At 65.3% G+C, this 57,671-nt stretch carries 46 protein-coding genes (1 of these 46 running past the window's edge); 16 read left to right on the forward strand and 30 right to left on the reverse strand.

Going from position 1 to position 57,671, the window contains the following annotated elements:
- From QMZ05_RS06030 to QMZ05_RS06070, 9 genes are all read right to left on the reverse strand, one after another.
- The coding region (locus tag QMZ05_RS06030; RefSeq protein WP_353699954.1) for an ISAs1 family transposase at window positions 1-362 on the reverse strand (362 nt) is incomplete at its 3' end.
- A gap of 226 nt (window positions 363-588) precedes the next feature.
- Window positions 589-1,257 carry an amino acid ABC transporter permease gene (locus QMZ05_RS06035; protein ID WP_353699955.1) on the reverse strand — a complete coding sequence of 223 codons (669 nt, stop codon included), beginning with the start codon at window positions 1,255-1,257 and terminating at the stop codon, window positions 589-591.
- A gap of 73 nt (window positions 1,258-1,330) precedes the next feature.
- Window positions 1,331-2,590: an FAD-binding oxidoreductase gene (locus tag QMZ05_RS06040; RefSeq protein WP_353699956.1), complete on the reverse strand. Its 1,260-nt coding sequence runs from the start codon at window positions 2,588-2,590 to the stop codon at window positions 1,331-1,333.
- Between the two features lie 4 nt (window positions 2,591-2,594).
- On the reverse strand, window positions 2,595-3,353 hold the full coding sequence (locus QMZ05_RS06045) for an SDR family oxidoreductase (protein WP_353699957.1): 759 nt from the start codon (window positions 3,351-3,353) through the stop codon (window positions 2,595-2,597).
- 174 nt (window positions 3,354-3,527) lie between these two features.
- Window positions 3,528-4,610: a zinc-binding dehydrogenase gene (locus QMZ05_RS06050; RefSeq protein ID WP_353699958.1), complete on the reverse strand. Its 1,083-nt coding sequence runs from the start codon at window positions 4,608-4,610 to the stop codon at window positions 3,528-3,530.
- Window positions 4,611-4,722: 112 nt separating this feature from the next.
- Window positions 4,723-9,210, reverse strand: coding sequence for an autotransporter domain-containing protein (locus QMZ05_RS06055; RefSeq protein ID WP_353699959.1), 4,488 nt, complete (start codon window positions 9,208-9,210; stop codon window positions 4,723-4,725).
- Window positions 9,211-9,373: 163 nt separating this feature from the next.
- A complete protein-coding gene (locus QMZ05_RS06060) occupies window positions 9,374-10,327 on the reverse strand; it encodes a DMT family transporter (protein WP_353699960.1) in 954 nt (317 codons plus the stop codon).
- Window positions 10,328-10,605: 278 nt separating this feature from the next.
- Window positions 10,606-11,445, reverse strand: coding sequence for an aldo/keto reductase (locus QMZ05_RS06065; protein ID WP_353699961.1), 840 nt, complete (start codon window positions 11,443-11,445; stop codon window positions 10,606-10,608).
- Window positions 11,446-11,713: 268 nt separating this feature from the next.
- The gene (locus QMZ05_RS06070; RefSeq protein WP_353699962.1) at window positions 11,714-13,195 is read right to left on the reverse strand and encodes an aldehyde dehydrogenase family protein; all 1,482 of its coding nucleotides are present in this window, start codon (window positions 13,193-13,195) and stop codon (window positions 11,714-11,716) included.
- Window positions 13,196-13,312: 117 nt separating this feature from the next.
- Here QMZ05_RS06070 and QMZ05_RS06075 point away from each other — a divergent pair, with 117 nt between their 5' ends.
- Together QMZ05_RS06075 and QMZ05_RS06080 are read left to right on the forward strand one after the other, a co-directional pair.
- Window positions 13,313-14,398 (forward strand): substrate-binding domain-containing protein, encoded by a 1,086-nt coding sequence (locus QMZ05_RS06075; protein WP_353699963.1) that lies wholly within the window; start codon window positions 13,313-13,315, stop codon window positions 14,396-14,398.
- Between the two features lie 96 nt (window positions 14,399-14,494).
- Entirely contained in the window at window positions 14,495-15,232 is a 738-nt protein-coding gene (locus QMZ05_RS06080; RefSeq protein ID WP_353699964.1) for a glutamine amidotransferase, read from the forward strand.
- 3 nt (window positions 15,233-15,235) lie between these two features.
- Here the strand turns inward: QMZ05_RS06080 and QMZ05_RS06085 are convergent, their stop codons facing one another.
- The 6 genes from QMZ05_RS06085 to QMZ05_RS06110 all read right to left on the reverse strand — a co-directional run bounded on the left by QMZ05_RS06085 (window position 15,236) and on the right by QMZ05_RS06110 (window position 21,133).
- On the reverse strand, window positions 15,236-16,135 hold the full coding sequence (locus tag QMZ05_RS06085) for an SMP-30/gluconolactonase/LRE family protein (protein WP_353699965.1): 900 nt from the start codon (window positions 16,133-16,135) through the stop codon (window positions 15,236-15,238).
- 126 nt (window positions 16,136-16,261) lie between these two features.
- Window positions 16,262-16,675, reverse strand: coding sequence for a globin family protein (locus QMZ05_RS06090; protein WP_353699966.1), 414 nt, complete (start codon window positions 16,673-16,675; stop codon window positions 16,262-16,264).
- A 115-nt stretch (window positions 16,676-16,790) separates the two neighbouring features.
- Window positions 16,791-17,585 carry an ABC transporter ATP-binding protein gene (locus tag QMZ05_RS06095; protein WP_353699967.1) on the reverse strand — a complete coding sequence of 265 codons (795 nt, stop codon included), beginning with the start codon at window positions 17,583-17,585 and terminating at the stop codon, window positions 16,791-16,793.
- A 10-nt stretch (window positions 17,586-17,595) separates the two neighbouring features.
- Complete coding sequence (ntrB, locus tag QMZ05_RS06100) at window positions 17,596-18,498, reverse strand: nitrate ABC transporter permease (RefSeq protein ID WP_353699968.1); 903 nt, start codon at window positions 18,496-18,498, stop codon at window positions 17,596-17,598.
- A gap of 60 nt (window positions 18,499-18,558) precedes the next feature.
- Window positions 18,559-19,875, reverse strand: coding sequence for a CmpA/NrtA family ABC transporter substrate-binding protein (locus QMZ05_RS06105; protein ID WP_353699969.1), 1,317 nt, complete (start codon window positions 19,873-19,875; stop codon window positions 18,559-18,561).
- Between the two features lie 343 nt (window positions 19,876-20,218).
- Window positions 20,219-21,133 carry an intradiol ring-cleavage dioxygenase gene (locus QMZ05_RS06110; protein ID WP_353699970.1) on the reverse strand — a complete coding sequence of 305 codons (915 nt, stop codon included), beginning with the start codon at window positions 21,131-21,133 and terminating at the stop codon, window positions 20,219-20,221.
- A 146-nt stretch (window positions 21,134-21,279) separates the two neighbouring features.
- On the opposite strand from QMZ05_RS06110, the gene QMZ05_RS06115 reads away from it, so the two are divergent.
- The 3 genes from QMZ05_RS06115 (at window position 21,280) to QMZ05_RS06125 (ending at window position 25,598) form a co-directional block, all read left to right on the forward strand.
- Complete coding sequence (locus QMZ05_RS06115) at window positions 21,280-22,554, forward strand: serine hydrolase domain-containing protein (protein ID WP_353699971.1); 1,275 nt, start codon at window positions 21,280-21,282, stop codon at window positions 22,552-22,554.
- A 123-nt stretch (window positions 22,555-22,677) separates the two neighbouring features.
- Window positions 22,678-24,189 (forward strand): sensor histidine kinase, encoded by a 1,512-nt coding sequence (locus QMZ05_RS06120; protein ID WP_353699972.1) that lies wholly within the window; start codon window positions 22,678-22,680, stop codon window positions 24,187-24,189.
- Window positions 24,190-24,278: 89 nt separating this feature from the next.
- On the forward strand, window positions 24,279-25,598 hold the full coding sequence (locus QMZ05_RS06125; protein ID WP_353699973.1) for a dicarboxylate/amino acid:cation symporter: 1,320 nt from the start codon (window positions 24,279-24,281) through the stop codon (window positions 25,596-25,598).
- A gap of 51 nt (window positions 25,599-25,649) precedes the next feature.
- Here the strand turns inward: QMZ05_RS06125 and QMZ05_RS06130 are convergent, their stop codons facing one another.
- Window positions 25,650-25,961: a hypothetical protein gene (locus tag QMZ05_RS06130; RefSeq protein ID WP_353699974.1), complete on the reverse strand. Its 312-nt coding sequence runs from the start codon at window positions 25,959-25,961 to the stop codon at window positions 25,650-25,652.
- Window positions 25,962-26,530: 569 nt separating this feature from the next.
- On the opposite strand from QMZ05_RS06130, the gene QMZ05_RS06135 reads away from it, so the two are divergent.
- The 3 genes from QMZ05_RS06135 (at window position 26,531) to QMZ05_RS06145 (ending at window position 29,246) form a co-directional block, all read left to right on the forward strand.
- A complete protein-coding gene (locus QMZ05_RS06135; RefSeq protein WP_353699975.1) occupies window positions 26,531-26,926 on the forward strand; it encodes a helix-turn-helix transcriptional regulator in 396 nt (131 codons plus the stop codon).
- Between the two features lie 429 nt (window positions 26,927-27,355).
- A complete protein-coding gene (locus QMZ05_RS06140) occupies window positions 27,356-28,687 on the forward strand; it encodes a L,D-transpeptidase family protein (RefSeq protein ID WP_353699976.1) in 1,332 nt (443 codons plus the stop codon).
- A 235-nt stretch (window positions 28,688-28,922) separates the two neighbouring features.
- The gene (locus tag QMZ05_RS06145) at window positions 28,923-29,246 is read left to right on the forward strand and encodes a hypothetical protein (protein WP_353699977.1); all 324 of its coding nucleotides are present in this window, start codon (window positions 28,923-28,925) and stop codon (window positions 29,244-29,246) included.
- Window positions 29,247-29,299: 53 nt separating this feature from the next.
- Here QMZ05_RS06145 and QMZ05_RS06150 read toward each other — a convergent pair whose 3' ends face one another.
- Complete coding sequence (locus QMZ05_RS06150; protein WP_353699978.1) at window positions 29,300-31,066, reverse strand: carbamoyltransferase C-terminal domain-containing protein; 1,767 nt, start codon at window positions 31,064-31,066, stop codon at window positions 29,300-29,302.
- Between the two features lie 255 nt (window positions 31,067-31,321).
- Between QMZ05_RS06150 and QMZ05_RS06155 the strand changes: the two genes are divergently transcribed.
- The 4 genes from QMZ05_RS06155 (at window position 31,322) to QMZ05_RS06170 (ending at window position 35,613) form a co-directional block, all read left to right on the forward strand.
- Complete coding sequence (locus tag QMZ05_RS06155) at window positions 31,322-32,392, forward strand: LLM class flavin-dependent oxidoreductase (protein WP_353699979.1); 1,071 nt, start codon at window positions 31,322-31,324, stop codon at window positions 32,390-32,392.
- Window positions 32,393-32,402: 10 nt separating this feature from the next.
- A complete protein-coding gene (locus tag QMZ05_RS06160; RefSeq protein ID WP_353699980.1) occupies window positions 32,403-34,010 on the forward strand; it encodes an amino acid adenylation domain-containing protein in 1,608 nt (535 codons plus the stop codon).
- On the forward strand, window positions 34,007-34,288 hold the full coding sequence (locus QMZ05_RS06165) for an acyl carrier protein (protein WP_353699981.1): 282 nt from the start codon (window positions 34,007-34,009) through the stop codon (window positions 34,286-34,288). The genes QMZ05_RS06160 and QMZ05_RS06165 overlap by 4 nt, the downstream gene beginning before the upstream one ends.
- A gap of 77 nt (window positions 34,289-34,365) precedes the next feature.
- Window positions 34,366-35,613, forward strand: a complete 1,248-nt coding sequence (locus QMZ05_RS06170) for a hypothetical protein (protein ID WP_353699982.1) — start codon at window positions 34,366-34,368, stop codon at window positions 35,611-35,613.
- A 73-nt stretch (window positions 35,614-35,686) separates the two neighbouring features.
- Here QMZ05_RS06170 and QMZ05_RS06175 read toward each other — a convergent pair whose 3' ends face one another.
- From QMZ05_RS06175 to QMZ05_RS06210, 8 genes are all read right to left on the reverse strand, one after another.
- Window positions 35,687-36,769 carry an isocitrate/isopropylmalate dehydrogenase family protein gene (locus QMZ05_RS06175; protein WP_353699983.1) on the reverse strand — a complete coding sequence of 361 codons (1,083 nt, stop codon included), beginning with the start codon at window positions 36,767-36,769 and terminating at the stop codon, window positions 35,687-35,689.
- Window positions 36,770-36,877: 108 nt separating this feature from the next.
- A complete protein-coding gene (locus QMZ05_RS06180) occupies window positions 36,878-37,948 on the reverse strand; it encodes an alcohol dehydrogenase (protein ID WP_353699984.1) in 1,071 nt (356 codons plus the stop codon).
- 126 nt (window positions 37,949-38,074) lie between these two features.
- Window positions 38,075-39,043, reverse strand: coding sequence for an oligopeptide/dipeptide ABC transporter ATP-binding protein (locus QMZ05_RS06185; RefSeq protein ID WP_353699985.1), 969 nt, complete (start codon window positions 39,041-39,043; stop codon window positions 38,075-38,077).
- Window positions 39,040-40,026, reverse strand: a complete 987-nt coding sequence (locus tag QMZ05_RS06190) for an ABC transporter ATP-binding protein (RefSeq protein ID WP_353699986.1) — start codon at window positions 40,024-40,026, stop codon at window positions 39,040-39,042. The genes QMZ05_RS06185 and QMZ05_RS06190 overlap by 4 nt, the downstream gene beginning before the upstream one ends.
- On the reverse strand, window positions 40,023-40,892 hold the full coding sequence (locus QMZ05_RS06195; RefSeq protein WP_353699987.1) for an ABC transporter permease: 870 nt from the start codon (window positions 40,890-40,892) through the stop codon (window positions 40,023-40,025). Before QMZ05_RS06195 ends, QMZ05_RS06190 begins: the two co-directional genes overlap by 4 nt.
- On the reverse strand, window positions 40,879-41,829 hold the full coding sequence (locus QMZ05_RS06200; RefSeq protein WP_050629654.1) for an ABC transporter permease: 951 nt from the start codon (window positions 41,827-41,829) through the stop codon (window positions 40,879-40,881). Before QMZ05_RS06200 ends, QMZ05_RS06195 begins: the two co-directional genes overlap by 14 nt.
- 6 nt (window positions 41,830-41,835) lie before the next feature.
- Window positions 41,836-43,377: an ABC transporter substrate-binding protein gene (locus QMZ05_RS06205; RefSeq protein WP_353699988.1), complete on the reverse strand. Its 1,542-nt coding sequence runs from the start codon at window positions 43,375-43,377 to the stop codon at window positions 41,836-41,838.
- A 236-nt stretch (window positions 43,378-43,613) separates the two neighbouring features.
- Window positions 43,614-44,789, reverse strand: a complete 1,176-nt coding sequence (locus QMZ05_RS06210) for a CoA transferase (protein ID WP_353699989.1) — start codon at window positions 44,787-44,789, stop codon at window positions 43,614-43,616.
- Between the two features lie 206 nt (window positions 44,790-44,995).
- Between QMZ05_RS06210 and glgA the strand changes: the two genes are divergently transcribed.
- Window positions 44,996-46,423, forward strand: a complete 1,428-nt coding sequence (gene glgA / locus QMZ05_RS06215) for a glycogen synthase GlgA (RefSeq protein ID WP_353699990.1) — start codon at window positions 44,996-44,998, stop codon at window positions 46,421-46,423.
- A gap of 181 nt (window positions 46,424-46,604) precedes the next feature.
- Complete coding sequence (locus tag QMZ05_RS06220; protein WP_353699991.1) at window positions 46,605-47,663, forward strand: class I SAM-dependent methyltransferase; 1,059 nt, start codon at window positions 46,605-46,607, stop codon at window positions 47,661-47,663.
- A 58-nt stretch (window positions 47,664-47,721) separates the two neighbouring features.
- Here QMZ05_RS06220 and QMZ05_RS06225 read toward each other — a convergent pair whose 3' ends face one another.
- The 5 genes from QMZ05_RS06225 to QMZ05_RS06245 all read right to left on the reverse strand — a co-directional run bounded on the left by QMZ05_RS06225 (window position 47,722) and on the right by QMZ05_RS06245 (window position 55,537).
- Entirely contained in the window at window positions 47,722-49,344 is a 1,623-nt protein-coding gene (locus QMZ05_RS06225; RefSeq protein WP_353699992.1) for a L,D-transpeptidase, read from the reverse strand.
- Window positions 49,345-49,507: 163 nt separating this feature from the next.
- Window positions 49,508-50,740 (reverse strand): MFS transporter, encoded by a 1,233-nt coding sequence (locus QMZ05_RS06230; RefSeq protein ID WP_353699993.1) that lies wholly within the window; start codon window positions 50,738-50,740, stop codon window positions 49,508-49,510.
- A 95-nt stretch (window positions 50,741-50,835) separates the two neighbouring features.
- Entirely contained in the window at window positions 50,836-51,390 is a 555-nt protein-coding gene (locus QMZ05_RS06235; protein ID WP_353699994.1) for a PRC-barrel domain-containing protein, read from the reverse strand.
- Between the two features lie 90 nt (window positions 51,391-51,480).
- Complete coding sequence (locus tag QMZ05_RS06240) at window positions 51,481-53,682, reverse strand: amylo-alpha-1,6-glucosidase (RefSeq protein WP_353699995.1); 2,202 nt, start codon at window positions 53,680-53,682, stop codon at window positions 51,481-51,483.
- A gap of 91 nt (window positions 53,683-53,773) precedes the next feature.
- The gene (locus QMZ05_RS06245) at window positions 53,774-55,537 is read right to left on the reverse strand and encodes an ABC transporter ATP-binding protein (RefSeq protein ID WP_353699996.1); all 1,764 of its coding nucleotides are present in this window, start codon (window positions 55,535-55,537) and stop codon (window positions 53,774-53,776) included.
- Between the two features lie 314 nt (window positions 55,538-55,851).
- On the opposite strand from QMZ05_RS06245, the gene QMZ05_RS06250 reads away from it, so the two are divergent.
- Together QMZ05_RS06250 and QMZ05_RS06255 are read left to right on the forward strand one after the other, a co-directional pair.
- Window positions 55,852-56,919, forward strand: coding sequence for a glycosyltransferase family 4 protein (locus QMZ05_RS06250; RefSeq protein WP_050423402.1), 1,068 nt, complete (start codon window positions 55,852-55,854; stop codon window positions 56,917-56,919).
- 302 nt (window positions 56,920-57,221) lie between these two features.
- Window positions 57,222-57,671 carry the 5' end (the start) of an ABC transporter substrate-binding protein gene (locus tag QMZ05_RS06255; RefSeq protein ID WP_353699997.1) on the forward strand. The gene runs 804 nt beyond the window's last position, so the window shows 450 of its 1,254 coding nt (coding positions 1-450); it begins with the start codon at window positions 57,222-57,224; the stop codon falls past the right edge of the window.

Genomic DNA, 57,671 nt, shown 5'->3' on the forward strand with positions numbered 1-57,671 from the left:
CCGCGGTCATAGCCGCGTCGCAACGCTTTGCCATCGAGCGCAATCACCCCACGCGGCCGCTTGATCTTGGCGCCTTGTGCAAACGCCTTCATAAACTGCCGAAACGCCGTCTCGAACGCCTTCGGATCGAGCATCCGGAACACCCGACTGAACGTGTCGTGGCTCGGCAGGCCGTTCTTGAGCACCAGCACATCCTGCCAGAGATAGGCCTTCATCCGGGCAAACAGCGCCATGTCGGTGCAACTCGTCGCCCCGCACAGCGTCGCCATCAGCGCGATGAACAATATCTCTGTCAGATCATGCAGTGCGTTGTCGGCTCGCGGGTCTGGCAACTCCGAAAAGCACTCTGCAAATCGCTGCATCGGTCGCTCCCTCCGGATCAGGAGCCACCTTCAGAATCCCTTTCTGTCGATTTGGCAACTACTTGCCGAAGCCAACATGCGATTCCCCTGCCTCCGGGAGAGGTCGGCGCGAAGCGCCGGGTGAGGGTCTCAGGTCCCACGAGAGAGCGTTACCCCTCACCCGGATCGCATTCCGCTTCGCTGCATGCGATCCGCGCCTCTCCCACAGGGGGAGAGGTAAGAAAGATCACACCTTGTCGTAGGTCAGCCCGCGCTCGAGCCGCCTGGCCACCAGCGTCGACGGGAACAGGATGGCAAAATAGATCAGCGCCACGATGGTGTAGACCTCGAGCGGCCGATAGGTGTCGGCGTTGATCAGTGTCGCGTTGTAGACGAGGTCGGGCACCGCGATGATCGAGACCAGCGAGGTGTTCTTCAACTGCGTCACCGACTGGTTGACATAGGGCGCCATCATCGGCTTCAGCGCCTGCGGCAGGATCACGAGCCGCATCAGGCGCCAGCCGCGGAAGCCGAGCGCCTTTGCGGCGTCCCACTGCCCGACCGGCACACTTTCGATGCTGCCACGCACGATCTCGGCATAGAACGCGCCGCCATAGAGCGACAGCACGCTGACGGCTGCGACATGCGCAGGAATGTTGACACCGATCACCACCGGAAAGGCGTAGTAGAACCAGATGATCTGCACCAAGAGCGGCGTGCAGCGGAAGGTTTCGATATAGGCGATCAGGAGCCAGTCGATCACCGGAATGCGCCGCAGCCGCAGCATGCCGACGATCAGGCCGATCAGCGTGCCCAGGATGATGGTGCCGACCGTATAGGCGATGGTCCAGCCGAGCCCGAGCCAGAACAGGTGGCTGTACTTGGCGAGGATCCCGAAATCCCAGACGTAGTTCATCCTGCCCCTCGATTGCCGCGCGTTCCCCTCCGCGTGGCTTGCGGCCCCAGCATCGCAGGCGGCTTCGCGCGAGTCACGCGATATACCGGCCCGGTGAAAATGCCGTCACGTCGAACGGCGGCGCGTCGCCCGCGATCATTGCCGCGACCGCGGCGCCGGTTCCGGGGCCGGTGGTGAAGCCGATATGCTGGTTGCCGAAAGCGAGCCAGAGCCCGCGATGCCGCGGCGCCGCGCCGATCATCGGCAGGCTGTCGGGCAGCGTCGGCCGCGCGCCGCGCCAGCGCTCGCCGACCGCATCGCCGAATTCGACCACGCTGCGCGCCATCGGCACGACAGATTCGAGCTGCGCATAGTTCGACGGGGCGTCGCGCGCGGTGAGCTCGACGCCGCTGGTGACGCGAATGCCCTGCTCCATCGGCGTCATCAGGAAGCTGCCCTCCGCATCATGGATCGGCCGCAGCAATTTGCGTGCCGGGTTCGGCACGAAATGCTGGTGATAGCCGCGCTCGAATGCCAGCGGCACCCGATAGCCGAGCGGCCGCAGCAGCTCGGCCGACCAGGGGCCGAGCGCGACCACGACATGGCGCGCGACGATCTCGCCGTCGGCAAGCTGCACGCGCCAGCCGTCGCCAACCGGTTCGATCCGCCGAATTTCAGATCGCCTGACTGTGCCGTCGCTGTTGGCGAGCAACTGCGCATAGGCCTTGACCACCGCGCCGGGTGAATCGACCGATGCCGTCTGGGTGTGCAGCAGGCCGACACTATAGGCAGGGATGATGTTGGGCTCGAGCGCCGAGATTGCCTGGCGATCGAGCACCTCGCTCTGGATGCCGAACTCGGCAAGCGCGGCCTGCTCGGCCTTGACGGCCGCGAGCCCGTCGCCGCGCCAGGCCTTCAGCCAGCCGGTCTCGCGGATGCGATGGCCGGCGCCGGCCTGCACGATCCAGTCGCGATGCAGCGTCAGCGACGTCCCGATCAGGCCGTGCAGCGCGGCGGCGCGCGGCTTGGTCTGCGACGGTGTTGCGGCAGCAAGGAAGCGGATCACCCAGCCGGCATTGCCGAGCATCCAGGGAAGATTCCAGCGCAGCGCCGGATGCTTGTTGGTGAGATATTTCGGCAGGTTCTTCAGCAGAGCCGGCGTGTTGAGCGGCAGGATCGAGCCGGACGAGATGATGCCGGCATTGCCGTAGGAGGTCTCGCTGCCGGGCTCGCGGCGGTCGACGATGACGACCGAGAGCCCGCGCCGCCGTGCGGCAAGGCCCGCCGAGACGCCGACCATGCCCGCGCCGAGCACGACGACATCGACCTGCTGTGCTGGCGTGTCCTCGCTCATGCCGTCACATCAAGGTCAGGCCGCCATCGACCGGCAGCGTCGCGCCGGTGATGTGGCCCGCGTCCGGCGACAGCAGGAACGTAACGACGGCCGCGACCTCGTCGGGCTCGGCCAGCCGCTGCATCGGATTGGCTTTCGCCACCCGCTCCCAGGTCGCGGTATCCAGCGCGCCGAACAGGCCGGGATCCTTGCGGGTGTAGCCGGGCATCACGGCATTGGAGGTGGCACCTGATGCAGCGAGTTCGATCGCGAGCGACTTCACCAGCACTTCGAGTGCGGCCTTCGCGGCGGCCGATCCCGGATAGGTCGCACCCGGCACGAAGCGATGCGGCCCGAAACTGGAGACTGCGACGACGCGGCCTTGCGCGTTGCGCGTGAGGTCGGCCAGCGCGGCCGCCGCGATTTCATGGAATGCCGCCGCCATCACGGCAAAGGCGCGCTCCAGCGCCGCGCGCGGCAGGCTGGCGAATTCGCGGCGGTCGGCAAAGCCCGCGGCGTGCACGATGCTGTCGATCGGCCCGAACGCGGCGCGCGCGGCCTCAACCAGTGCCGTGCCGGCGCCGGCCGCGGCGAGATCGCCGGTCGAGACCGCAACCTTCGCGCCCTTGCCGCGACATTCCTCCGCGACCGCATTCAGCCGCGCGAGCCCGGCGGCATCAGTGCCCTGGCCATGCAGCATCAGGGATTGATCGGGGCCGGCGAGCCGGCGCGCGACCGCGGCGCCGATGCCGGAGCCGCCTCCCGTGATGATTGAAACGCGCATGAGGTGGGTGCTTTCAGAGGACAGCGAACTATAGGTTCGGTGCCGCGAAATGCAAATTTGCGCGCACCAAGCGCCGATCCGTAGGGTAGGTTAGCCGGAGGCGTAACCCACCGACTTCGCGCCACGGAGAAGATGGTGGGTTACGCTTCGCTAACCCACCCTACAAGATCGAACTCAGCGCCACGGCTCGACCAGGATCTTGGTGTGCGCCTCGGGATTGGCGAGATCGGCAAACGCCTGCGCGACGCCGTCGATGCCGACACGGCCGGTGACCAGCGAGGCAGCATCGACCTGGCCTTCCGCGATCAGGCGCAGCGAATAGGCGAACTCCTCCGGCGTGTAGCCGAGCACGTACTGGACGTTGAGCTCCTTGATGATGCCGAGCATCGGCTCGGACTTGTCGGTCTCCATGCAGACGCCGACCACGACGACACGGGCGCTGCGCGGCGCGCCCTCGAACACCTGCTGCAGCACGCCGGGCACGCCGACGCATTCGAAGATCAGCGCGGGCTTCAGCGGCGGCAACAGCGCCTGCATCGGCGGCCGCGCCGCCTTCTCCGCCTCGGACATCTGGGCGTGCTCGGCCCAGCTCGCATAGGGCTGCGTCTTCGCGGGATCAACCACGACATCGGCGCCCATCTTCTCGGCAAGCAGCCGCCGCGCCGGCGAGTAATCGGCGGCGACGATCGGGCCGAGTCCCTTGATCTTGAGCGCCGCAATCACCGCAAGCCCTACCGGCCCGCAGCCGATCACCAGCGGCACCTCGCCGCCTTTGATGTTGGCCATCGCCACAGCATGCACACCGACCGCAAGCGGCTCGGTGAGCGCGGCATGCTCGGCGGAAAGGCCGTTCGGCACTTCGAGCAGCAGCGGCTCGCTGAGCAGCATCTGCTCGGCATAGGCGCCGAGATAATCGTTGGAATAGCCGATGCCCTTCGGGCCCTCCGGCGTCAGCAGCGCCGGCAGCGAGCACACACGCGTGCCGGGCTTCAGCTTGCGCGTGGTGTTCGGGCCGTAGTCGAGGACCTCGCAGCAGAACTCGTGGCCGAACACGACGTCGCGCGATAGATCCATCGGCGTGCGGCCGGGCAGGAACTTGCTCAGCTCGACCATGCGGTGGGCGTGCTTGCGCGCGTGCAGATCGGAACCGCAGATGCCGCAGGCGAGCGACTTGACCAACACCTGGCCGGCGCCAGGCTTCGGTTCCGGCATCTGGTCGACGACGATCTCGCCGTTTCTGAAGATCGCTGCGCGCATGTTCCCTCCCGCGTGGGTTTTGCCCCACTCATTTTGACGCGTATTTCGCCCCACGAAATTGCGGATCAAATCCGCGACAGGCTTTCGCCGCAGGAGGCTATAGCACGGAGGATCACCACGTATAGCGCATAACGCCCTTGCCGGCGTAGGACTGCGTCACGCCGGAGAATTCGCCCTCGAAGGTCGCGGCCGCCGACCAGCCGTTCCGCCACTTCATCTCGAGCGAGGCCGTGGTCAGCGCGGAGTCGCTGGCCTGCGCCGCGCCGTTGACCACGAAGGCCGCGCCGGGCAATGCCTGGAACACAGCACCAACATTGCGGTTCGGGTTGAAGTCATGTGCCCAGGCGACGCGGCCACGCAGCGTCAGGATGCCGCCATCGACCGCGAACGACTTGTCGGTGCGCAGACCGAGCTCGCTCCTGGCGTCGGTGACGCTCTTCGCCGCATAATTCAACGCGAAGGCGCCGCCGCCGGAGACCACGCTTTCGGCATAGGCCGGCAGCTCGAAGCTGGTGAACTGCGCGGCAGCGTAAGGCGTCAGCCCGATCCACGGCGTGGCGTTGCGATAGCCGCCCTCGAGCCGGCCCGACCACGCATTGGCGTTGAAGTTGGCGCGCAGATGATCGGCGCCCGCGGCGGTGACGATGCGGTCGGTGGTGATGTCCTGCCAGCCATAGGCGAGCGCTGCGCTCAAATACGCCGCGCCGACGCTGTGGCGCACGAAGGCGCCGGCCTGGAACAGGTCCGAGCGGCCCCAGCCCAGACCGTTGGTGCTGAAGCTGGTGCCGCCGCCGGCCAGCGCAACGCCGGCAATTGTGTTCGGTGAGAAACGGTAATCGGCGCCGACCGCCGTGCCATAGACGCTGCTGCTGCTGTTGTTCGAGCCGAGCGCCGCATTGCCGCCGGTGGTCTGCGAGCCGCCGTAGCCTGCCGTCCAGATGCTCCAGCGCTGCGTGAAGTCGAGCTGCTGCGGCGGCGCCTTGGTGTAGATCGCAGCGAGCGCGTCGCGCGGCTCGGACTTGCGCGCCGCATAGGCGAGCGAGGCGCTCTCCTCGGCAAACGGCACAGCGCCGACGCCGCCACTGACACCGCCATCGCGCCCTGCGACGAACGGATCGGTCAAAAGCCCGATGAACTGGTTCATCGCGCTGAACGTCGCCTGCTGCGATCCGGTCGCGCCCTCACCTGAGACTTGCGTCAGGCCGTTCGGCGAGAGGTCCGCGAAGGCCACGTTGATGCCGCCATTGGCATTGAAGAAGTTCTGCAGCGTGGTGGCGACAATGTTCTGGTTGACGTTCAGCTTCGACGCTGCGCCGTAATTGAGCACGAAATTGAGATAGGCATTGTTCGCGTCATAGCCGAGCGTCGCAACCAGGCCGGACGGCAGTCCGGTTGAATCGAGGCCGGCGAACGTTCCACTGCGGCCGCCGGCCGCCGACAGGATGGTGTATTGCTTCGCGACCGTGCGGCCGGCGGCGATGCTGGCGCCGACCGATCCGGCAAGCGTCGCGATACCGGTCACCTTGGTTGATGTCGACACCGTCGAACTGAGCCCGACGAGGTACAGCGCGCCGGACTGCAAGGCGAGATTGCCGGCCACGGTCAGGGACGCGCCCGGTGTTCCATTGCCCGGCAGCAGGATGCCGCCGCTTGCAATCGTCGTATTACCGACGGTGCCGCTGCCGGAGAGCGCACCGCCCGAATTCACCGTCACCGCGCTCGACGACGCGATCGAGCCGTCGACTTGCAGGACGCCGCCGTTGACGACGGTGGTACCGGTATAGGTGTTGACGCCCGACAGGGTCAGCGTGCCGCTGCCGGTCTTTTCCAGATTGCCGGGCCCAGCCGGGCCGCAGCCGCAGGGATCGACATCGGCGATCACACCGCTGACGACAGTCGAGAGGTTGTTGCCGCCCACCGTGAGCGCATTTCCGCCGCCGATATAATAGGTGCCCGAACCCGCGATCGAGCCTGCGGTGATGCGGCCGTCGCCGTTCGGCCCAAGGCTGCCGCCGAAATCCACGAAGCCGGTGCCGTTGGTGATGAACTGCGCGGCGCCGCCGGTCGAATTGCCTGCGAATTTGACGTTGGCACCGCTCTCGGTGGTGATCGTGGCGTTGCCGGCCGTTGCGTAGGCGTCAAACATCAGCGCGCCACCGGAGCGGTTGATGATCGTGGCGTTGCCCGCGGTCGGAGCTTCCGTCAAGCTGAAGCCCGACGTGCCAAAATAGGTAAGCCCGCTATTGTCGATAGTCGCGTTCGCCGCGGTGCTGTTCTGGAAGAAAGCGATATAGCCGGTCGCGGTCGTGGTGATCGTCGCCGACCCGGCCGACGAGAATTCGAAAAACTGTGTCGAGCCGCCATTGTTGCCATTGGTGATGGTGGCCTGACCCGCATTGGTGTGGCCCAGGAACACGACGCCGCCGCCATCATGGTTGTCGAACACGGCCTTGCCGGCCGTGCTGGTGTCCGAGCCACCGGGAGGACCAAGCGCGTCGCCGAACACCACGGTGCCGCCGTTGGTGTTGGTGAAGGTGGCATTGCCGGCAGAACTGGTGTCGCGGAAGATCGTCAGGGCACCGTTGCTATTGCTCACGGTCGCGTTGCCCGCGGTGCTGCTGTCGCGAAACTGCGTGATACCGGAATTCAGGTTGTCGATGATCGCCGTCGACGCCGTCGTGGAATTGCGGAACGTCGTAGTGGCAACGCCGCTGAGGCCGTCGTTGACGATTTTGGTGATGCCCGCCGTGTTGGCATTGACGATGTCGAACCTGCCCTCGACATTGACCTGGCCGACGATCGAGGCGGTGTGGGTGGCGTCGCCGAGTTGCAGCGTGGCGCAATTGCAGATCGTGGTGCCGCCGGCATAGGTGTTGGTGCCTGTCAGCACCACGCGGCCGTTCAGCGCTGTCAATCCGCCCGGGCCTGCGATGTTACCCGAATAGGTAAATGTGTATCCGTTGGCATCGATGGTACCGCCGGTGGCATTGATCTGTGCGTTGTTCGCGACCGTGTAGTTGCCGCCGGCCTGCAGCGTCCCGCCATCGAAGGTGAGCAGGCCAGTGCCGATCGCCGACGAAACGATCGCGCCCGGCGTACCCACCGTGTTGACGCCGACCTGCAGCACGCTGCTGCCGCCGGCAGCGCCACAGGCGGTGCCGCAGATCGTGGTGCCGCCGGTGTATGTATTGGCGCCGGACAGCACCAGCGTGCCGCCCCCGTCGAGCACGATATCGCCGGCACCGCTGATCGGCCCCGACATCGTGTTGGTGGTGCCGGCCGCGACGGTGATGACGGGATCGCTGTTGATGACGATGGTGTTGGCGATGTTGAAGCCGTTGCCGTCCAGCACCAGCTTGGTGAGCCCGGCAAGCGTCTCGCCCATCGTCAGCTTGCCGCTGCCAAGCGCATTGCTGTTGCGGAGGACGAGTGTCGATCCGTCGCTCACCGAGGTGCCGCCGGTGTAGGAGCTGGCGCCGGTGATGATGAGCGAGCGCCCGCCGTCCAGCTTGACCGCAACTGAGGCATCGGTGGCGCCGCCCGTGAGGCCGGTGATACTGGAAATGGTTACATTACCCGAAGCGCCGGCCGCGCTGGTTTGCAGGAATGTCAGGCTGGCGCCGACGCCATTGGCAATGCCGAGATTGCCGCTCAATGTTCCGCCGCTTGACGTCAGCGTATTTGCACCGCCCGTGAAGCCGATCGCATAGCCCTGCGCGCCCGGACCGCCACCACCGGTAATCGTTCCGCTGTTGATGACGGCGAGGCCAGCGCCGACGATGCCGGTGCCGCCGGTGCCTGCCGCTCCCGGCCGTCCCGTTGTGCCGCCGTAAGCAGGATTGCCTTGATTCGAGTAGATGTCGGACACCTGTGCACCGCCGCCGCCGCCGGCGCCACCGGAGATCGAGCCGGAATTCCTGATCGTTGCGCCCGACACCGTGACGGCGATGCCGGTGCCGCCGTCACCGCCGCTGCCGCCGACATCGCCGGCACCGCCCGCGCCGCCATTGCCACCCGTGATGCTGCCGCTGTTCGAATGAGTCCCGGCGCCGGTGATGACGACCGCGGCGCCACCCGCGCCACCACCGCCGCCACCGCCAACGACTTGATTTGAAGGCATGGTGTTGACACCACCGTCGCCGCCCTTGCCGCCGTTACCGCCCGACTGGACTCCGGTATTGTTCAACGTCGCAGCTGTCGTTCCGCTCAGACCGCCGCCGCCGCCACCGCCGCCGCTGGCCGTATCCGAGTTGGCCGTTCCCGCGGTGCCATCCAGCCCGGCCGCACCGCCAGCGCCGCCTCTCCTGAAATTTCCGTCGGGACCGCCGGCGCCTCCGGCGGCGCCCGCAGCGCCGCCGCCACCGCCGCCACCGGTGCATACGCACGACCGATTCGGAGTGCCGCCGGCGCCGCCGACCCCGCCATTGACGCCCGGAACGCCGCCGGCGCCGCCATATTGTCCCGTCGACTGATAATCACCCTCGCCGCCCACGCCGCCGTTCTGCGCGAGGGCCGGCCCGGCGAGCAGACCCGTTGAAAGAATGATCGCGGCCGTCAACCAGCCTTGCAGACGGATTCGCGTGCGGCCCCACTCCGGCATTGTCCCAGCCCCAAAATCGATAGTGCCGCGCGGACGCGGCTTAACCCGAATGGGCTATCTTGCAATTCGCGGGGGACGCGTCTTCTCAGGCCGTGCACGGTCGCGGCGCGCGACCCGCATTCGCAGGGATAAAGGGCAGCTGTTGTAAAATAGAAACGCGCCGTCAGGCGTTCGGCGAGGGCTCGCCGGCCGCGGTCAGCAACTGCGACCGCCTGACGCGCTCGCGATGCGCGGTGTAGAGGCCCGAGGCGACGATGAAGCCGGCGCCGAGGATGGTCCAATGGTCGGGCACTTCGCCGAAGATCAGGAAGCCGAGGATGCTGACCCACAATAGTTGCGTGTAGGAGAACGGCGCCAGCACCGAGGCATCGCCGTAGCGGAACGCCAGCACCACGATCCATTGTCCGACGGTGGAGGCAACGCCGATCAGGATGCCGAACATGATGTCGTGCCAGCTCGGCGTGACCCAGACGAACGGCACCAGCGCGCTGACGATGGCGACGCCGACGATGGACGAATAGGTCATCACCGTGACCGGACGTTCGCTGCCGCTCATCATGCGCGTCAGGATCAGCGTGCCGGCCCAGGCCAGCGCGGAGACGATCGGGAAGACCGCGGCGGGATGGAAGGCGCTGGTGCCCGGCCGCAGGATGATGAACACGCCGGCGAGGCCGACCGCGGTCGCGATCCAGCGGCGCATGCCGACCTTCTCGCCAAGGAAGGCGATCGACAGCGCGGTGACGAACAGCGGCGAGACGAAGCTGGTGGCCGAGGCCTCGGCGATCGGCAGGAAGCCGAGCCCCGTGATGAAGATCAGCGACGAGCCGAGCAGCGCGGCGCCGCGCAGCAAATGCAGACCGGGACGATTGCTGCGCAGCGCGAATAGCGGCGTGCCGGGCAGCATCGCCGGCGTCATGATCAACGCGAACACCAGGAAGCGGATCCAGGCAATCTCGATCGAAGGCAGCGAGGACGAGAGATATTTTGCGGTAACGTCGGAGGTCCCCAGGAACACCGTCGACAGCAGGATCAGCGCAATGCCCTTGAACGGCCGGTCGGTGCGGGCCGGCGCTTTGCTCGCCAGGCTCGTCGTTGCGGGCGCAGTCTTAACGGGCAAAGAAAGAGGAACGCTGTCCAGCCTGGCGGCTACGGCGGCGGGGGGCGGTGTCACGGCAATCTCGATGAGCAAAATAAGGGGAATCTGCTGTTCGTACAGAACGCCAATTCCGCCGCGAGAACAATGCCCGAAAACGGGACTCCGATATGCGTCAGCGCGCGCGACGGCCCGCCGCAGCCACAATGCGGCCGCAGCTGCAACAGTTTGTTAACAACTGTGTGGAGCGGAGCGGTGTGACCCCGCGAATTTCGCGGGACTCTGTTGTGTGATGTGGTTCTTCAGAGCATCGGCAGCGAGCGCGGCTTCGGCCCGCGCGGGAACGCCGCGTCTAGCGCGGCGAGTTCGTCGCCGCTGAGCTTGAGCGCTCCCGCCGCAGCATTCTCCGCCGCGTGGTCCGCATTCGATGCCTTCGGAATTGTCAGCACCGACGGCAGCCGCGTGAGGAAGCTCAGCGCGACCTGGCGCGGCGTCGCCTTGTGCTTCTCGGCGATCGATTGCAGCACCGTGCCGGCCTTGCTCGACGGCGAGGGAAAATCATTGTGGCCGAACGGCGAGTAGGCGACCACGGCGACGCCGTGCCGCTCGCACCACGGAATCACGGCGTGCTCGATCGCGCGCTCCTGCAGATGGTAGAGCACCTGATTGCAGGCGATCTTGCCCTCGCCGGCGACGTCGAGCAGTTCGTCGAGATCCTCGGTGTCGAAATTGCTGACGCCCCAGGAGCGGATCTTGCCGGCCGCGATCAGTTCGTCGAATGCCGCGACCGTCTCGGCCAGCGGATAGGTTCCGCGCCAGTGCAGCAGGTAACAATCGAGGCGATCGGTCTTCAATCGCTTCAGCGAGCGCTCGCAGGCGGTGATGGTGCCGCGGCGCGAGGCGTTGCTCGGCAGAACCTTCGAGACCAGGAACAGCTCGTCGCGGCGGCCAACGATCGCATCGGCGATCACGAGTTCGGCGTCGCCATACATCTCGGCGGTATCGATATGCGTCATGCCGGCATCGATGCCGCGCTTCAGCGCAGCGACGGCCGCCTTGCGGTCACCGCGATCAAGATACCAGGTGCCCTGCCCGATCACCGAGACCTGCGGGCCGTTGTTGCCGAATTTTTTTGTCTGCACGATCGCCTCGTTCGTTGGAGCCACGCAGAACGATAAAGGAAACGGGCGATGATGTCTCCACATCGTCGTCCCTGCGAAAGCAGGGACCCATAACCACGGAACCACGTGGTTGCGCTCCGCTGTGGCCACAGCGTCGCGCAACAACTTCATCCTGGGGTTATGGGTCCCGGCCTTCGCCGGGACGACAGCTGTTATGTTGCGCGTTCTCGCGCAATCCCAACCGCGCGGATCCTCCGATCCGCGCCTTTCTTGCTGGCATTACGTGCCATCAAACGTTGAGATTCATCCACACCGCCTTCGGCTCGGTGAAATTGTCGAGCGCGGCGGTGCCGTGCTCGCGGCCGAGGCCGGAGTCGCGTTCGCCGCCCCATGGCAACCGCACATCGGTATAGCCATAGGTGTTGATCCACACCGTGCCGGCGCGGGCCTTCTTCGCAAACCGCTGCACGCGGCCCATATCGGCGCTCCAGACGCCGGCGGCGAGGCTGTAGGCGGTGCCGTTGGCGATGCCCAGCGCATCGGCCTCGTCCTTGAACTTGATCACGCTGACGACGGGACCGAAGATCTCCTCCTGCGAGATGCGCATCTCATGCGCGACATTGGCGAACACCGCGGGGCTGATGAAATAACCGCGGTCGCCGACCCGTGCACCACCGGTGGCGAGCTGCGCGCCTTCGTTCTTGCCGATCTCGACATAATCGAGGATCGAGCGCATCTGCTTTTCGGAGATCACAGGCCCGAGCGCGGTGGCGCGGTCGGCGGGATCGCCGATGCGCAAGGCTTCCGCGCGCGCAACCAGGCGCTCGACCACCTCGTCATAGGCGTTCTCCTGCACCAGCACGCGCGAGCCGGCCGAGCAGACCTGCCCGGCATTGAAGAAGATGCCGGCGGCCGCGGCCTTGGCGGCGGCTTCGAGATTGGCGTCGTCGAAGATCACATTGGCGGACTTGCCGCCGAGCTCGAGCGAGACGCGTTTGAAGTTGCCGGCGGCGCCCTTCATGATGCCGCGGCCGACGCCGGGCGAGCCGGTGAACGTGACCTTGTCGACATCGGGATGATTGACCAGCGCATCACCGACGACGCGGCCGGGCCCGGTCACGATGTTGAGGACGCCCTTCGGCAAACCGGCCTCCAGCGCGAGTTCGCCGATCCGCAGCGCGGACAGCGACGTCAGCTCGGCCGGTTTCATCACGACAGTGCAGCCGCAGGCCAGCGCCGGCGCGAGCTTCCACATGCCGATCATCAGCGGAAAATTCCACGGCACGATCGCGGCCACTACGCCGATCGGCTCGCGCACCGTGTAGGTGAGCGCGTCGTCGCGCGTCGAGACCACGTCGCCACTGATCTTGTCGGCCCAGCCGGCGTAATAGGTCAGCGTGTCGATGGCGGCCGGGAAATCCTGGCGCAGCACGCCTGCGATCGGCTTGCCGGCATCGAGGCTTTCGAGCGCGACAATCTCGTCGGCATGCTGCTTCAAGAGCTCGGCCCATTTCAGCAGGATGTGGCCGCGCTCGGCCGCGCGCATGGTGCGCCAGGGGCCCTCGAAGGCGCGGCGAGCGGCGGCGACCGCGCGGTCGACGTCGATCTCATTGCCTTCGGCAACGGTCGCGATCACCTGTTCGGTGGCGGGATTGAGGGACTTGAAGGTCTTTCCGGACAGCGAGCGGACGCGGGCGCCGTCGATCAGCAGCAATTCGTCCCGGATGGTCGGGGCGCGGGCGCTACGTTCATAGTCATATGCAACTGACATCATATTTCCTCCTGGTATTGTCCTGCAACGTAGGAGGCTTTCATCAGCAGTAAATATGATATCTTGTGCCTATTGGCATGCCAGGATATGAAGTCAACTTCATAAGTGGTGACCACGATGCTGCAGATCGAGATCGAAACCGTCTGGCGCTTCCGCAAGGAGAACTCACCGCAGACCGCGGTCGTGATGCTCGGCATCCTCAATAAGATCAGGAAGACCGGGAAGATCACCAGCGCCGCCAATGATGCGCAGCTGTCCTATCGCCACGTCTGGAACCTGATCGAGCAATGGTCCGAGTTCTTCGGCGTTCCGCTGGTGGAAACCCAGCGCGGCAAAGGCTCGAAGCTGACGCCGTTCGGCGAGAAGCTGGTGTGGGCTGGCGAACGCATGCAGGCGCGGCTCGGGTTGCAACTCGAGAACCTCGCGCAGGAACTGGTCACCGAGATCAAGCCGTTCCTCGAGCAGCGGCCGCAGGTGATCCGTGTCCATGCCAGCCACGGCTTTGCGGTGTCCAAGCTGCGCGAGTTCCTCGATCGCGCAGGCGGCATGGGCGTCGACCTCCGCTATGTCAGCAACCAGAACTCGCTGGTCTCGCTGGCGCAGGGCGCCTGCGATCTCTCCGGCGTGCATCTGCCGCACGGCGAGTTGCGGGCGCAAGGCATCAAGACCTGCCGCGAATGGCTGGATCCACGCGAGGATCGCGTGATCAATTTCGTGACGCGCGAAATGGGCCTGATGGTCAAGCGCGGCAACCCGTTGAAGATCACTTCGCTGAAGGACCTGGTCGCAAGCAAGGCCCGCTTCGTCAACCGCGACCATGATTCCGGCACGCGCATGCTGTTCGATCAATTGCTGGCGCTGCACAAGATCCCGGCAAGCCGGATCAACGGCGCCCAGCACATGGAGTTCACCCACGCCGCGGTCGCCGCCTATGTCGCAAGCGGCATGGCGGATGCGAGTTTCGGCGTCGAGGCCGCCGCACGGCAGTTCGGGCTCGACTTCATCCGCCTGCTGACGGAGGATTACTTCTTCGTCTGCAAGCGTGCGTTCCTCGAGACCGAGCCGATGCAGCGGGTGCTCGACATCATCAGGAGCAGCGAGTTTCACAAGGCGGTGGGCGCCCTTCCCGGCTATGTCGCCTCGAATACCGGCGCCGTCAGCGGCGTGAAGGATTTTCTCGAGAAGATGCATTCGAACCGCTGATCCGATACGATCCCTTGTACGGTCCCTTGCGACTGGACTCGCTCCGATCCGCCACGCTATATTTAAGATTATATAGCGAAAGACTGGACGTTAAAGATGCGACCACCCCGCTCCGCCATTGCCATCCGCCATGTGGCGTTCGAGGATCTCGGGGTGCTCGCCCCGATCATGGAGCGCGCCGGCTGGAGCGTGGCGTTCTGCGATGCGCCGGTCGACGATCTCTCCGATCGCGCAATCCGCGATGCCGATCTCCTGATCGTGCTGGGCGGCCCGATCGGGGTCTATGAGACCGAGACCTATCCGTTCCTCTCGACCGAGATCGCGCTGCTGGAACAGCGGCTGCTACGTGGACTGCCGACGCTCGGCATCTGCCTCGGCGCGCAATTGATGGCGCGGGCGCTCGGCGGCCGCGTGTTCCCGGGCACGGTCAAGGAAATCGGCTGGGGTTCGGTCGACCTGACGGCTGAAGGCAAATCATCCTGCCTGCGCAACCTGCACACCAAGGTGCTGCATTGGCACGGCGATACGTTCGACCTGCCGAGCGACGCGGTGCGGCTGGCCTCGAACGCCAACTACGAGAACCAGGCCTTCGCCTGGGGCCGCAACGCGCTGGCGCTGCAATTCCACCTCGAGGCCGATCCGCGGCAGCTCGAGGAATGGTATGTCGGCCATGCCGTCGAACTGTCCGCGGCCAAGGTCTCGATATCAGACCTGCGCGCGGCGACGCAGGCGCTGGCGAGGCCGGTCGCCGTGCAGGCCGAACAGGTGTTCAGCGACTGGCTTCTTTCCATCGCACCGGCCGACGGCGTCCGACGTTCCAGCGCCGGCGCGTGACGATCAGTCGAGCCCGCTGATATCGGCGACCAGCACCGTGCCTGTGACCGACTCCGTGATGTAGAGCCGGTCGCGGTTGGCGCCGCCGATCGCGACATTGGTGCAGCTCTGCCCGGCGCAGGACTTGATCCGCGCGATGCACTCGCCGTTCGGCGCGAACACGAAGACATGGCCGAGCGAGGCGTGCGCGACGAACAGCCGACCGGCGCTGTCCATCGTCATGCCGTCGGGCCCGCTCGGGCCGAACAGCGAGCAGAAGCGCCCGACCTTGGAGACACTGCCGTCCTTCATGAACGGCGCGCGCCACACCGCATTGTCGCGCGTCATGGCGACGAACAACACGGCTTCATGTGGATCGAGCACCAGGCCGTTCGGGCTGATGCCGGTGTCGATCAGGCAGTCGAGCGCGCCATTCATCCGCAGCCGATAGACCCGGCCGGTCGGATCGTGCAGCCCGGTCTGGCCTTGATCCGTGAAATAGATGTCGCCGTTCGAGGCAATGTGCAGATCATTGCAGCCGCGGAACGATTCCGAATTGCGCGAACGCAGCAGCGGCGTGACTTCGCCGGACCCGGGGTCGAGCTCCATCAGCCCGTGCCGGTAGTCGGCGATCAGGATGCGGCCCATCGGATCGATCTTCAGCCCGTTGGGCCAGCCGTCATACTCGGCGACCTGCGACCACGTCTTGTCCGCCGCGATCCTGAAGATGCGGCCGAACGGAATGTCGACGATGTAGAGATTGCCATCGGCATCGAACGACGGCCCCTCGATGAAGCAGTCGGTCACCGCGCCGGGCCGGTTGGCGTCGGCCCATTCGCTCGCCACCTTGCGGCGGAATTCGGCGGGCACGGCGGAGAAGATTTCGGTCGGGATCAGCTTCGGTGGCGTTTCCAGGAACATCATTATTGGTTCACCCGTTGGCGGAACGGGCGAACCTTAGTTGCTTGCCTCTGCCATTGCGAGCGCAGCGAAGCAATCCACCTATCCGCTTGCGCGATAGCCGGATTGACCCCGCCGCCGCAACGCCGCTTACGCCGCGCCGTAGGCTTCCGAAATCATGTAGCCGGACAGCGTGCCGTAGGCCGCGGTCCATGCGGCTGCAACATCAGGCGTCCAGGCCTCGCCGAGGCCCTTCTCCAAGGTCCACAGCAACGCGCCGCCGACCACCGGATAATGCTCGGGCTTGGCGCCATAGCTGACGTGACGTTTGGCGAGCGCGCTCGCGGCGGGCAGGATCGTGTCGAGATTGCTCAGGCCGCTCACGACGACGGCGAGCGTCGTCATCAGCTTCTTGCGCTGCTCCTTCATATCGGCCGGAAACATCGCCTTCACGGCGGGCGCGACCTCGAACAAGCGATCGTAGAAAATGACGGCAGCCTGCTCCGAGATCGGCGCAACCTTGCCAAAGCTATCCTGAACCAGCTTGATTTGGGCCGGATTCATCTCAACGCTCCTTGGTCCTGAAATGAGTTCTGAAATGATTTTTCGAAATGCGAGCATTGGTAACCGCATCCGGCGCTTCGGTTCAAAGCAAGCACGCCTGATACCGACGTCACCATCACGCCGCCTCGACGAAGCTGTGGCGCTCATAGAGGAATTCGAGCACGCGCTGCCGGCACTTCAGGTAACCGGGGTTGGTCGCGAGTTCGAGCCGCTTGCGCGGGCGCGCCAGCGGCACCTCGAGCACCTCGCCGATCCGCGCGCTCGGGCCGTTGGTCATCATCACGATGCGGTCCGACAGCAGCACGGCCTCGTCGACGTCGTGCGTGATCATCAGGATGGTGTTGCCGAGCTTCTGATGCAGCGCCATCACCGAATCCTGTAAGTGCGCCCGGGTCAGCGCGTCGAGCGCGCCGAACGGCTCGTCGAGCAGCAGCACCTTCGGCTCCATCGCGAGCGCACGCGCGATGCCGACGCGCTGCTTCATGCCGCCCGAGATCTCGCTCGGCCGCTTATCCTTGGCGTGCGCCATCTGCACCAGGCTGAGATTGTGCATCACCCAGGCGTCGCGCTCGGCCCTGCTCTTGGTCTTGGCGAACACCTTGTCGACGCCGAGCTTGACGTTCTCGTAGACGGTGAGCCACGGCAGCAGGCTGTGGTTCTGGAATACGACGGCGCGATCGGGTCCCGGCGAATTGACCTCGCGGTTCTCCAGCAGCACACCGCCATTGGTGGCGCCGGTGAGGCCGGCGACGATGTTGAGCAAGGTCGACTTGCCGCAACCGGAATGGCCGATGATCGAGACGTATTCGCCTTTCCCGATCGTCAGGTTGATGTCCTTCAGAACTTCCGTGGTGGCGTTGCCGCGGGTGAAGGTCTTGTCGATATGATCGAGCTTCAGATAGGCCTGCATGATTTGTCCCTCAGTTCGCCGCCGTGCCGCGGGTCACGATCTTGCCCAGGAGCGCAATAAGACGGTCGAGCACGAAGCCGATGATGCCGACATAGAACAGCGCCAGGATGATTTCGCTGATATGCGAGGAATTCCACGCATCCCAGATGAAGAAGCCGATGCCGACGCCGCCGATCAGCATTTCCGCGGCAACGATCGCGAGCCAGGACAGGCCGATACCGATGCGCAGGCCGGTGAACATGTAGGGCGCGGCCGCCGGGATCATGATCTTGGTGAAGAACTCCAGCGGATTGAGTTGCACGACGGCGGCGACGTTGCGGTAGTCCTGCGGGATGTTGCGGATGCCGACCGCGGTGTTGATGATGATCGGCCACACCGAGGTGATGAAGATGACGAAGATCGCAGACGGCTGTCCGTCGCGGAACGCGGCGAGCGACAGCGGCAGCCAGGCCAGCGGCGGGATCGTGCGCAGCACCTGGAACAGCGGATCGAGCCCGCGCATCGCCCAGACCGATTGTCCGACCAGGGTGCCGAGCGCGATGCCGGCGATCGCCGCCAGCGAATAGCCGTAAGCGACGCGCTGCAGGCTGGCGGAGAGATGCCAGAACAGGCCCTTGTCGATGCCGCCGTTGTCGAAGAACGGATCGAGGATCAGTTCTTTGGTGTCCTTGAACACCTTTGACGGCGGCGGCAGGCTGGAGCCGGCGCGCCGGCAGATCAGTTCCCACACCACCAGCAGCAGCGCGACCACGATCAGCGGCGGCACCACGCGCGCCGCGGTCTCCTTCGCCATCCTGGCGTAGGTCTCGGCGCGCGGCGCGCGCTTCGGCGTCATGGTCACGATCGGCGCCGCAGTGGCGGCCTGCGGGATCGCCACCGCTGATACTTCGGTCTTCATGGCAGGCATCGACATTGACAGACAATCTCCGTGGTCAGGCGACGGGCCGCGCAAGAGAGCGCGGCCCGGTCGGGCTCAGACATCGACACGCTTGATGGACAGCGACTTCAGATACGCGGCTGGATCGGCAGGATCGAACACCTTGCCGTCGAAGAAGGTCTCCTTGCCGCGCGAGGTCGAGGTCGGGATCTCCGATGCCGGCACGCCAAGCTCCTTGGCGGCCTCCTTCCAGAGATCCTCGCGGTTGACCTTGGCGATCAGCGCCTTGGTGTCGAAGCCCGCCTCGTACTTGCCCCACCTGATATCCTCGGTGAGGAACCAGAGGTCGTGGCTCTGGTAGGGATAGGACGCATTGTCCTTCCAGAACCGCATCTGCTGCGGCGAGTTCTCGACCACGCGGCCGGTGCCGTAGTCGAACTTGCCCTTCATGCGGTCGGTGATGTCCTCGACCGGACAGTTGATCCACTGCCGCTTGGCGCAGATCGCAGCGGTCTCCTCGCGGTTCTCCATCTTCTCGCACCACTGCTGGGCTTCCATGACAGCCATCAGCAGCGCCTTCGCGGCCTTCGGGTTCTTGTCGACCCAGGCGGCGCGCAGGCCGAACGATTTCTCCGGATGCTTGTCCCAGAGTTCGCCGGTCGTGATCGCGGTGTAGCCGATCTCCTGATGGATCAGCTGCAGATTCCACGGCTCGCAGACGCAGAAGCAGTCCATCGTGCCGACCTTCATGTTCGCCACCATCTGCGGCGGCGGTACCACGATGGTCTCGATGTCCTTGTCGGGATCGATGCCGCCGGCCGCGAGCCAATAGCGGATCCAGAGATCATGCGTGCCGCCGGGGAAGGTCATCGCGGCCTTCACCGCCTTGCCGGAGGCCTTCTTCTTCTCCAGCGCCGCCTTGAACGGCGCGGTGTCGATGCCGACCTTGAGATCGGCATATTCCTTGGCGACCGAGATGCACTGGCCGTTCAGATTGAGCCGCGCCATGACGTACATCGGCGTCGGCTGATTGTTCTGCGTCACCTTGCCGGCCGAGATCAAATACGGCATCGGGGTCAGGATATGCGCACCGTCGATGCCGTTGCCCTCGGAGCCGAGCACGAGATTGTCGCGCGTGGTGCCCCACGAGGCCTGCTTCTGCACCTCGACGTCGGGCATGCCGTATTTGGCGAAGATGCCCTTCTCCTTGGCGACGAACAGCGGCGAGGCATCGGTGAGCGCGATGAAGCCGAGCTTGGCGCCCTTCACTTCCGGACCTGCTCCTTCAGCGAATGCACCAGCGGGAAAGTTGAACTTGGCTGCGGCGAGCAGCGCGGCGGCGCCACTGGTTGCCTTCAGGAGCCGGCGACGGCTGATCGCACGGCTCGGGGGCGTGTTGCTGGGCTTGGTCATCGGTCGTCCTTTGCGTCGTTGCGTTAGGTGTTGCGTCTGTGCGTCGAGCACCGCCCGTCGGGTGGCGACGCACACAGGGCGCAAAAGGGCGTGCACCGGGGAGCCCCGGTTTGGCGGCGTCAAAAATCCGATGGGGTGGCCTCGAGGGACGGCTTCAATGGCGTCGGCGTCAGACTATTCAAGCCTCGTGCCAAGCTACCGCAGTGCAAAAATTGATTTTATCGCAATGTTTTGCGCAACTTGCCGCAGCGCGCAGAGGGTCGCTGCGCGCTGACAAAGAACGCGATTCGCACAATTCTTGTGCGCCGCACATGAATTGAGCAGCAGGTCTGAACAGCAGCGATCAGGCGTCTTCGGTGACCTTGGTGCCGAGCGGCGCGGGCGCCATTCCGCCGCCGGGCTTCACGTGGAATTCGTAGGTCATCAGGCTCCACGGCCCATCCGAGCGCTGGCCGTCGGGCATCACAGGATCGGTGCGCTTCTCGACCTTGGCGATCAGTTCGTCCTTCACGCCGAACACGACATCGGAGTCGATATACTCATCGCCCTCGACGAACACATGCGTGATCAGCGGCTCGTGGCCCTTGGCGTTGACCAGGAAGTGCACATGCGCCGGCCGCATCGGGTGCCGGTTGGTCTGCGTAATCATCTGCCCGACCGGACCGTCGGTCGGGATCGGGTAACTGCACGGCACGATGGTGCGGAAGAAGAAGCGGCCGTCGGCATCGGTGATGAAGCGCGCCCGCGACGACGGGCCTTCGCTGGCATAGCTCGGCTTCTGCGAGTCGTAGAACCCGTCGTCATCGGCGTGCCAGACATCGACCGGCACGTTGGCGAGCGGCTTGCCGTTGAGGTCGGTGACGCGGCTCTGCACGAACATGCGCTCGCCGGGCAGGCTTGCCGAGATATCGGTGCCGTGCGGCGTCACCTTGTGCTCGCCGACATAGAACGGGCCGAGCACCGTGGTCTCGGTCGCGCCGTCGCGATCCCTGTGGTTGACGGCGTCGACCAGCATCGACACACCGAGCACGTCGGACAGCAGGATGAATTCCTGGCGGATGTCGGTGCACTTCTGTCCGGTGCGGGTCAGGAAACCGATCGCGTGGTCCCACTCCTCGAAGGTGAGATCGGTCTTGCGCACATAATCGTGCAGCGACTTCACCAGTTCCTGCAGCAGGAACTTGGCTCTGGGATCGGGCGTCTGGTCGAAGCTGCGGATCACGGCGGCGGTGAGCTCGGTTTCGTTGAACTGGGTCATCTCGGCGTTTCCCTTGAGGGCCCTTTGGGGCGCGATTGCAGGGGCGAGCGTACACCACCGGCACGGGGCCGGTAAGCAGCGGCCGATTGGTGCAGCGGACACTTTTCGGCTATCAAGGCTGCCTCGCCAGCCGGAGAAATTGCCCGATGTTAGCTCCCACGCCTGCCTCGCCCGAATCCGCGGGAATGTCGACCACCGCGCTCAACCGCCTCGAAGCGCATCTGAAGAGCCGCTACCTCGATTCCGGCCGCTTTCCCGGCACTCAGGTCCTGATCTACCGCCGCGGCAAGATCGTGCATTCCACCGTCCAGGGCTTTGCCGACCTCGAGCGCAAGGCGCCGATGAAGGACGACACCATTTTCCGCATCTATTCGATGACCAAGCCGATCACGTCGGTCGCCTTCATGATGCTGGTCGAGGAAGGCAAGGTCGCGCTCGACGAACCGGTCGCAAAGTACATTCCGGAATGGAAGAACCTCGGCGTGTTCGTCGCCGGCACTGCGCCCGCCTTCCTCACCCGCCCGCCAACGCGGCCGATGCAGATCGTCGATCTCTTGCGCCACACCTCGGGCCTCACCTATGGCTTCCAGCAGCGCTCCAATGTGGATGCCGCCTATCGCGAGAAGAAGATCGGCGAGGTCATCAAGGCCGGCACGCTGGACAGCATGATCGAGGACCTGGCCAAGATCCCGCTGGAGTTCTCGCCGGGTGAAGCCTGGAATTACTCGGTCTCGACCGACGTGCTCGGCTATCTGGTCGGCAAGATCTCAGGCGTGCCGTTTGAGCAATTCCTGAAGGAGCGGATCTTCAAGCCGCTCGGCATGAACGACACCGATTTCTTCGTGCCCGCCGACAAGGCGCACCGCTTTGCCGCCTGCTATTCCGCCGACCCGCAGGGCGGCTTCAATCCGCTCGCCGCCGAGCGCAAGGGCACGCTGACCCTGCAGGACGATCCGACGACCAGCTCGTTCCTGTCGCCGCCCTCGCTGGTCTCGGGCGGCGGCGGGCTGTGCTCGACCGCGGCAGACTACCTGACCTTCTGCCGCGCGCTGCTCAATGGCGGCGAGCTCGGCGGCGTCCGGCTGCTCGGCCCGAAGACGCTGAAGCTGATGGCCTCCAACCACCTGCCCGGCGGCGTCGACCTGCCGGCGATGTCGCGCTCGATGTTCGCCGAGGCCGCCTATAACGGCATCGGCTTCGGCCTCGGCTTCGCCGTCACCATGCACCCGGCGCAGACGCTGATCGCGGGCAGCCCGGGCGAATTCAACTGGGGCGGCGCCGCGACGACGTCGTTCTTCATCGATCCGGCCGAGGAGCTGATCACGATCTTCATGACCCAGGTGCTGCCGTCGAGCGCTTATCCGCTGCGGCGCGAGCTGCGCACCATGGTCTACACCGCGATCACCGAGAGCAATCTATGACAATGCCTCTTCCGCGGCGCAGGGTGTGCGCCGCGGAATTTTTCCGACCACATTCATTTCCTTTGGCGGACTTTTCCCGCTTCCCCTAAGCTCATCGCAAACGGGCACCGACCCGGGGACATCGTGCCGAAGCTAACTTTGCCAGTGCGTCTCGCGCTTCTGGTCGCGGGGACGATGTTGCCGCTGATCGTTTTCGCGGTCGGGATCGTGTTTCACAACTACCAGCGCGATCGCCAGGCCGCCACGCAGCGCGTGCTGGAAACGGCGCGCAGCATCCGCCTGCTGCTCGATGCCGAAATGCAGCGCATGACCGGCGGGCTGCAGGTGCTGGCGCTGACCAATTCGCTGCGCAACAGCGAGTTCGGCAATTTCCGCCGTGTCGCAGCCGGCTTCCTCGACCAGTACGGCAAGGATGGCGTGGTGCTGGTGGCGGACCGTGCGGGACGCCAGGCGTTCTCCTCGCTGACGCCGGACACCGCGAGCCTGCCGCCGCGCAACAACCTTGGGATCGTCGAGAAGGTGTTTGCGACGCGGCAGCCGCAATATTCCAACCTGTTCTTCGGCGAGGTCAAGCAGCAACTGATCGTCACCGTCGAGGTGCCGGTGATCCGCGACGGCGAGGTGCTCTACGACATCTCCTTCAGCCCGCCGATCGAGGTCTTCCAAGCCATGATCGAGAAGCAGCGCCTCAACCAGGACTGGACCATCTCGATCTTCGACGGCGACGGCGTCAACCTCGCCCGCGTGCCAAATCCGCAGGCCACCATCGGGCAGCGCGCCTCGCCGACGTTGTTTGCCGAGATGTTCCGCCGCAGCGAGGCGACACTGCCGACCGTCTCGCTCGAAGGCGTGGCGCTGATTACGGGCTTCACGCGGTCTCGCCTCACCGGCTGGACCGTCGCGGCCGGAATCGCCGAGAACTCTTTGGTGGCGCCGCTGTGGCGCTCGCTCGCGATCACCGCCGTGATCGGCGGCGTCCTGCTCATGGTCGGCCTCGGCTTCGCGGTGCGGATGGCAACCACGATCGCGCGCGGCGAGAAGCTGCACGACCTCCTGATCGAGGAGCTCAATCACCGCGTCAAGAACACGCTGGCGATCCTGCAATCGATCGCCACGCAGACCTTCCGCAGCGCGAGCCGCACCGAGCGCGAGAAATTCGAGGGACGGCTCGGCGCGCTGGCCGAGGCGCACAATTTGCTCTCGACCGACAAATGGCAGGGCTCCGACCTGCAGGACGTGATCAGCCGCGTGCTGCGGCCGTATCTGCTGAGCAGCACCTCCGAACGGGTCCGGATGTTCGGACCGCGGGTGCCGCTGTCGCCCCGGCTTGCCCTGGTGCTGTCGATGCTGCTGCACGAGATGGCGACCAACGCCGCCAAATATGGCGCGCTGTCCAACGACACCGGTACGGTGACGCTGGATTGGGAAATCCTTGAGGAAGGCCCAGCACCGAAGCTGCGGATGATCTGGACGGAGGCCGGCGGCCCGCAGGTCACCGCGCCGGTGCAGCGCGGCTTCGGCTCCCGGCTGATCGAGCGCAGCGCCCGCGACCAGCTCGGCGGCGAGGCCACGGTCGATTTCCTGCCCCACGGCGTCGTCTACACGGTGACCAGCACCCTCGAAACCGGCGATTGACCGGGCCAACGGTGCCCAATCCTGCGACATCTTGGCACGCAAGTTGCTAAGATGGGGCGGGTTCGGACGATCGGAAACAGGGGGAATTCATGTCGACCATCGCAGCGGAAGCCAGCACGGCACGCAAGCCGCTCTACACATCACTGTTCGTGCAGGTGCTTGTCGCACTGCTGCTCGGCATCGTCATCGGCGTGGCGGCGCCGGATTTCGCGATCGGGTTGAAGATCTTCAGCGATGCCTTCCTGAAGCTGATCTCGATGATCGTGGCGCCGATCGTGTTCTGCGTGGTGGTGCACGGCATCGCAGGCGCCGGCGACCTCAAGAAGGTCGGACGCGTCGGCGTCAAGGCGCTGGTGTATTTCGAGGCGATGACGACGGTGGCGCTCTTGATCGGCTTGATCCTGGCCTATCTGTTCGGTCCCGGTCACGGCATGAACATCGATACCTCGACGCTCGATGCCAAGGCACTCGGCAACTATGCCAGCAACGCGCAGAAGCTGAAGGGCGAAGGCATCGGCAGCTTCCTGCTCAACATCATCCCGTCCACCTCGTTCGACGCGCTGTCGCGCAACGATGTGCTGCAGGTGCTGTTCTTCGCTATCATCTTCGGCGTCAGCCTGGCGCTGGTCGGCGGCGAGAAGGGCGAGCGGATCTCCTCCTTCATCGACGCGATCTCCACGGTGCTGTTCCGCGCCATGGGGCTGATCGTGCGCTTCGCGCCGATCGGCGTGCTCGGCGCCGTCGCCTACACGGTCGGCAAATACGGCGTCGGCTCGCTGAAGCAGTTGTTGTCGCTGGTGGCGCTGTTCTACGTCTCGGTCACCGTCTTCGTGCTCGGCGTGCTCGGCGCCGTGATGGCGCTCGCCGGCATCAACATCCTCAAATTCCTCGGCTACCTGCGCGAGGAATTGATGATCGTGGTCGCGACCGCATCCTCAGACGCGGTGCTGCCGCAGGTGATGCGCAAGCTGGAGCGTTTCGGCGTCAAGGATTCGGTGGTCGGCCTCGTGATTCCGACCGGCTATTCGTTCAACCTCGATGCGTTCTCGATCTACCTGACGCTGGCGGTCGTCTTCATCGCGCAGGCCACCAACACGCCGCTGTCGTTCGGCGACCTGCTGCTCGTGCTCGGCGTGTCGCTGATCACCTCGAAGGGCGCGCATGGCGTGCCGGGTTCCGCGATCGTCATCCTGGCGGCGACGCTCAACGCCGTGCCAAGCATTCCGGCGATCGGCCTCGTGCTGGTGCTCTCGGTCGACTGGTTCATCGGCATGGCGCGTGCGGTCGGCAACCTGATCGGCAACTGCGTCGCCACCGTCGTGGTCGCGGCCTGGGAAGGTGACCTCGATCGGGACAAGGCGCGCCGCGTGCTCGAAGGCACTGATGCGGTTGACGTGACCGCGGGCTGAACCACGCGGCACAGGACCAAAAGCGTCCCGCGCTTGGCGCGGGGCGCGGGCTTACTTGATCAGCCGCAGATACGGCGGCAACTGCCTGGTCGCCGGTTCCTGCACCGGCTCGTCCGACGCGATCATGTCGCACAGCGCCTTCAACTCGGAATCCGTCACCTTGTGGAGCTCCATCCGAAGCTCGAGAATCGCAAGGGACAGTAGCCGCGCCGTCTCCGTGCTCGCCCGGTCAGTCAGAAATGCCTGACACTCTTCCAGGGTTGCCAGCAGCGCCAGCAACCGTTCTTCCGTATTTGCGACCGGCATATCTTCCACTCCCGAAGCCGCGAGGTAGAGTCGAGGTGTTCCCCTCTTCCGCTTCATTTGGCCTCTCCTGCCAGAGTTCGCCGGCTTTCCGTAGGCGCACAATTGTTCCCGATGATTCAGAACTTTTAGGCAATTGTCCAGCAACATTCCGAAAGCCTGACTTGGACTTACGTCAAACTTTTCGCATTGGCGGCGATTCAGTCAAGCAACCGCAGACCGTCACCGCGACCTCAGGATGCACTAGCTGGGGTTGCATCCATACTAGGACGCTCGTACAATATTGGCTGCCCGTAGAACTACGGGCGCAGTGCAATGCCGCCCAGTAAGCATGCGCGCAAAATCTGTGTCGATCAAACTCGCGCTAGTTGTGGTTTGGTCAATATTTTGCCAAATGTAGAGGGCGGGGTGTCGGTAGACACCTTGGCGCGGTCGACTTCAGGTAGTCGACCGAGTCGGTACTTGGGTGCTTCCAACGCGCAAATGCGTTTGGATACCATCCCGCGATCTTCTTGGACTTCGTAGTTCAGACGAACTGACGATCCACTCGAGCTTAACGCGGTACATCATGAACGTGTCCCTGACCCGACCGGGCCAGGGATTCTCGATTTGAAGGACGGGTCACCAGAATGAACAGATCAGCAGCAAAGAAGATGAAGCAGCGCAGTGCCGGCAAGCCGGACATTGAGTTGGGCAAGCGGATTCGCCTGCGCCGTGTCGAGCAGAAGATCTCGCAGGCAGAGCTCGGCGACAAGCTGGGCGTCAGCTTCCAGCAGGTTCAGAAGTACGAGAAGGGTGTGAACCGCGTCGGCGCCGCGCGCCTTCAGCAGATCGCGAGCGCGCTGGATGTGCCGGTCACCTTCTTCTACGACGGCGACAACAAGGCCCGCGAAGTCGAGAGCCTGCTGTTCCTCGACAGCGCGTTCAGCCTCCGGTTGCTCCGCGCCTACAGCAAGATCAAGGATCAGACCGTGCAGCGCCAGCTGGTGTCGCTGATGGAATCGATCGCCGCCAACGAAGGCTGAGCGGCAGCACAGGTACGGTCGCGACGCCGCGAACGCGACCGACCAGGGCGAGCGGATTGGCCGGCGAGCGGTCATCGGGATCAGCACGTGCCGGCCGGGGCCAGGAAGATATAGAACCGGAGATGTCGAAGCGCTGCCATCCGCGATGGCAGCGCTTTTTCTTTGTCCCTTCGGCACCACGCGATCCGTGCGCCCCGGCTTCCACACGCTCCGGGACGGACGAACGATCTCCGCCTTGATGGGCGCCTCCAGCCACGCCGCGGCAAGAAGGTTGCGGCAATGTACCGGCTGCAAACCAAAACTTAATCAAGACGCAACGGTCTCGGGATAGATCATCACCTCCGAACGAACGTGCCGCCCGCTCCATAGGTGCGGCCGGGGCCTGCCTTCCGATTTTCGCGCAAGCGGCGCAGTCCGGAGAAACGCGATATGCAAAGAGTGACACTCGTCGTCGTGGCCACCATGCTCGCGGTTCAGCCGGCATTCGCCCAAACCGCCGGCGCGCCCGGCCCGGCTGCAGCGGTCCCGCCCCATCATGCCGTGCCGGCTGCGGCACCGGTAGCCGCCCAGCCCAGCCAGACGAAGCCGGCTGCGGTGGCCTCGGTCGCGGAGGCGCGGTCGGCTGCCGCGCTCGCGTTGTCGCACGAGCCGACCTACGACCAGGGCAGCGCCCAACGCATTCGCGACGTGGTGAAGAGCTATTCCGATCTCGCCGCCCGCGGCGGTTGGCCTACGATCGCCGCGGACGCGAAATTTGCCTTGGGCGTCCAGGGCGCCAGTGACGATCAGCTGCGCAAGCGCCTGATCATCACCGGCGACCTTGCCGCCGACAAGACCACCGGCGCCTATGATGAAGTCGTGGCCGAGGCGGTGAAGCACTTCCAGGCGCGCCACGGTCTCGCGGCAACCGGCACAGTGACGCCGCGCACGCTGGCTGCGCTCAACGTTCCCGTCCAGAAGCGGATCAAGCAGCTCGAGGCCTCGCTGGAGCGGCTTGACCAGATGGATTTCCAGTTCGGGCCGCGGTACGTTGTCGTCAACATTCCCGCCACCTTCGCCGAGGCCGTCGAGGACGACAAGGTCGTGCGGCGCTACCGCGTGATCGTCGGCAAGACCGAGAAGCCCTCGCCGACGCTGACGTCCGAGATCACCGACGTCATTCTCAATCCGACCTGGACGGTGCCGTCATCGATCACGAAGACGGAGATTGCGGCGCATATGCGCAAGGACCCGACCTATCTGTCGCGCATGCACATGGATGTGCTCGACGCCCACGACAACCCGATCGATCCGCATTCGGTCGACTGGTCCGCCGATCACGCGCCGAACGTCACGGTGCGGCAGCAGAGCGGCGCATGGAATGCGCTCGGCGCGGTCAAGATCGACATGCCGAACTCCTATTCGGTCTACATGCACGACACCAATCAGCGCAGCCTGTTCAGCGACGACTATCGCTTCGATTCGCATGGCTGCTCGCGCGTCGACAATGTCCGCGATCTCGCGGCATGGCTGCTGAAGGACCAGCCGCAGTGGACTCGCGCCGCCATTGACGCCGCGATCGCCAGCGGACAGCGTCAGGACATCCGCATGCTGAAGAAGGTGCCAGTGGCCTGGATCTACCTCACGGCGTGGATGACGAAGGACCGGATCATCCAATTCCGCAACGACGTCTACGACCAGGACCAGCAACTCCTCGAAGCCACCGCCGAGGAAGCGGCCTTCTTCAACAAGGCCGCCGAACATCCGCTGACCACGCAGTAGAGCGCTTTCGCCGGAAAGCGGTCGACTGGGTCCAAACGTCTCTGCGCTTTAGCCACTTGCGCCTCGCCATTGTGTCGCGCGGCCAATTGTCGCCCGCACATCGGGCGACCTCACAACTCCCGCATTTCCTGCGTTGAACCGGCGGCGCCAGAACCAAGTGCACGAGCCTGTCTTTTTTGTCGCAGCAACCAGGCGGCCGCATGGACGTTTTCAGGCTTCAACCAAGGAGACTTCGATGAATATCAAGCTTGCCGTTATTGGATTGGCCGCGCTCGGAAGCGCAGCGTTGATGTCCGGTGCGGCGTCGGCGCTGCCGAACGGGCTTCCGCAGGCCAGCCACATCGCAGGCGAAACGTCCAATGTCGACAAGGTGCGCCAGGTCTGCGATCGCTGGGGCCGCTGCTATTGGCAACCGGGCTACGGCTACGGACCGCGTCATCACGGATGGCATCATCGTCCGCACTTCTATCCGCGCCATCATCACGGGCGTCGCCATCACGGCGGACACCATGGTGGCGGTCATCACGGCGGCGGGCACCACGGCGGCCACTGGCGCTAACCATTTGCGAGGGGGCTTCGGCCCCCTCACCTTTTAGCGCCCGGGCATGCCGGCTACCTCTGTCCCGCGCGGCGAACGAGCGCGTTCTCGAGGAAGAGATACTCGATGCCGGTGCCGAGGAAGGTGTCGATGGCTTCGCGCGGTGTGTTGACGATCGGCTGTCCCTTCACGTTGAAGCTCGTGTTCAGCACCATCTCGCGGCCGGTCGCCCGGCCGACGGCCCGCAGCAGCGCGTGGAATTCCGGATTGTCCCTGACGTCGACCGTCTGCACCCGGGCCGAGCCGTTGACATGCGTGATCGCCGGCAGCGCGGCGCGATGCTCGGGACGCACGTCGGCGGTCATGATCATGTAGGGAAGCTCGAGCCCCTTCGGCACCTCGAACCAGCGATGCGCCTCTTCGAGGCTGACCGCCGGCGCGAACGGGCGGAAGGCTTCGCGCATCTTGACCATCGCGTTGATGCGGTCGCGCATCTCCGGATGGCCGGGATCGGCCAGGATGCTGCGGTGCCCCAGCGCGCGGGGGCCGAACTCCATGCGTCCGCGGTACCAGCCGAGCACGCGTCCGGCCGCGATCAGCCTCGCCGCCACCGCGCAGGTCTCGTCGAGATCCGGAAAACGCGTGATCTCGAGGCGGCCGGCGGTCTCGGCGAGCGCCTTGTCGATCTCGGCCTGCGCATGTGAGGGGCCGAGGAAAGGCACCGGCATCCGGACATTCTTCACGCCGCGATCGCGTGATGCCGACCAGAGCGCGGCGCCGAGCGCGGAGCCGTCGTCGCCGGCGGCCGGCTGGATGTAGATCTCGTCGAATAGACCGGACTGCAGCAGGCGGCCGTTGGCGGTGCAGTTGAGCGCGACGCCGCCTGCCATCGCAAGCCTGCGCAGGCCGGTGCTGCGGCCGAAATGACCGCAGATGTGGAGCATCACCCGGTCGAGACATTCCTGCAGCGCCGCGGCCACGTCGCGATGGTCGTCGGTGACGTCGCTATCGGGTGCGCGGGCCGGGATCAGGTGCTCGCCGAGATGGCGTCGCGTCGCGCCGTAGGTTTCGCGATCGTGCCGCTCGGTATTGAGGCGGAGCAGTGGAATCCTGATCAGGCCGTCGTCGCGCAGCTCCACGGTCCGCTCGAAGAAGGCACGGTGCCGGGCAGGCTCGCCGTAGGGAGCAAGACCCATGATCTTGTATTCGTCGGAGTTGAAATCGAAGCCGAGATGCAGCGTCAGGGTGGAATAGAGGATGCCGATGGAATCCTGGGCGGTGATTTCCGCGAGCTTGTCGATCGCGTTGTCGTGCGCGTGATAGACGGTGACGGCGTGGACCTCGCCCATGCCGTCGAGGACCACCACCAGGCACTCGTCCCATCCGGAGGTGTAGTAGGCGCTGGCGGCGTGGGACAGGTGATGGTTGACGTGGTGAACCTTGCCGGCGGGAATTCCGGGCAGGTGCTCGTCCACCTGCGCGAGCAGTTTTTCGCGCGAGAACACCTCCCTGTATTGCCGGGCCGAGGTCGGATCCAGCATGAAGGCGGCTTTGTAAGGCGCATAGTCGAAGCCATGGGAGATCACGTCGATGTCGGCCGGCCTCAGGCCGGCGGTCTCCAGGCAGTAGCTGATCGCACCGATCGGGAAATCACCGGTGTGCTTCTTGCGACTGAAGCGCTCCTCGGCGGCACCGGCGACGATCCTGCCGTCGACCACCAGCACCGCGGCCGAATCGTGGCCTTGCGAGATCCGATATTCGCGTTCCTCCAGGCCCGGCCAGTGCTGCTTCTTGAAGGGGATCGAGCTCTCGAATCCACTGATGCCGATTACTTTCGCCATATTCAACAACCCCTGGACGGATTGCGCTCAAGGGACATTCGAGCAGGTTCCGCGGCATCGTTGCAGAGAGGGCGGGGAAATCAAAGTCCGCAAAAGTGCTGCGCCGCCGCCCCGGAATAGTCGTCCGGGCAGCCGTTCCCATCGCTTGACGGAGTACCACCTTTGCGTCGGGAGAGCTCCCGAACGCATATGCTACCGTCACGGGGTCTTCCGCCAAATCACGGCGTCCGTACGCCTTTCGCATGGAGGTGGACGATGGATGCAGTGTCCGATATTCGCTTCGAAGTCTTCAGCACGTGCCCGCAATCCAGCGCGGTCCCGGCGGCGGATTATGTCGAACGGGTCCAGTCGGTCGCTCGCTGGAGCGAAGAGGCAGGCTGCAAGGGGATCCTGGTCTATACGGAGAATTCCCTGGTCGATCCCTGGCTCGTCTCGCAGGTCATCCTGCAGAGCACCAGGGAGCTCTGTCCGCTGGTGGCGGTGCAGCCGGTCTACATGCATCCGTACAGCGTCGCCAAGATGGTGAGTTCGCTCGCGCATATGTACGGGCGCCGGCTCTATCTGAACATGGTCGCAGGCGGCTACACGACCGAGTTGGCGGCGCTCGGCGACACGACGGCGCACGACAAGCGCTACGAAAGGCTCATCGAGTACACTGGTATCATCAAGCTGCTGCTCGAGAACGCCGAGCCGGTGACCTTCGAAGGGGAATCCCATGCCATCCGTAATCTGCGGATGACGCCACCGCTGCCGCGGGAACTGCTGCCGGGCGTGTTCGTGTCGGGCTCCTCGGAAGCGGGGCTCGCGGCCGCCAAGGCGCTGGGCGCGACGCCTGTGAAGTATCCCAAGCCGGCCGCAGAGTATGTGCAGGCGGACGCCGCCGACTGCACCGGCTCGGGCATCCGCGTCGGCATCATCGCCCGAGCGAGCGCCGAGGAGGCCTGGCAGGTCGCACACGCGCGCTTCCCGACCGACAAGAAGGGACAACTCGCGCACAAGCTGGCCATGAAGGTCTCGGACTCGGCGTGGCACAAGCAGATGTCCGATCTCGCGGCCGAGACCGCCGTCCAGGACACGCCCTATTGGCTGGTGCCGTTCGAGAACTACAAGACTTTCTGCCCGTATCTGGTCGGCGACTACGGCGTCGTCTCCGACGAGCTCGCGCGCTACGCCGCGGCCGGCTACGGAACGTTCATCCTGGACATTCCACCCACCCGCGAGGAACTGGTCCATACGGGCGAGGTCTTCGGACAGGCGCTGACGAAGGCCCGGCGTCTGAAGTCGTTCGCACTTCGCGATCCGGCGCGTCAGGGCCTCGCAGGCTAGGCAATCGTCGATGGAGTTGCGCGCGGACGGATCACGGCGGGGATTGTGGACGGGCTTCCTGCGTTCGGCGAAACTGTTTCCCGACCGTCCCGCCGTCGTCGCGCAAGGCACATCGCTGTCGTATCGGCAGCTTCGCGAGTTCGCCGTCCGAATCGCCGCCTGCATCCAGGCGCATCGCATGGGGGCGTGGACGCCTCTCACTGCCGTGTTCGCGCATCGCAGCCCGACGGCGTTCGCCGGCGTGCTCGGCTCGCTTCTGGCTGGAAACGGCTACGTGCCGCTGAACCGTACCTTCCCGGTCGAGCGCACGAGGTCGATGCTCGTGCGCTCGGAGTGCCGCTCGATCATCGTCGATGCGGAATCCCTGCCGCAAATGGACGCGCTCATGGCGGGCGCGGACGAACCGCTGCTGGTGATCGCGCCCGATCTCGCGGATCCGCACCCCTACCGCGAACGCTGGCCGCGGCACACCGTCATCGGCGCGCCCGATCTCGAAAGATATGTCGACTGGCGCGAGCCGGATGTGTGCGAGGACGCGATCGCCTATCTGCTGTTCACGTCAGGCAGCGCCGGGGTCCCGAAAGGCGTGATGGTCGCGCACCGCAACGTCATCGCCTATGTCGATCACGCCGCGGAGCGCTTCGCCATCACCGAGCGGGACGTCGTCTCGCAGACCTTCGATACGACGTTCGACCTGTCGGCTTCCGACATGTTCGTGGCGTGGGAACGCGGCGCGTGCGTGTGCTGCCCCTCGCAGAAGACGCTGCTCAATCCGGGCCGGTTCATCCGCGAGCATGCGCTGACGGTCTGGTTCTCGGTGCCCTCGATGGTCGCGCTGATGAAGCAGGCCGGCCTCTTGAAGCCGGGAGGCTTTCCCTCGCTGAGGCTGAGCCTGTTCTGCGGCGAGCCGCTGCCGCTAAGTTCCGTCGAGGCTTGGGCGGTGGCCGCGCCGAACAGCATCGTGGAGAACGTCTACGGCCCCACCGAATTGACCATCGCGTGCACCGGCTACCGATGGGATCCGAAGCAGACGCCGGCCGAGTCTGAGATGGGGATCGTGCCGATCGGCGCGCCATTCCCGGGCATGGACGTGCTCGTCGTCGACGAGCACCTGGACGAGGTCGAACCGGGCGCGGACGGCGAGCTCTTGATGCACGGTCCGCAGATGTCGCTCGGCTACTGGCAGGATCCCGGAAAGACCGCCGCGTCGTTCGTCGTCCCGCCTGGACGAAACGACGTGTTCTACCGCACCGGCGATCGCGTGCGCCGGCCCGCCGGCGATGGTCCCCTCACCCATCTCGGCCGCTTGGATTCCCAGGTGAAGATCCTCGGGCACCGGGTGGAACTCGGCGAGGTCGAGGCGGTGGTGCGCGAAGCCTCGGGCATCGACGGCGTCGTTGCGATCGGCTGGCCCATCACGTCGAGCGGCTATGGCGGCATCGAGGTGCTCATCGAAGGCGGGCCGATCGATCTCGACGGGCTTCGCGCGGCGGTCGCCGCCCGGCTGCCGGACTACATGGTCCCGAGACGATGGCACGTCCGCGGCCGGTTGCCCCGCAACGCCAACGGCAAATACGACCGCAAGGCCATGCCGGCGGTCTTGGGAGACAGTCAATGAACGGTCCGACCACCGACGACGTCCGCGCGTTCTTCGGAGCCTTCCTCAACCAGAAGCTGGAGGACCGCGGACAGCGTCCGTTGCGCGACCTCCCCGACGACTACGACCTGCTGTTGTCGGGCGCGCTCGATTCGCTGGCCTTCGTCGAGATGATGATGGCGGCGGGCGAGCACTTCGACCGGGAGATCGATTTCGAGAACCTCGACCCCGAACAGATGACGCTGATCGGACCCTTGTGCCTGTTCGTGTCGGAGCAGTTGAGGCCGCATCCGTCATAACGCACCTGGAACTGCCCCGGGGCTCGCATACCGGACGGTACCGTGATGGGAAACGCACCGCGCCCAGGGAGGGATTGATGGCAGGAACAACTGCGCCGGCGCGGACTCTGACGCACCCGAAGTATCATGCCGCCGACATCCTGCTCCGGCTCCTCGAGAGCCGGCGGCGTCCCTCGTCCGGTCAAACCGAAACTGCGTCGCTGTTCGGAAGCGCGTTGGCGCCGCCGAAGCAGCGCGAGGTCCAGTTCGCGGATTTCTCAAGCATCGCACGGCTGAAGGAACGTGGCGGACTTGCGAAAGACACTCTCGAGAACTGGGATCGGCTATGGCGACAAAATCCTGCGATGGCCGCCGTCAAATCGCAACCCAGCATGGGGTGGGTGCTGGAGACCGCCGAAGGGATTGTCGGATACCAGGGAAGCGTCCCTGTACTCTATCAGTTCGAGAACCGAACAATGGTCGCCGCGACAGCCGCTGGCCTGGTGATCGAGCCGGCGTACCGCACGCGCTGTATCGGCCTGCTGGCTTCGTTCTACCGACAGCGAGATGTTGCCCTGTTCGTGATCACGCACTCGACCGCGTCCGTGGTCAATCAGTCAAAAGCCCTTCATGCGAGGTCGCTGCCTCGCCCCGACTACGACAAGGTGCTGTTCTGGATCCTGAATGTCCATGAGTTCGCGCGAGTGCTCGCGGCGAAGCTCGGCCTCGCCAGCGGAATGGAGGCGGCCGGAGCCTTCCTCGCTTCGTCGGCCCTGCGGCTGGACTCGCTCCGTCGCGGACCACAGAGCCATCCGCCGAGCAAAATAACGCAAATCGACGTGAACGACATCGGGGACGAATTTGAAGCGCTGTGGCGGCGCAAGTTGGGCGAGGCGCCTCGGTTGCTGGCGGACCGAAGTCCCGCCTCTCTCAGGTGGCACTTCACGCTCCCGGGGAGCTCTTCGACGGTTGCAGTGCTCTGCTGCCATCGATTCCAGCGCTTGGCAGGGTATGCCGTCGTGCTGCATACGGTCGATCGCGAAGCCGGCTTGCGACGGTCGATGCTCGCCGACATCCTGGTGGAGCAGGACGACCCGGACGTGACCGAGGCGCTGCTCGATGCGGTCTATTCGAATGCGGTCGCTTCGGGCGGTCATCTCTTCGAGGTGATCGGTTTACCTGAACACGTGAGGCAGATCCTGATGCGATGGCATCCCTACGTCAGGACGTACCCGACTGATCCGCTCGTCTACAAGACGACCGACGAGGCCCTTGTCCGGACCCTTGCGGACGAGAACGCCTGGTACGCCGGCCCGTTTGATGGCGACGCAACGCTGCTGCCGTGACGGCTTCGGTCAGCCGGCGCGGCGGAACGAGGTGGACCGGTTCCGCACCTCGACAGACGGGTCGCACCCTCGCTCAAAGCGCTGCCAGGACGGCCTTCGCAACGTCCGCGGTGCCGTTGCTGCCGCCGAACTCGAACGGCTTGATGCCGCCGGCATAGACCTTGTCGACCGCGCGCTCGATCCGCTCTCCGGCCTCGGCAGCGCCCTCAAGACCGTGCTTGTCGGCAAGCCAGTCCAGCATCATCGCGGCCGACAGGATCATCGCGGTCGGGTTGGCCTTGCCCTGCCCCATGATGTCGGGCGCGGTGCCATGGCACGGCTGAAACACCGCGTAGCGATCGCCGATGTCGGCCGACGGTGCCATGCCCATGCCGCCGATCAGACCGGCGGTGAGGTCGGACAGGATATCGCCGAACATGTTTTCGGTCACCATGACGTCGAAGTCCCAGGGACGCTTCACCAGCGCAGCCGCGGTCGCGTCGATATAGAGGTGATCGGCCCTGACGTCGGGATGACGTTTCGCAGTCTCGTCGAAGATGCTGCGGAAGAACGCGAATGCCTTGAACACGTTCGCCTTGTCGACACAGGTCAGCCCGCCACCAACCTTGCCGCGCGCCTTGCGGCGTTCGGCAAGCCGGAACGAGAACTCGAACAGCCGTTCGGAGGTCCGGCGCGTGATCACCATGGTCTCGCGCGCCTCGCCGTCGGTGACGACGCCCTTGCCCATCGAAGCGAACAGGCCCTCGGTCGATTCCCGGATCACGACGAGGTCGATGCCCCTCTGATCGGCGCCGACGATCGTGCTCTTTACGCCCGGGATCAATCGCGCCGGCCGCACGCCGGCATAGAGATCGAAGATCACGCGCAGTTCGATCTGCGGCGCGATCTCGGTATTATCGGGGTAACGCACCGACGGCAGGCCGCAGGCGCCGAGCAGGATCGCATCGGCCTCCTCGCACAGCCGGATCGTGCTCTCCGGCATCGACTTGCCGGTTTCCTTGTAATGGCCCGCGCCGGCCGGCGCCTCGGTGAAGCGGAATTTGAGGCCGGCCGACGCCTCGATCTTGCGCAGCACTTCAAGCGCCGGCGCCATCACCTCGGGGCCGATGCCATCGCCCCCGAGGACTGCGATGTGAAGTGCGTTGTTGGCGGACATGGGAGTCTCCGGAAAGATGATCGTCATTCCGGGGCGATGCGTCAGCATCGAACCCGGAATCTCGAGATTCCGGGTTCGCTTCGCGCCCCGGAATGACAGCAGCTTGATCTACGGCGTCAGCACCGCGCGGCCGACCAGCTGACCCTTCTGCAGATTGGTCAGCGCCTCGTTGGCCTTCGCCAGTGGCATCGGCGTCACCGGGATCGCCGGGATCTTCTTCTCGCGCACCAGGTCGAGCAGCTCCTGCGTCTCGCGCAGATTGCCGACATAGCTGCCCTGGATGGTGACCGCCTTGATCGGGATCAGCGGCAGTGCCCAGGTCGCGCCGCCGCCGAACAGGCCGACGATCACGAGCTTGCCGCCCTTGGTCAGGCAGTCGAAGCCGAGCTGCGAGGTTTGGGCGTTGCCGACCAGGTCGATCGCGGCGCGGATCGGCTGGCCGGCCTTCTTGATGAGCTGCTCCAGCGCGTCGGGCGCTTTGCCGTCGACGGTTGCGAGCGCACCGGCGGCTTCGGCCGCCTCGCGCTTCCGGGCGTCGATGTCGACCACGATCGCCCCCTTGCCGCCCATCGCCTTCAACAGCGAGAGCGCCATCAGGCCGAGGCCGCCGGCGCCGAAGATCACGATCGGCGTGTCGAGATCCTTCTCGACCTTCTTCAGCGCGCTGTAGGTTGTGACGCCAGAGCAGGCGTAGGGCGCGGCGGTGACCGGATCGAGCCCCTTGAGGTTGAGCAGGTATTTCGGATGCGGCACCGTCATGTGATCGGCGTAACCGCCGTCGCAATAGACGCCGAGCGCATTCGGCTTGATCGCACACATGTTCTCGTCGCCGCCGAGACAGGTCGGGCATTTGCCGCAGCCGAGCCAGGGATAGGCCAGCGTGACGTCGCCGGCCTTGAGGCCGCCCTTGTCGGCGTCCTTGACGTCGGGCCCGAAGGCCACGATTTCGCCGACCGTCTCATGGCCCATCGTGCGCGGCAGCGAGACGCCGCGATCCTTCAGCGACAGCGGCTTGCGGCCATGGCCGAGATCGTAGCCGCCCTCCCAGATGTGCAGGTCGCTGTGGCAGACGCCGGCGGCCTTGACCTTGATCAGCACCTGCGTACCCGACGGCTGCGGTGTCGGCTGATCGACTTCTTTCAATGGGGCGTTGAAATCGACGACCTGGAAACTCTTCATCGCTGTTCTCCCGAAGCTTGTTGTTGCGGCGGACCTTGCCACGCCTGTCCGCCCGGGACAAACGCTCATGACCCCATTTTCGAGCGAGCGGCCATGCAGCCCGCTCGACGGTCAAGGCGTCACTATTCAGATCAGTGGATGATGGCAAGCCGCGAACTGGCCGGTCGCGACCAGACGCAGTTCCGGCACCTCGCTGGCGCAGCGCGCATCGGCCCGCGGGCAGCGGGTGCGGAAGCGGCAGCCGGAGGGCGGTGCGATCGGCGACGGCGGCTCACCGACCGGGACGCTCTGGGTCGGGCGGACATCCGGATCGGGCACCGGGATCGCCTCGATCAGCAGCGCGGTATAAGGATGCGCCGGCCGCGCAAACAGCTGCTCCGACGGACCGACCTCGCAGAGCCGGCCGAGATACATCACCGCGACACGATCTGAGACCGCCTTCACCACCGCGAGGTCGTGGGCGATGAACAGCAGGGTCAGGCCGTAGCGCGCCTTCATCTCCTCCAGCAGATTGAGGATCTGCGCGCGAATTGAAACGTCGAGCGCGGACACCGGCTCGTCACAGATCACGAATTCCGGATTGAGCACCAGCGAGCGGGCGATGCAGATGCGCTGGCATTGCCCGCCGGAGAACTCATGCGGCAGCCGTCCGCTCACAAGCGCTGGATCGAGGCCGACCGCCGACAGCACCTCGCTGACACGCCGCTTGCGTTCCTCGGGATCCTTGACGCCAGCGATCACCAGCGGCTCGGCGACGATGTCGCCGATCCGCCGCCGCGGATTGAGCGAGGCAATCGGGTCCTGGAAGATCAGCTGCACCCGCCGCCGCATCTGGCGCAGCGCCTCGCCCTTCAGGGCGGTGAGATCGTGCCCGTCGAACAGCACCTTGCCGGAGACCGCCTGGCGCAATTGCAGCACGGCGCGGCCGAGCGTAGACTTGCCGCAGCCGGATTCGCCGACCAACCCCAGCGTCTCGCCACGCGCGATTTCGAGGCTGACGTCGGAGACGGCATGGATGGTCTTGCCTCCCACCGAATATTCGACGACGAGGTTTTCCACCTTCATCAGCGGATTGGCTGCGGCCTGCAGCATCATGCGCCGACCCTCGCGGCAATCGGATGGAAGCAGGCGTAGAGATGCTCAGGCGTCTCGGCCGAGCAGAGCTGCGGCTTCTCGGAGGCGCAGCGCCCGGCCGAATACCGGCAGCGCGGCGAGAACGAGCAGCCCTTGAGCGGCCGGGTCGGATCGGGCGGTCGTCCCGAAATCGCCGGCAGCGGCGTATGCGGCGCGACGTCGAGCTTCGGCAGCGCGGCGAGCAGCGCCTCGGTGTAGGGCATCCGCATCTGCTTGAACAAGGCAGGCGTCGGCGCGCGCTCGACGACGCGCCCGGCATACATCACCGCGACCTCGTCGGTGCGGCCGGCAACCACGCCGAGGTCATGGGTGATGATGATCATCGCCATGTGGCGGCGCTGCTGCTCGCGCGCCAGCAGATCGAGGATCTGCGCCTGGATCGTGACGTCGAGCGCGGTGGTCGGCTCGTCGGCGATCAGCAGCTTCGGCTCGCAGGACAGCGCCACCGCGATCGCGACGCGCTGGCGCATGCCGCCGGAAAGCTGGTGCGGGTATTGCGCCAGGCGCTGCTCCGGCGCGGGAATGCCGACCGCCGCCAGCAGTTCGATGCTGCGCCGCCTGGCCTCGGCAAGATCGAGCTCGAGGTGCTCCTGGATGGTCTCGATCAACTGGGTGCCGATGGTCAGCACCGGATTGAGCGAGGTCATGGGATCCTGGAACACGACCGCAAGCGAGCGGCCGCGCAGCTTGCGCAATTTCTCCGCCGACAACGTTGTGAGATCCTGTCCGTCGAACATCACGCGGCCGGATAGCTTTGCCTTCTTGGGCAACAGTTGCAGGACGGCGCGCGACAGCATGGTCTTGCCGCAGCCGGATTCGCCGACAATGCCGAGCGTCCTGCCGGCGCCGACGGCGAGATCGACATGATCCACCGCACGCAGGTTGCCGCGCGGCGTCGGCAGGTCGACGACCGCGTTCTCGACCGACAGCAGCGCACTGCTCATAGCGCACCTTGCCTGGGGTCGGTCAGCGCGCGCATGGTGTCGCCGATCAGGTTGAACGCGAGCACGGTCAGGAACATCGCGGCCGCCGGAATGAAGGCGAGGCGCGGCGCTACGTCGAGGCTCTCCCGCCCCTCCCCGATCATGCTGCCCCAGCTCGAGATCGGCGGCGGCACGCCGAGGCCGAGGAAGGACAGCGATCCTTCGACCACGATCGTGACGGCGACGCCGAGCAGGAAGAAGGCAAGCAGCGGCAGCAGCACATTGGGTAGCAGCTCACGCAACAGAATCCGGGTATGCGTGGCGCCGAGCGCCTGTGCCGCGATGACGAATTCGCGCCGCGCCAGCGTCAGCGTCGCCGCCCGCGCCACCCGCATGAAGGCCGGAATGCCGAGCACGCCAAGGATGCAGGTCAAATTGAAGATCGACTGGCCGAGATAGGCGGTGACCGCCAGCGCCAGGATCAGCGGCGGGAATGCCAGTAGCACGTCCATGCCGCCGACCACGATGGACTCGAAGCGGCCGCGGAAATAGCCGGCGAGCATGCCGAGCGCGCCGCCGATCGTGACCCCGATCATCGGCGCGCAGAGGCCGACGATCAGCGAGATCCGCGCGCCATAGATCAGCCGCGACAGCTCGTCACGGCCGAGACCGTCGGTGCCGAGCCAATGCTCGGTGGAGAACGGCGCGCGCCGCTCCAGCATGTCCATATCGGTCGGGCTCGGCAGCGGCAACAGGTCGGCAAGGATCGCGACCGCAACTACCACGACTGTCCATCCGACCGCGAACCAGAACAGCGTGCCAAGGCGGCGCTTGCGCCGCGCCGGTGCGGCACTGCTCTCGTCGAGGCTGAGCTCAAGCGTGGCCATGGCGGATCCTCGGATCGAGTAAGGCGTAGAGCAGATCGACGATGAAGTTCATGATGACGAAGCCCGCGCCGACCAGCAGCACCACGCCCTGCAGGATGATGAGGTCGCGGGTCAGGATCGCTCCGACCAGGAGACGGCCGATGCCGGGCAACGCGAAGATCGTCTCGACGATCACGGCGCCGCCGATCAGGCGGCCGATATTGATGCCGGTGATGGTGACGAGCGTCAGCGACGACGGCTTCAGCGCATGCACGAACAGGATGCGCGACGGCTTCAGGCCCTTTGCCTTGGCGAGGGCGATATAATCCTCCTGGAGTGCAGCGATCATGTCGGAGCGCAGCACGCGCATGATGCCCGGCCATTCCGCAAGCCCGAGCGTCAACGCCGGCAGCACCATGAAGCGCAGATTGGCAACCGGATCCTCGGTGAACGGCACATAGCCGGTCGCCGGCAGCCAGCGCAGCTCGACCGCAAACAGGTAGATCAGGAGGATCGCGGACAGGAAGGTCGGCACCGAGAGCATGCCGAACGCCGATCCGGTCATGAGGCGGTCGAATGCACTGCCGGCCTTGGCCGCGCAGGCGATCGCGAGCGGCACGCCGATCGCAAGCCCGATCAACTCGGCCAGGATCATCAGTTCGAACGAGATCGGGACGCGTTCGCTGACAGCCTGCAGCACGGTCTGCCCGGTGCGGAAGGATCGTCCGAAGTCACCCTGCAGGATGTGCCAGAGCCAGCCGAGATAGCGCAGCCAGATCGGCTGATCGAGCCCCAGATCGTGACGCAGCGCCGCGACATTCTCCGGCGTCGCCTGGTCGCCGAGGATCACGTAAGCGAGATCGCCGGGCAACAGCGAGGCGATCACGAAAGTCAGGACCGAAACCGCGATCAGCACCGGCACCAGGTACAGGAGCCGGCGCGCGACGAAGAACAGCATGAAAGGCTATTCCTTCCAGGCGTAGGAGACGTCGAGCACCCCGTTGAACATCTTTGGCACGCCCTTCACCTTCACGCTCGACATTGCGTAGTAGGTGTTCTGGAAGGTCCAGAACCAGATCGCCTCCTTGTTGATCAGGCGACTGATCGCGCAATAATCGTCGGTACGCTGGGCGACGTCGGCGGTGGTCCTTGCATGCTCCAGCAGCCGGTCGAGCTCCGGATTGGAATAGTTCGCCAGCGCCACCGGACTGCCGGTGTGGAAATTGGCGTACATCTGCGGATCGGGATCGGCGAGATCGACGATGCGCCACGGTGTGAGCTGGAACTGGCGCATGAAGGCGCGCGGCGGAATGGTCGCCTGATCGACCTGCTCGATCTCCATATTGGCGCCGATGCGCTTCCAGAATTGTTGCAACACCTGACCGCCGGTGCGACCGCGCGGCGTCGCCGTGACCAGCATCTTGAACTCGACCGGCTTGCCGTAGTCCTTGATCAACGCCTTGGCCTTCTCGACATCGTAGGGCAACGCGCCGTCGTCCTTGCACTTTACCCAGGAACCGTCGCCATAGGGATTGCTGGCCGGCCGCGCCAGACCATTGGTGATCGCTTGCGACATCTTCTGGCGGTCGAGCGCCATCACCAGCGCCTGGCGCACGCGCACGTCGTCGAAAGGTGGGACCTTGGTGTTGAAGGCGGCAACTGCGGCCCCCGAGCCCTGATAGGTATGCACGGTCAGACTCGGGTCCTTGCGCGCCTTGATAATGTTGTCGGCGTCGGCCTCGTCGTCCCAGATGACGTCGGCCTCGCCGGATTGCAGCGAGGCGAAGCGCGACTGCGCATCTGGCAGCGGCTTCAGGATGATGCGATCGAGATAGGGCTTGCCCTTGTCCCAGTAGTCCGGGTTCTTCTCCAGCACCATGCGGTCGCCGGCGGTCCAGGATTTCAGGATATAGGGACCGGTGCCGATCGGGTTGCGGTTGTAGTCGTCCCCCTTGGTCTTCCACGCCGTCGGCGACTGCATCACGTTATTGGAGCTCTGGATCGACTGGGTCGCCGGAAAGTTCACCGACGGGTCGCTGAAATTGTAGCGCGCGGTGAGATCATCGATGACGTCCACGCTCTTGATGCTGGTAATGTAGAACGCACAGCGACACTTGTTGGCCGGATCCTTCTGGCGGTCGAAGTTCTCCTTCACCGCCTGCGCGTTGAACGGCGTGCCGTCGTGGAATTTGACGCCGGGCCGCAGCTTGATAGTCCAGGTCTTGAAGTCTTCGGAATGCTCCCAGGACAGCGCGAGCTTCGGCTTCGGCTCGCCTTTCTCGTCGAGCGTCATCAGCGTGTCGAAGATCGCGGCCGCCGCGGTGTTGGCCGAGGTGTCGTAGACGCCGACCTTGAGCGGATCGAAGCCCGGAATGTCCAGCTCCTGGCCGACGGTCAGCGTACCGCCCTGCTTTTGCGCATGGGCCGGTGCAGCAAATGCCGCTGCACCAAATCCCGCCACAAGAAATATGCGCGCAACCGCATGCGCGCGCCCGACCAGCGTCATCAATGCTCCCTCCCAGATGGGTGACGTCCGGTGTTCCGGATCGTCGTATGTCGGGCGGCAGATTGTCCGGAATCGCCGCGCGCGACAAGACCGTAAAACGGATGAAAAGCCGCAGGGGGATCACGATACGATCTCATGAGATCGCATCGTGATCACATCTTCTCGTTTGAGTATGATCCTTCGGAAGACCGGTTTCCACTTTACGCGAACGCGGCCTTCCAGGTCCGGACCATGCTCTAATTGCGCGCGGTCTTTGCCGGTTGCGCTGCGAAGCCAGCGATCTGATCGTCGGAGAGGCCGATCTCCTTCAGATAGGACAGCGTGTGCTCGCCGAGCGTCGACATCCGCTTCCGGGCACCGATCGTTGCGCCGGACATCCGGAACGGCAGGTTGAGCACCTTGAAGCTGCCGCCGCCGTCCGCGACCTCGGCCAGTGCACCGCGATGGGCGATTTGCGGATCGGCAAGCGCCTCCCGCACGGTGCGATAGGCCGACGACGGCACGCCATATTCATTGAGCGCGGCGAGGCAGTCCTGCGTGCTGACCGCGCGCGACCACGCCTCGACGCCCTCCATCAGGCCTGCCCAGTTGTCCCGCCGATCGGAGTATTTGGCGAAGCGCGGATCGGACACCCATTCGGGACGGCCGATCACCTGCATCAGGTTCTGGAACGTCTTCTCGCTGGCGATTGCCACCATCACGTAACCATCGGTGGTTTCGATCGGCCCGAACATCGGGCGCTGGGTTTGCTTCACCTCGAATTGCGACCACTGCAACTCATTCAGGGTCAGGCTCAGCATCGATTCCAGCATCGAGACGTCGATATGCTGGCCCTTGCCGCTGGCACTGCGCTGATAGAGCGCGGCCGAGATCGCGCCGAAGGCGTAGACGCCGGTCAGCACATCGGCGTGATAGATGCCGCAATAGTCCGGCCGGCTGCGGCCCGGCTGGTAGGCGAGATGCGCCATCTCGTAGCCCGAGGCGGCATGGATCACCGGCGCATAGGCGGGCAATTCCGCCGACGGCCCGGTCTGGCCGTAGCCGGAGATCGAGCAGAAGATCAGCTTCGGATTGATGTCGCGGATCGAGGCATAGTCGAGCTTCAGCCGGCGCATCACCCCGGGGCGGAAATTCTCGACCAGCACGTCGGCGGTCGCGATCAGCCGGCGCACGGCCTCAATGCCGGCCGGCGACTTCAGGTCGAGCACCAGACTGTTCTTGCCGATATTGAGCTGGCCGAACGCCGTCGAGCAATTGTTGCGCAGCGGCGGCCGCGTCCGCATCGTCTCGCCCTCGGCCGGCTCGATCTTGATCACCTCCGCGCCCATGTCGGCGAGCATCCGCGTGCAATGAGGTCCGGCGATCGTGGTCGAAAAATCGAGCACGCGAAGGCCGTCAAAGCTCCGTGTCAAATTCCCCTCATCGTCAGCGGCTATTGTCGTGGGCAAGGCTTCCTCCAGCGTCGTCTTTGTTTGGCGTCGCGCGACCCTAAAGTGAGCTGACCCGACAGGAAAGCGTCTCGTCCAGACCGGGAGCGCGGGCCGTCTTGCATTTTACTCAAAGGCAGATTGGACCCGATCTTGCATAGCCTTGTCATGGGCTGGAACGAGGGCGCTTGTTGAAGGTCTTATTCGTCACGACGGAGATGGACGATTTTGTCCGCGTGGGCGGGCTCGGTGCCGTTTCCGCAGCACTTCCCCGGGCGCTCCGCCCCTGGAGCGACGTCAGGATCATGCTTCCCGGCTATCGGGATGTGGTCGAGCAGTTCACTCATATTGAAATCGTTGGACAATGCGCAGGCCTTGCGGAGATGCCGGCCTGCGCGCTCGGGCGCGCATCGACCAGGGACGGGCTGCCGGTCTACGTGCTGCTGTGTCCAGAGCTCTACGACCGGCCGGGCAATCCCTACGGCGATGAGTCCGGCCGCGACTGGCCCGACAACGACATCCGGTTCGGCCGCTTTGCCTCCGCCGCTGCCGAACTTGCAGCCGGAACGCTGGACAGGAATTGGGCAGCGGACCTCGTTCACGCCAACGACTGGCAGGCCGCGCTCACGCCCGCCTATCTCGCCTGGCGTCAGCTGCGGATTCCGTCGATCCTGACCATCCACAATCTCGCCTATCAGGGCCTGTTTCCGCGGGACTCGCTGCGGCGGATCGGCGCACCGGAAAGCTCATTCCACATCGACGGGCTGGAGTTCTACGACAAGCTCTCCTTCCTCAAGGGCGGACTCGTCTACGCTTCGCATCTGACCACGGTCAGCGCGACCTATGCGAAGGAGATCACGACCGCCGAGCTCGGCTGCGGGCTGGAGGGGCTGCTACGCGTCCGCTCCGACGCCGCAGAGCTGACCGGCATCCTGAACGGCATCGACGAGAGCTGGGACCCGCGCCATTGCGCGCAGCTCGCGCAGCCGTTCGGCGCGGGCGACTGGAAGGGCAAGCAGGCCAACGCCGACTATGTCCGCCGGCAGTTCGGACTTGCGGTCTCGCGCGGGCCGATCTTCGGCCTGGTCGCGCGGCTGGTGCATCAGAAGGGCGTCGACCTCGTGCTGTCGGCCGCGGACGAGATCATCAGGGACGGCGGGCAGATCGTCGTCACCGGCAGCGGCGAGCCCGCGATCGAGGACGCCCTGGTCGCCGCCCACCGGCGCCGGCCCGACGCGATCGGCGTCATCATCGGCTTCAACGACGCCCAGGCCCGCCGTATCTTCGCTGGCAGCGATTTCACCCTGATGCCGTCACGCTTCGAGCCCTGCGGTCTCAGCCAGATGTATGCGCAGCGCTTCGGCTCGCTGCCGATCGGGCACCAGACCGGCGGGCTTGCGGAAACCATCGCCGACGGCGAGACCGGCTTCCTGTTCGCGCAGCCGTCCGCGGAATCCTTCCTCGGCGGCGTCAGGCGCGCCTTCGACGCCTACCGCGCCAAGGATCGCCTCAATGCCATGCGCGCCAGCGCGATGGCCAAGTCCTACAGCTGGGACCTGTCGGCCGCCTGCTACAGCGCGCTCTACAAGCGGCTGGTGATGCCGCCGGCGGCCGCGTAGGCAGCCCGCCTCGCAGGCTTGCGACGCCTGGTTGCTCTGGGATCCCAGAGCACCAGTAACAATCGGGTCATTGCAACGAACCTTTCAGGCAGTCACGTCGCCCCACGACTGGACGACGACGCATGCGTGAAATTGCGAATGATGAACTTTTGGCCAAACGCGATTGCGATGGAGGAACATCATGGACGTCAACGAGGAGCGTCTTAATTCATTCATGGGAAAGATGATTGGCGATGTCGGCGCGGCGATGAACGCCTCGCTGATGCTGCTGGGCGACAAGCTTGGGCTCTACAAGGCTCTCGCGCAGCAAGGACCGATGGACGCCGCGGCCCTTGCCAAGGCAACAGGAACAGCCGGGCGCTACGTTCAGGAATGGCTTTCGGCGCAAGCCGCCTCCGGCTACATCGAATACGATAGCAAGACCGGAAAATTCTCGATGCTGCCCGAGCAGGCGCTTGCGCTCGCCGACGAGGACAGTCCGGTCTTCCTCGGCGCGGTCGGAAACCTGGTCGGTGCGACCTTTCTCGACGAGCCGAAAATCACCGACGCGTTCAAGACCGGCAAGGGCGTTGGCTGGAACAAGCGCAGCGAGTGCCTGTTCTGCGGCACCGCCCGGTTCTTCCGCACCAGCTACAAGCATTATCTGGTGCAGGAATGGTTGCCGGCGCTCGAGGGCGTCGTCGAGAAGCTGAAGAAGGGCGCCGTCGTTGCCGACGTCGGTTGCGGGCACGGCGTCTCGACGCGGTTGATGGCGGAAGCGTTTCCGAAATCGACCTTCTACGGCTTCGACTATCACGACGGCTCGATCCAGACGGCGCGAATGTCCGCCAAGGAGGCGGGATTGTCGGACCGCGTCCATTTCCAGACGCACTCGGCCAAGGACTTCCCCGCCAACAACTACGACCTTGTGTGCTTCTTCGACTGTCTTCACGACATGGGCGACCCGGTCGGCGCCCTCAAGCACACCCGCTCCACCCTCGCCGACGACGGCACCTGCATGTTGATCGAGCCGTTCGCCAACGACCGGCTGGAGGATAATCTCAATCCGATCGGGCGGGTCTACTACGCCGCGTCGACGATGATCTGCACGCCGGCCTCGCTGGACCAGGAGGTCGGGCTGGCGCTCGGCGCGCAGGCTGGCGAGACCAGGTTGCGCGAGGTGGCGCGCCAGGGTGGCTTCTCACGCTTCCGCCGCGCGGCGGAAACGCCGTTCAACCTGATCCTGGAAGCTCGGCCGTAACGTCGTTGCCCGATTGGACGGCGGGTAAAACCGCCGTCCACGCCAACAATGCGGCCGACTACCAGTCCTGCGATTGCCAGTAGTACTGGCCGCCGCGACGGCGCGGATTGGCGGCCTGCGGATTGCCATAATACGGCGTGCCGTACTGGGTCGGCGCCTGAGGATTGCCGTATTGGGGATAGCCGTACTGGGTGCCCGACTGAGGATTCCAGCTGCGCTGGGAGAAGAAGCCGAAACCGTCGTCGTCCCCGCTCGCAACCATGCCGTCGTCCATCATGGGCCGGGTCGGCTTGCGCGTGATGAAACCGCCCTGGGGCTGGTTGCTCAGCACAGCGACGAACTCGGTGCGATAGTTGGTCTCGGCGCTCAACGGCTCATCCGAGATGATGATCGACGAGCGCGGCACGGCGGTCGGCGCAATCCGATCCAGCACATCCTGCGGGATGGTGACGCGGTCGAGCGCGTCCTTGGCGTTGTCTCCGTCGTCGATCGTCACCTCGGTCCAGCGCAGGCCGGCGTCGTTGCGCGCCATTGCCGTGTAGATATGCGTGCCGATCGGCTTGTCCGAATCGCGAATGGTGACGGGAACCTCGATGCTTGAATCGAACACCTCGCCGCCATCAGCCCATGGCTTGTGGGTGTTGCGCCGCACGTAAAGCTTCTGCGTGGCGCGGCTGATGTAGACCGAGACCGGCTCCAGCGCGAGCTTCGCCTCGGTCGCCGCCTTCTGGGTATCGGTCTTCTTGGCCTCGGCCGCCTTGGCCGCGTCCTTTGCGGCCGCCGCGGCATCGAGCTTCGGCTTGGCGTCGCCCTGGGCTGCCTCGTATTGCGTGGTTGCTTCCGCCGCCTTGGCGACCGCCTTCTGCTTCAGGTCCTCGGCGCGTGCCTTGGCCTGGTCGGTCTTGGCATTGGCGAGCGTCTTGTCGGCCAACGCAACCGCAGCGTCGGCACGGGTCTTGATCTGTTGCAGTTTGCGCAGCGACGCCGGCGTGAACAGTGCTGCTTCCTTGGTCGCGGCCGCGGAGGCCTTCTTGGCCTCTTCGGCCACCTTGGCGGCATCCGCCGCCTCGCGCGAGAGCTTTTCAGCGCGCGCCGGAGCAGCTGCCATCGCCTGGGCATTCGGCACGAACAGCGCTGGATGGGTGAAATCGACCGGGGCCGCGTCGTTCGGCGCGATGATCACCCGCATCCCGATGCGCGTCTTGTCGAACAGCTTCTCGGCAAAGTCATAGGGCATGCGCACGCAGCCGTGGGAGGCGGCATATCCCGGCAGCGGCCCGCCATGGAGCGCGACGCCGTTCCAGGTGATGCGCTGCATGTTCGGCATCCAGGCATCGTCGTACATGGTTGAGTGATGGTCCTTGTCCTTCTCGACCAGCGCAAACACGCCGGCCGGCGTTTCGCGTCCCTTGACGCCGCTCGATACCGGCGCCCGGTAAATCCAGCCGTCGGCGTCGTAGAAGGTCACCTTCTGGGCGCTGATCGACACGATCGCCATGATCGGCTCGCCCGCGGCACGCGGCGCGGTCGCCTCGACCGCTGTCGCAGGACGCTGCTGCTTTGCGGCGGCGCCGCCGGTCAGTGACGCAAGTGTGACCATGGCCGCGAAAGTCACAAAGGCGGGAGGCCCCCAACGCCGCATCGCTCCGGTGATTTGCGCCGTCGTCGTACGATTTTCCATGCCATTCCTCGGTCGAAATGCCTGCCCGCGCTGCGCCGATCCGTACCAGATCACGATTTTGGATTGATTAATCCAGGGGACTACCAGCTCGTTCCAGCAGCAAATCACTCATATATGACGGCGCATCCATGAGGAAGGGCGCCGGGAGCCAAACCTGCCTGCGTCATGCCGTCCGCCGCGTCTCCGGCATCACCAGCCAGATCACGAACAGCCCGAGCGCGGCGACGCCGGCGAGGCCCATGAAGGCGGTGCTGCTGCCGAGCTTGTCACTGACATAGCCGGCCAGCACGGTGCTGAGCGACGCGCCGATGCCGACGGCGGTTCCGACAATGCCCTGCGCCAGGTTGAAATGGCCGCTGCCGAACGCCACGTCGGCCACGATCAGCGGCACCATGACGCTGAAGATCGCCGCGGTGATGCCGTCGAAGATCTGCACCAGGACCAGCAGATAGGGATCGCGCACCGTCGCGAACAACAGGCCGCGGATCACCAGCGAGGCGAACGCGATCAGCAGCAGCGGCCGCCGGCCCCAGGCCTGGGCCTTGCGGCCGACCGACGGCGAACACAACGCGACGATCGCCTGCGGCACGATGATGCAGGCCGCGATCAGGACCGGCGCCCATTGGCTCGACCGCGTCGTCACCACGCCCGCCATCAGCGGCAGCATCGCGGCATTGGCGAGCTGGAACAGCATCATCGCGCCGGCGAAGATCAGCAGCGGCCGCTGCCGCACCAGACTGAACACGCTGGTGGCGCGCTTGTCGGGAACCTCGCGTTTCACTTCGCCATGGGCCTGCGCGATGTCGATCTCGCGCTCGCGGATCCGCGCCAGAGACAACAGCGTCGGGATCGCCAGGATGAAGGTGACGAGGAACACCGAGCGGCTCGACAGCAGGTAGCCGCAGGCGCCCATCAGCGCCGCAGCCGAGCCGCTGCCGAGCGAGGCAAACCGCGCATTGCGGCCGAGCCGCTCGCCAATCGCCCGCGGCCCGACCAGGCCGAGGCTGATCGCAGCGATCGCAGGTCCCAGCACGCAGCTTGCGAGCGCGTGCAGCGTCGCGGCCAGTGTCACCACGGGAAAGATCGGCCACAGCGCGTAGGCCAGCGCGGCTGATCCGATCGCGGCCACCGCGCAGCCCGCGACGATGCGCTCCGAGCGCGCCGCATCGACGATCGCCCCGCCGGGCATCTGGCCCAGCAGGCCGATGATGCCGCCGATCGAGAGCACGAAGCCGATCTCGACCTGGGTCCATTTCTGGGTCGTCAGATAGACCGCGATGAATGGGCCGAACCCGGTCTGCACGTCGGCCAGGAAGAAGATGAACCAGTCGAGCCCACGCTGGCTTTCGCGCGACGGCGCGTGGGGCGGCTCCGGACTGGGCTGATCGGGGGTCATCGACACAATATTGGTGCCGCCGGCAGATCGCTCGCCACGATCGTCGCCAACCGTCTCGAAGGAAGGGTTCGGACGCGCGACCAGCTTTTGCCCCCCTAATGCTCGTAGTCCCATGGATGGAGATTGCCGGCCGCGCCCAGCACGATCAGCGGCGTATCTTCCTTGTATTCCGGCGCAGCGCTCACCTGCTGCTTGTTGAGGTCCAGCGTGATGCTGTCGCTCTTGCTGGAAACGCCGGCAAACCGCAGCGCGTTCCAGTCGACCACGATCTTGCGGCTGCCGACGCCGAGAAAGCCGCCGAAATCGATCACCGCGGCGCGCACCTTGCCGTCGCGGTCGACGATGACGTCGACGATGCGGCCCATGTCCTCATTGGCGGAACTGCGAACGTCGCGCCCGAGAATGCCGTGCGCATCGCGCGCCCCGATCACGGTCACCGACGGCGGTGGTGACGGCTCCTTGGAGGATTCCTTGGCCGGCTCCTTCGGAGCAGCCTGGGCCGCCGGCGGTGCGGGCGTTGCGGCTGGTGGTTCCTTCGCTGCCGCCGGGGACGATGGTGTGGGCGACGGCGTTGCGTCGTCGGCAGCACGGACACCAGCGCATGTCAGCAGCGCCGCTGCTACCAGTATAACCATGACCCTCGGACGCATGTTACTCTCTCCCCACGATTTCCCTGGCGCGCGCATGCCGCGCGACGACGCTCCACGCCGCGCGACGACACCAGAGCCGCGCGACGACACTCAATGCGTCAGCACGATCGACACCTGGATCTGGCCGCGCGTGCGCAACACTTCGAGTGACACCTCGTCGCCATGGCGGCGCAGCCGCAGATCGACGCTGGATGCGCCGAGCCTGAGATCGCGCAGCACGACGTCGTTGAGGAATTCCGGCAGGCACGGATCGCGCAAGCGGATCTCGCCGCGCGCGGTGTCGAACTCCAGCCCGAGCGCGGCCTCCAGCAGCGTGAACGGCGTCGCGCTCGCCCAGGCCTGCGGTGCACAGGCCACCGGATAGAGTACCGGACCGCGCCGGCGCTCGCGGCGGAAGCCGCAGAACAGCTCCGGCAGCCGCCTCAGCTCCATATAGCTCGCGGCGTCGAACAGGCCCTTGAACAGATGCGCGACCGAATGCTTGAGGCCGTAGTGCGCAAGACCGAGCGCGATCAGCGCATTGTCATGCGGCCAGATCGAACCGTCGTGATAGGACATCGGGTTGTAGCGCGCCTCACCGACGGCGACGGTGCGGATGCCCCACCCGGAGAAGAATTTCTGGCTCATCAGATCGGCAGCGACCCGTCGCGCGCGATCTTCCCGCACCATGCCGGAAAACAGCGTCTGTCCGGCATTGGACGTGCGCACCTTGCACGGCTGCTTGGCGCCGTCGAGTGCGACCGCGTAGGTGCCGAGCTCCTCACACCAGAATGCCGCCTCGAAGCGCGCGCGCAGCCGCTCGGCCTCGGCATCGAGCTTGGCGGCCTTGTCCGCAAAGCCGAGCTGGCGCGCGGCACGCGCGGCAAGCTGCTTGCCGGCGAACACATAGCCCTGCACTTCCGCCAGCGCGATACTGCCCTCGGCGAGCGTGCCGTCGGCATGGAAGATGGCGTCAAAGGAGTCCTTCCAGCCTTGATTGCGGAGGCCCTCCTCGGTCGCGCGCTGGTACTCGACGAAACCATCGCGATCGGGATCGCCCGGACCGTCGATCCACTGCAAGCCGGCCTCCACCGCGGGCCACAGCTCGCGCAACGTCTCCACGTCGCCGGTGCGCTCCAGATAGAGCCCGGCGAGCAGCACAAACAGCGGCGTCGAATCGACGCTGCCGTAGTAATGCGCGAACGGCACCTCGCGCAGCGCGGCCATCTCGCCGCCGCGCATCTCGTGCAGGATCTTGCCCGGCGCGGCATCGGCCAGCGGATCGACCGCCTTGGCCTGGAACAGCGCCAGCCGCTTCAGCACGCCCTTGGCTATCCGCGGATCGACCCACAGCATCTGCAGCGCCGTGATCAGCCCGTCACGGCCGAACGTCGTCGAGTACCAGGGAATGCCGGCATAGGGGTAACGGCCCTGCGGCGTCTCCGTCATCAGCATGTTGAGGTCGGCCATCGCCTGGCACAGCACCTCGTTGAAGATGTTGTTCGAGGTCTCGATCGAGGCCGCGCCGGCCGACGAATTCCGCATCTCGCGGCGATGCGCCAGGAGCCCGCGGAAGAACGGCACCGGCTTCTGCATGATTGGCTTGTTGCAGGACACCGCGACGAACAGCGAGGTGACCTGCGCGGGCTCGAGATCGAAATGATAGGTCGCGGCGTTGACCGACAGCCGGGTCGGCCGCGGATCGAAATGCAGCGCGGTGATTCGCGTCTGCTCGTCGAGGCCGCAATATTCCAGCACGACGTCGGTCGGGCCGAGCAGCTTGCTCGAGCCGATGCCGCGCCGCGGCCGCCGCTCGCCGCGTACCTCGAACAGATCGGCAAAGTCATTGTCGAACAGCAGCGTGAGATCGAAGCTCGCGGCACGATCGCCGTGATTCTGCAGGCCGATCCGCTGATAGGCGGTGCCGCGCCACAGGAAGATCGAGCGCACGATGTGCAGCGTGTCCTTCGGCAGGGTCAGGCGGCGGTCGCGATAGACGTCGGAATTGGTGAGATCGACCGTCAGCGCCGAATTGTCGTCGCGCATGTTGGAGCCGAGCAGCAACGGCTGCACGTCTTCCAGCACCATTTCCAGCCGCGCGAGGTAGCGCGTGTCGGCGTTGAACAGGCCATCGGGCCCGCCGGCCGAGGCGCCGATGTCGCCATGGCTGTCGAGCACGATGAAGGTGTCGTCATGCTTGAGCGAGCGCCGCGGCCGCGCCGCGGGCCCGGTCATCGGAATGTAGAACGGCGATTCGGCGACACGCTCTGTGATGCGAGCAGTGATGATCTGCGTAACGACGTCAGCTGCCATCTGAACCTCTGGCGACTTTGCCTAGCTCAAGTCTCGACTCTCGGTTCGAACGAACGCACCGGAACACAAGAACACGCTTGATGGCGCGGGGTCAGGCCGCGCTGGTGGAGAGGCGGCCCATCTCGCGCGCCACGAGGTCGCGATAGGGGCCTCTTCCCTTCACCAGGATATCGGGCGGGCCGTCCTCGACGATCCGGCCGCCCTGCAGCACGACCACGCGATCGAAGCTGCGCAGCGTCGCGAGGCGGTGCGCGATCGCCACCACGGTACGCCCGCGCATCAGGCGCGACAACGCCTCGCGGATCGCCTCCTCGGACTCGGCATCGAGCGCCGCGGTGGCCTCGTCGAGCAGCAGGATCGGCGCGTCCTTCAGGAACGCGCGCGCGATCGCGATGCGCTGGCGCTGGCCGCCCGAGACCTTGACGCCGCGGTCGCCGACGATGGTGTTCATGCCCTCGGGCAGGCTTTCGATGAAGTCGCAGCGCGCCGCGATCGCCGCCCGCAGCACCTCGTCGTCGGTGGCGTCCGGGCGGCCGTAGCGGATGTTCTCGAGGATCGAGCGGTGGAACAGCGAGATGTCCTGCGGCACCACCGAGATCGCCGCGCGCAGGCTCAATTGGGTGACGCGCGAGATGTCCTGGCCATCGACCGTGATGTTGCCCTGCTCGACATCGTAGAAGCGCTGCAGAAGGGTAAACAGTGTTGACTTGCCGCCGCCGGACTGGCCGACCAGGCCGACCCGCTGGCCGGGCTGGATGCGCAGGCTGAAGCGCTCGAACACCTGCAAGCCACCGGGATAGCGGAACGAGACGTTGTTGAAGGCGATCGCCGCACCGCTCTTCACCAGCACCTCGGCTTCCGGGTGGTCCTTCAGCTCGTGCGGCTGCAACAGCGTCGCCAGCGCCTCGGTCAGGCGCGCGACATGCTGGGTGACGTCGACCAGCGCGACGGCAAGATCGCGGGTAGCGGACAGGATCGAGATGCCGAGCGTGCAGACCAGCACGACGTCGCCGGTGGTGGCCTGGCCCTGCTGCCAGAGCGAGAGCGCCCAGGCCAGCATCGCGATGGTCAGGATCACGGTCACAGCGGCGTGAACAAGGCGGAGCTTTTCGAGATAGCGCAGCGAACGGCCGCGCGCGACGAGTTCCCGATTCACCGTCGCGTCGAAGCGGTCGTGCTCGTAGCCGAGGCCGCAGAACGCGCGCACCAGCGGCAGGTTATTGATGACGTCGACCATTTCGCCGTCGACCGCGGCCGCCCGGTTGGCGAAATCGTCATGCAGCGGCCTGCCTGCGGCGGCCATGCGGAACATCGCCACCACCATGGTTCCCGCAATCAGGATCAGCACTGCTGACATTGTCACGCTGACGGTTCCAACCAGGGTGATCGCCGCGAAGGTCGCGATGCAGGGCGGCAACACGTTCCATACGAACATGTTCTCGACGGTGAACACAGCGTTCGACGTCGCGGTGATCCGGCTGGTCAGCATGCCCGGCAACCGGTCCGTGAAATAGCTCGGCGCGTGGCCGGTGAGATGGCGGAACATGTCGCGGCGGAGGTCGCCGCTGACGCTGACAAAGGTGTAGCTCGCGGTCCAGCTCGCGATCCGCCACATGAAGTTGTCGGCTGCGATCAGCGACATGAGCAGAGCGAATGCCAGCCATACGCCACTCGCGGCCGAGGGCCCCGCCGACAGCGCGTCGACCAGATTCTTCACCCCGTACTGCGTGCCTACCGAGCAGGCAACCGCTGCGACGACGGCCGACAAAATCACAACATGCGACGGAAGCCGCCGGCGCAGATAGCGCAGCACAAAGGGGAACGGGCGATGCGCGTATCCTGACAGATGGTCCATGACGTCCTGCAAAACCTGTTGAAGGTGAACGAGAAAATTTTAGTCGAAGCTCTCGTGCACGATGACGTGAAGGGCGGCGGCGGGATTCCTTGATGCAGCCATCAGTGCGCAACAATTTTGCAACGCTGGCGTCGGCAAAAACGTGTTGGAGCGTGATGGCATCAGCAAGACCACAGTGTGATGGAAGAAAGAAGCGGCAGATCTCCCGCACTTAAGGAACCACGCAGGTGCGAGAACGTTCCCGTCTTTGGCATGTCGGTGCCATCAGAGGGCTGAGGGTAGTTCATTCCACATCACAAACAGGAGACGGAGAAATGCGCATCGCGCAGGTTGCCCCGCTGACGGAGGCTGTTCCCCCCAAGCTCTACGGCGGCACCGAACGGGTCGTGCACTGGCTGACCGAAGAACTTGTAACACTTGGACATGACGTGACGTTGTTCGCCAGTGGCGATTCACAGACCTCCGCGAAGCTCGACGCGACCTGGCCGAAGGCACTGCGGCTCGACGGCTCCGTCCGCGACCCCAATGCGCTGCACATGGTGATGCTGGAGCGGGTCCGGCAGAAAGCCGACGACGAGGAATTCGACTTCCTGCACTGCCATCTCGACTATTACCCATGGTCGCTGTTCGCGCGGCAGCCGACGCCGTTCGTGACCACGCTGCACGGCCGGCTCGACCTGCCGGAGCATCAGCCCGTCTTCAACACCTTCTCCAAGATCCCGGTGATCTCGATCTCCAATGCCCAGCGGCGGCCGGTGCCGCAGGCACACTGGGTGCGCACCATCCATCACGGCCTGCCGGAGAATCTGCTGACGCCGCAACCGGCCAGGCAATCCTATCTCGCGGTGCTCGGACGCATCGCGCCGGAGAAGGGCGTCGATCGCGCGATCAAGATCGCAACCCGCTGCGGCATTCCGCTGAAGATCGCAGCCAAGGTCGATCGCGCCGACCAGGAATATTACGACGAGTTGATCAAGCCGCTGATCACGAACAATCCGCTGGTCGAGTTCATCGGCGAGATCAGCGACCGCGAGAAGCCGGATTTTCTCAGCGGCGCGATCGGGCTCCTGGTTCCAATCGACTGGCCGGAGCCGTTCGGCCTCGTGATGATCGAGGCGATGGCCTGCGGCACGCCCGTCATCGCGTATAACCGCGGTTCGGTGCCGGAGATCATCGAGGATGGCCTGACCGGCTTCATCGTCGAGGACGAGATCAGCGCGATCTCCTCCGTCGGCCGTCTGTCGACGCTCAACCGCGACGCGATCCGCAAGCAGTTCGAGACCCGCTTCACCGCACGCCGGATGGCGCTCGACTATCTCGCCGCCTATCGCAGCCTGATGGAAGCCAAGCCACGCTTCAAGCTGGTGGCGAGCGCGGAATAGAAGTTGCAGCGGCCGATCGAATGATCCGGCGGGCCGGCCGGCACGGTCCGTGCCGGTTCGTCGGGTCATTCGATTGTCAATAATACCGTCGTGTCTGGCGGCGGCTCTCACGCTACGAAGCTGCCCGCATGCGCGCGTCGCACGATTGTTGCGACGCACCAGTTGCAATTCGTTTCCTGATGAGCCCGGCCGATATCGCCTTTGCGATTGCCGAATTACGTGCTCTTATGCGCCCCGCTTGAGCAAAAAATAATAAGCGAGCGGACGGAGCAACCGGGCCGTGGTCGCACAGGGGGAACGCCATGACAGGGGACCGCAAGCCGCCGGCCATTAATAATGCCGCACCGAACCAAGCCTCACGGACCAAACTGAACCGCCGCAAGTTCCTGGCCAAGACCGGCGGCGTCCTCGCAGCCGGCGCATTCGGCGCGGTCCCGCTGCGCGGCTGGGCCGCCGACCCGATCAATATCGGCGCGCTCTATCCGACCACCGGCAGCATGGCGCAGATCGGCACCGGCTGCGTTGCGGCAGCCAAGCTCGCCGTCGACATGGTCAACGAGGCCGGCGGCATCAAGTCGCTCGGCGGCGCCAAGCTCAACCTCATCGTCTCCGATGTGCAGAGCGACACCACGGTGACGCGCACCGAGACCGACCGCCTGATCACCGGCAACAAGCTGTCGGCGATCCACGGCTGCTACGCCAGCGCGCTGACCTTGATCGCGAGCGAGGTCTGCGAGCGCGCTCACGTTCCG

Origin of the sequence: Bradyrhizobium sp. INPA03-11B (genome assembly GCF_040446015.1) — a bacterium.
GTDB lineage: Bacteria > Pseudomonadota > Alphaproteobacteria > Rhizobiales > Xanthobacteraceae > Bradyrhizobium > Bradyrhizobium macuxiense_A.

Excerpts from the sequence above, each read along its gene's own strand:
- QMZ05_RS06035 (WP_353699955.1), bottom strand. The coding sequence starts at position 1,257 with ATGAACTACGTCTGGGATTTCGGGATCCTCGCCAAGTACAGCCACCTG.
- QMZ05_RS06040 (WP_353699956.1), bottom strand. The coding sequence starts at position 2,590 with ATGAGCGAGGACACGCCAGCACAGCAGGTCGATGTCGTCGTGCTCGGC.
- QMZ05_RS06045 (WP_353699957.1), bottom strand. The coding sequence starts at position 3,353 with ATGCGCGTTTCAATCATCACGGGAGGCGGCTCCGGCATCGGCGCCGCG.
- QMZ05_RS06050 (WP_353699958.1), bottom strand. The coding sequence starts at position 4,610 with ATGCGCGCAGCGATCTTCAGAAACGGCGAGATCGTCGTCGACCAGATG.
- QMZ05_RS06055 (WP_353699959.1), bottom strand. The coding sequence starts at position 9,210 with ATGCCGGAGTGGGGCCGCACGCGAATCCGTCTGCAAGGCTGGTTGACG.
- QMZ05_RS06070 (WP_353699962.1), bottom strand. The coding sequence starts at position 13,195 with ATGTCAGTTGCATATGACTATGAACGTAGCGCCCGCGCCCCGACCATC.
- QMZ05_RS06075 (WP_353699963.1), top strand. The coding sequence starts at position 13,313 with ATGCTGCAGATCGAGATCGAAACCGTCTGGCGCTTCCGCAAGGAGAAC.
- QMZ05_RS06080 (WP_353699964.1), top strand. The coding sequence starts at position 14,495 with ATGCGACCACCCCGCTCCGCCATTGCCATCCGCCATGTGGCGTTCGAG.
- QMZ05_RS06085 (WP_353699965.1), bottom strand. The coding sequence starts at position 16,135 with ATGATGTTCCTGGAAACGCCACCGAAGCTGATCCCGACCGAAATCTTC.
- QMZ05_RS06090 (WP_353699966.1), bottom strand. The coding sequence starts at position 16,675 with ATGAATCCGGCCCAAATCAAGCTGGTTCAGGATAGCTTTGGCAAGGTT.
- QMZ05_RS06095 (WP_353699967.1), bottom strand. The coding sequence starts at position 17,585 with ATGCAGGCCTATCTGAAGCTCGATCATATCGACAAGACCTTCACCCGC.
- ntrB (WP_353699968.1), bottom strand. The coding sequence starts at position 18,498 with ATGTCGATGCCTGCCATGAAGACCGAAGTATCAGCGGTGGCGATCCCG.
- QMZ05_RS06105 (WP_353699969.1), bottom strand. The coding sequence starts at position 19,875 with ATGACCAAGCCCAGCAACACGCCCCCGAGCCGTGCGATCAGCCGTCGC.
- QMZ05_RS06110 (WP_353699970.1), bottom strand. The coding sequence starts at position 21,133 with ATGACCCAGTTCAACGAAACCGAGCTCACCGCCGCCGTGATCCGCAGC.
- QMZ05_RS06115 (WP_353699971.1), top strand. The coding sequence starts at position 21,280 with ATGTTAGCTCCCACGCCTGCCTCGCCCGAATCCGCGGGAATGTCGACC.
- QMZ05_RS06125 (WP_353699973.1), top strand. The coding sequence starts at position 24,279 with ATGTCGACCATCGCAGCGGAAGCCAGCACGGCACGCAAGCCGCTCTAC.
- QMZ05_RS06130 (WP_353699974.1), bottom strand. The coding sequence starts at position 25,961 with ATGAAGCGGAAGAGGGGAACACCTCGACTCTACCTCGCGGCTTCGGGA.
- QMZ05_RS06135 (WP_353699975.1), top strand. The coding sequence starts at position 26,531 with ATGAACAGATCAGCAGCAAAGAAGATGAAGCAGCGCAGTGCCGGCAAG.
- QMZ05_RS06140 (WP_353699976.1), top strand. The coding sequence starts at position 27,356 with ATGCAAAGAGTGACACTCGTCGTCGTGGCCACCATGCTCGCGGTTCAG.
- QMZ05_RS06145 (WP_353699977.1), top strand. The coding sequence starts at position 28,923 with ATGAATATCAAGCTTGCCGTTATTGGATTGGCCGCGCTCGGAAGCGCA.
- QMZ05_RS06150 (WP_353699978.1), bottom strand. The coding sequence starts at position 31,066 with ATGGCGAAAGTAATCGGCATCAGTGGATTCGAGAGCTCGATCCCCTTC.
- QMZ05_RS06155 (WP_353699979.1), top strand. The coding sequence starts at position 31,322 with ATGGATGCAGTGTCCGATATTCGCTTCGAAGTCTTCAGCACGTGCCCG.
- QMZ05_RS06160 (WP_353699980.1), top strand. The coding sequence starts at position 32,403 with ATGGAGTTGCGCGCGGACGGATCACGGCGGGGATTGTGGACGGGCTTC.
- QMZ05_RS06165 (WP_353699981.1), top strand. The coding sequence starts at position 34,007 with ATGAACGGTCCGACCACCGACGACGTCCGCGCGTTCTTCGGAGCCTTC.
- QMZ05_RS06170 (WP_353699982.1), top strand. The coding sequence starts at position 34,366 with ATGGCAGGAACAACTGCGCCGGCGCGGACTCTGACGCACCCGAAGTAT.
- QMZ05_RS06175 (WP_353699983.1), bottom strand. The coding sequence starts at position 36,769 with ATGTCCGCCAACAACGCACTTCACATCGCAGTCCTCGGGGGCGATGGC.
- QMZ05_RS06180 (WP_353699984.1), bottom strand. The coding sequence starts at position 37,948 with ATGAAGAGTTTCCAGGTCGTCGATTTCAACGCCCCATTGAAAGAAGTC.
- QMZ05_RS06185 (WP_353699985.1), bottom strand. The coding sequence starts at position 39,043 with ATGATGCTGCAGGCCGCAGCCAATCCGCTGATGAAGGTGGAAAACCTC.
- QMZ05_RS06190 (WP_353699986.1), bottom strand. The coding sequence starts at position 40,026 with ATGAGCAGTGCGCTGCTGTCGGTCGAGAACGCGGTCGTCGACCTGCCG.
- QMZ05_RS06195 (WP_353699987.1), bottom strand. The coding sequence starts at position 40,892 with ATGGCCACGCTTGAGCTCAGCCTCGACGAGAGCAGTGCCGCACCGGCG.
- QMZ05_RS06200 (WP_050629654.1), bottom strand. The coding sequence starts at position 41,829 with ATGCTGTTCTTCGTCGCGCGCCGGCTCCTGTACCTGGTGCCGGTGCTG.
- QMZ05_RS06205 (WP_353699988.1), bottom strand. The coding sequence starts at position 43,377 with ATGACGCTGGTCGGGCGCGCGCATGCGGTTGCGCGCATATTTCTTGTG.
- QMZ05_RS06220 (WP_353699991.1), top strand. The coding sequence starts at position 46,605 with ATGGACGTCAACGAGGAGCGTCTTAATTCATTCATGGGAAAGATGATT.
- QMZ05_RS06225 (WP_353699992.1), bottom strand. The coding sequence starts at position 49,344 with ATGGAAAATCGTACGACGACGGCGCAAATCACCGGAGCGATGCGGCGT.
- QMZ05_RS06230 (WP_353699993.1), bottom strand. The coding sequence starts at position 50,740 with ATGACCCCCGATCAGCCCAGTCCGGAGCCGCCCCACGCGCCGTCGCGC.
- QMZ05_RS06235 (WP_353699994.1), bottom strand. The coding sequence starts at position 51,390 with ATGCGTCCGAGGGTCATGGTTATACTGGTAGCAGCGGCGCTGCTGACA.
- QMZ05_RS06240 (WP_353699995.1), bottom strand. The coding sequence starts at position 53,682 with ATGGCAGCTGACGTCGTTACGCAGATCATCACTGCTCGCATCACAGAG.
- QMZ05_RS06245 (WP_353699996.1), bottom strand. The coding sequence starts at position 55,537 with ATGGACCATCTGTCAGGATACGCGCATCGCCCGTTCCCCTTTGTGCTG.
- QMZ05_RS06250 (WP_050423402.1), top strand. The coding sequence starts at position 55,852 with ATGCGCATCGCGCAGGTTGCCCCGCTGACGGAGGCTGTTCCCCCCAAG.